A 57,671-nucleotide genomic window follows, 5' to 3' on the forward strand; every position below is an offset into this window, starting at 1 on the left:
CCGGCGCCATCCTTGCCTATCGCCATGCGACCGCGCAGGTTTCCAGCTGATGACCGGAGCGCAGGAGGCGGGTCCGATCACCAGAGACCTGCCCAGACTTCCCGTCACCGACGTGCTGAGCAGCATAATGGATGCGCTGCAGGGCACGCGGGCCGTGCTCTCGGCGCCGCCGGGGGCCGGCAAGACGACGCTGGTGCCGCTGGCGCTGCTCGATCAGGCGTGGTGCGCGGGAAAGATCATACTGCTCGAACCACGTCGGCTGGCGGCGCGCGCGGCGGCCTCCCGCATGGCGTCGTTGCTCGGCGAGCAGGTGGGCGAGCGGGTGGGATACCGGATGCGGCTCGACAACAAGGTCTCGGCAAAGACCCGGATCGAGGTGGTGACCGAGGGCGTTTTCGCGCGGATGATTCTTGACGACCCGGAGCTTTCCGGCATCTCGGCCGTCATTTTCGACGAATTCCACGAGCGGTCGCTCGATGCGGATTTCGGCCTGGCGCTGGCGCTCGATGTGCAGTCGGCGCTGCGCGACGATCTGAGGATCGTCGTCATGTCGGCGACCCTGGATGTGGAGCGCGTCGCAGGGCTGCTTGGCGAACCGCCCGTCATCAAGAGCGAAGGCCGGACATTCCCCATCGATATCCGGCATCGCGACCGGGCGCCGAATGAGCGGATCGAAGACGCGATGACGCGGGCGATCGTCGAGGCGCATTCGAACGAAACCGGCTCGATCCTCGCCTTCCTGCCGGGACAGGCGGAAATCCAGCGGACCGCCGAGCGGCTCGCGGGCCGTTTCGGGCCGGAAACCGTGGTGGTGCCGCTTTACGGCAATCTTTCCCAGAAGGAACAGGATCTGGCGATCCGGCCGGCGCCTGCCGGTCAGCGCAAGATCGTGCTGGCCACGTCGATCGCCGAAACCTCCATTACTATAGACGGCGTGCGGATCGTCATCGACAGCGGGCAACAGCGCCTGCCGGTGTTCGAGCCCTCGACCGGGATCACCCGGCTGGAGACGGTGCGTGTTTCTCGCGCCTCTGCGGATCAGCGGGCCGGTCGTGCCGGACGAACCGAACCCGGTATCGCGATGCGCCTCTGGCATCCGGGGCAGACGGCGGCGCTGCAGGCTTTCACCCCGCCCCAGATTCTGGCGAGCGATCTTTCCGGCCTGGTTCTCGATCTTGCGCACTGGGGCGTGCAGGATCCGAAGGGGCTTGCCTTTCTCGATCCGCCGCCCGGGCCGGCCTTCAATGAGGCAAAGGTGCTGCTCAGCCAGCTCGGCGCGCTCGACCCTCAGGGCGGATTGACGGAAAAGGGCCGGCTGATGCGTGAACTGGCGCTTCCGCCCAGGTTGTCGGCCATGGCGATTTCCGCAGCGGAGGAAGGTTTCGGCAGGCAGGCCTGCCTGCTTTCTGTGCTCCTGACCGAACAGGGGCTCGGCGGCAGCGATATCGATCTCGACGAACGGCTGCGACGGTTCCGCAACGAACGCGGAGAGAGGGCGGATGCGGCACGTAAACTGGCGGATCGGATCTTTTCAAACCTGCCGAAGCGCTCGCAATCGACGGAGACGGTTCTGGCGGGGCGTCTCCTTCTGCATGCCTATCCGGACCGGATCGCGCTGCAGCGTGGCGGGCGCGGGCGTTTCGTAATGGCCAACGGGCGCGGGGCGGAACTGCAGGAAACCGAGCGGCTGGCGGCAGCGCAGATGCTGGTCATCGCCGACCTCACCGGGCGGGCGGCGCAGGCGCGCATTCTCGCTGCTGCGGAAATCAGCCGGGCGGATGTGGAAGTCGAGCTTTCCGGCGCGATCCGCGAGAGCGACGAATGTTTCTTCGACCGGGCGAGCCGGCAGGTGCGAGCCCGCAAGGTGACGCGGCTCGGCGCCATCATTTTAGAGGAAAGGCCGATGCCCCGGCCGAGTGGCGAACGGGCCGCACAGGCGCTTGCGGACGGCGTGCGGGAACTGGGGCTTCAGGTCCTGCCGTTCTCCAAGGAAGGTGCGCAGCTTCGCGACCGGATTGGTTTCCTCAACCGGTCGATCGGCGAGCCCTGGCCTGATATGAGCGACGAGGCGTTGCTCGCGCGGCTCGACGACTGGTTCGTTCCGTTCCAGGGCAGCGCATCGGGCATCGACACCATCAATCCCGGCATCCTTTCGGAAGGCCTGCGGTCGCTCATCCCGCACGAGGTTTCCCAGGATCTCAATAAGCTGGCGCCGACGCACTTCGAGGCGCCGACCGGCGAGCGGCATCCGATCCGCTACGACGGCGAGGAGCCGGTCCTGGCGATCCGGGTGCAGGAACTGTTCGGGCTGAAGAAACACCCGGCGATTGCCGGCGGCAAGCTGCCGCTGCTTCTCGAACTCACCTCGCCGGCGCATCGGCCTATCCAGACGACACGGGACCTGCCCGGCTTCTGGGCCGGTTCATGGAAGGATGTGCGGGCGGAAATGCGCGGCCGCTATCCGAAACACCCGTGGCCGGAGGACCCGGCCGGAGCTGCGCCGACGACACGTGCCAAACCGCGCGGGACGTGACAGAATGCCGCCTGCGACCTGAAGCCGGGCCGGTTTATGAAGGCGACCGCAAGTCACTTGTATAAGGTAAAGAGCAGACGGTGAGCGTAGACAGTCCTTCAGTGCGTTTTGCGCAATTCGGCCCCTCCAGCCGGCGGATCCGACTTCAGACGCTGGTGCGGCTTCGCTGGCTTGCGGTCGCCGGCCAGACGATTACCGTGGTCATCGTCGGGCTGCTGCTGCAGTTTCCGTTGCCTCTTCAGGAAGCAGCCATTCTGGTCGGGGCGCTTGCGGCCGCAAATCTTGTGTTGTCGGCCTGGTTTCCGCCGACCCACCGGCTTGGCCCGAAATCGGCGCTGGCGCTGCTCGGTTTCGACCTCTTACAGATGGCCGCGCTCCTGTTCATCACCGGCGGCCTTGCCAATCCCTTTGCGCCGCTGATCTGCGTGCCGGTGATCATCGCCTTCGCTTCTCAGCCGTTGCGCCATTCGCTTGTCCTGATCGTCTTTGCGCTCATCTGCACCACCGTGCTCGCCTTTTCACCCTATCCGGTGCCCTGGTATGAGGGCGAGCCGCTCCGGATCCAGCCGGTCATGCAGCTCGGCGTCTGGTGTTCGATCGCCTCGATGATGATGTTCGCCGCCTTCTATGCCTATCGCGTCAGCCACGAGGCCACGCTGCTCGCCGACGCGCTGGCGGCGACCGAACTGGTCCTGGAGCGGGAAAAACATCTTTCGCAGCTCGACGGGCTGGCCGCCGCCGCCGCCCATGAGCTGGGCACTCCGCTTGCAACCATCAGCGTCGTCGCCAAGGAGATGGAGCGCGAGCTCGGTCCCGACGATCGATTCCGCGAGGATGTGCTGCTACTGCGAAGCCAGAGCGAACGCTGCCGCGACATTCTTCGCCGGCTCACCTCGCTTTCCGCCGAGAGCGAGGAGCATATGCGCCGGCTGCCTCTTTCCTCCCTGGTCGAGGAGGTCGTGGCGCCGCATCGGCAATTCGGCATCGAGATCGAACTCGTCGAGAAGAACGACCGAACCAACGAACCGGTCGGCAACCGCAATGCCGGCATTATATATGGGCTCGGCAACCTGATCGAAAACGCCGTCGATTATGCCGGAAGCAAGGTGATCGTCACGGTCGAGCATGATGTCGAGCGGGTGGCGATCACCATCGAGGACGACGGCCAGGGTTATGCGCCGGATATTCTTTCGCGGATCGGCGAACCCTATATGACGAAGAGACCCAAGGAAGACGAGCGGGCCGGTGGACTTGGCCTCGGCCTCTTCATCGCCAAGACGCTGCTCGAACGGTCCGGCGCCTCGATCCGCTTCGGCAACCGCGACAGCGGCGAACCGGGCGCCTGCATCCATATCGAATGGCCGCGCTCGGTAATGGAAGCGCAGGACTTGAAGTGAGCCGGTCGGCCGGCCGATGATCATGAAAAGGCAAGCGGGCCTTTTGAAACCCGCGGAGAAAAAAGAGATGGAAACACACCCGGAACCGATCAAGGTTCATGCCGACCCCGAACTCGGGCCAGACCCGTCGCTGCTGATCGTCGATGATGACGGCCCGTTCCTGCGGCGGCTGGCCCGCGCGATGGAGACCCGCGGCTTCCTGGTCGACACGGCGGAGTCCGTCGCGGAAGGCATCGCCAAGACGAAGGCGCGGCCGCCGAAATATGCGGTGGTGGACCTGCGCCTCGGCGACGGCAACGGGCTCGATGTGATCGAGGCGATCCGCCAGAGCCGCGAGGATACCAAGGTGATCGTACTGACCGGCTACGGCAATATTGCCACCGCGGTCACGGCCGTGAAGCTCGGTGCGCTCGATTATCTCGCCAAGCCCGCCGATGCCGACGACATTTTTGGCGCGCTGACGCAGCGGCCGGGCGAGCGGGCGGACGTGCCGGAAAATCCAATGTCGGCGGATCGCGTGCGCTGGGAACATATCCAGCGGGTCTATGAGATGTGCGAGCGCAACGTGTCGGAGACGGCCCGCCGGCTCAACATGCATCGCCGGACGCTGCAGCGCATCCTCGCCAAGCGCGCGCCGAAATAATCAGCCGCCATCGTTCCCGGCATCATCGAACGTGTTGCCGGTCGCCCATTCCGCCAGCATCAGGCGCTGGGCGGCCGCGCGGGAAAAGTTCAGCGTCATCGCCTTGCGGGTGGCGGGCGGCAGTCTGTGTTCCCGTGCGTCTCGCAGCAGATGCCCGCCATAACCGTCCGAGAGGAAAAGGCCGCAATCCTCCGGGAAGATGTCGAGCGGCACATCCTTGTGCGTGGCGAAAAACAGCCGGTCGCAAAAATAACGGTATTCCGGCCACTTGCGATCGATGCGAAAGTCCTCGATCGACGTCTTGATCTCGATGATCCAGATCTCGCCCTTTTCCGAAATGGTCACCAGATCGGCGCGCCTTCCGCTCGACAGCACGAGTTCCGGCAAAATCGCATGCCGCATGTCGTGCAGCAGGATCTGGACGCCCTTGCGCACCAGCATGGCGCGAGCCGACTGACGGCCATCTATTAATGGATTATTACTGGCAAGGTTGAGTATAGTCATAGAATCCCGAAAACTGCTTCCATGATGTTGCAAAAACGCCATGGCCTTTTTCAATCATGCGCCGGCTCTGTTTTGATGCGCTGCAGCGCTTGCCAAGCGCAGTTTAATCGAAAATAACCCGTCATCAAAGATGGGCCGGACGCCCGTCTAAATCGATTCGTTTATCCAAGAGATCTCCATGCGCTTTCGCACTAGCATGCTCGCACTCGGCTTGTTGGCAACTGCTGCCTTGGCCGGTTGCGCCTCCACGATTCCCGGCGGCGGCACCCAGGTGGCCACGACTTCCTATACCGAACAGATATTCACCGACTCCTATGGCTCGGTGAGAGACGCCGGCTATACGCTTCCGGCGATCCCGATCAACAAGGTGGACAAGCAGTACGTCCGCCAGATCGTCAGCTATCAGACCAGCGAAAAGCCCGGCACGATCGTCGTCAACACGCGCGAACGCCATCTCTACTACATCCTGCCGAACGGCAAGGCGATGCGCTACGGCATCGGCGTCGGCAAGCAGGGCTTTGCCTGGTCCGGAACGGCTTACGTCGCCTGGAAACAGGAATGGCCGACCTGGCATCCGCCGAAGGAAATGGCAGGCCGTCGTCCCGACGTTGCCAAATACGTCGAAGACGGCATGGGGCCTGGCCTCAGCAACCCGCTCGGTGCGCGCGCCATGTACCTGTTCAACGAAAAGGGCCAGGATACGCTCTTCCGTCTGCACGGCACGCCGGAATGGAACTCGATCGGCACCGCCGCTTCGTCGGGCTGCATCCGCCTGATCAACCAGGATGTCATCGACCTCTACAGCCGCGTCCGTCCGGGCCGCGAAACCAAGGTCGTGGTGATCCAGTAATCGCTACATTCGACGAGAATACGAAAAGGCCGCCGAGAGACCTCTCCGGCGGCCTTTTCCTTGTCCGACCCCCTGCTCGCCGATCAGCCGGCAAGCCTGGCCTTGAGCTCGAGCCTTCGGCGGTGGAGCACCGGTTCGGTATAACCGTTCGGCTGCTCGCGGCCCTTGAGCACCAGATCGAGCGCAGCCTGGAAGGCAACGGAGCCTTCGAAGTCCCTGGCCATCGGCATGTAGAGCGGATCGCCGGCATTCTGGCCATCGACGACGCCCGCCATGCGCTTCATCGTCTCGACGATCTGCTCTTCCGTGACCAGCTTGTGATAGAGCCAGTTCGCCATGTGCTGGGCGGAAATGCGCAGCGTTGCACGGTCTTCCATCAGGCCGACATTGTTGATGTCCGGCACCTTGGAGCAACCGACGCCCTGGTCGATCCAGCGGACGACGTAGCCGAGGATGCCTTGCGCATTGTTGTCGAGCTCGCGCTGGATTTCCTCCTGAGTCCAGTTCGGCCGCACGGCCACCGGCACGGAGAGGATATCCGACAGCTTTGCCCGGGTGCGGCTCTTCAGGCCTGCCTGGACGGCGGCGACGTCGACCTTGTGATAGTGGGTGGCGTGCAGCGTGGCCGCTGTCGGCGACGGAACCCAGGCGGTGTTGGCGCCGGCCTTCGGATGGGCGATCTTCTGCTCCAGCATCGCCGCCATCATGTCCGGCATCGCCCACATGCCCTTGCCGATCTGCGCATGGCCGGACAGGCCGCATTCGAGGCCGATATCGACGTTCCAGTTCTCGTAGGCCGCAATCCAGGCCGCCTGTTTCATGTCGCCCTTGCGGATCATCGGGCCGGCTTCCATGGACGTATGGATTTCGTCGCCGGTGCGGTCGAGGAAGCCGGTATTGATGAAGACCACGCGTTCGCGTGCCTCGCGGATGCAGGCCTTGAGGTTGATCGTGGTGCGGCGCTCCTCGTCCATGATGCCCATCTTCATGGAATTGGTCGGCAGGCCGAGCGCCTGTTCGACACGGCTGAAGATCTCGCAGGCGAAGCCGACCTCTTCCGGGCCATGCATCTTCGGTTTCACCACATACATGGAGCCGGTCCGTGAATTCTGGCGGCGTCCGTTGGGGCCGATGTCGTGGATGGCGATCAGGGCCGTGACCATCGCATCCATGATGCCTTCCGGAACCTCCCGGCCCTCGTTGTCCAACACTGCCGGATTGGTCATCAGGTGGCCGACATTGCGGATCAGCATCAGCGAGCGGCGCTTGACCGTGACATCGCCGCCGGCAGGCGCCTTGAAGGCGGTATCCGGATTGAGCCTGCGGATGAAGGACTTGCCGCCCTTCGAAACCTCTTCCTGGAGGTCGCCGTTCATCAGGCCGAGCCAGTTGCGGTAGACGACGACCTTGTCCTCGGCATCGACGGCGGCGATCGAATCCTCGCAGTCCATGATCGCGGTGATCGCCGATTCCAGCCAGACATCCGAAATTTTGGCCGGATCGTCCTTGCCGATCGCCGTCGTGGCATCGATGTGGATTTCGATATGCAGGCCGTTCTTGTTCAGAAGCAGGTGGGTTGGCTTCGCCGGCTCGCCAAGATAGCCGGCAAACTGGGCCGGATCGGCGAGATTGACCGTCTTGCCGTCCTGGGCTGCGGCGGCCAGCTTGCCGCCGGTGACGACGAAGGAGGTGACATCGGTCCAGCTTGCACCGGAAAGCGGCACCGACTGGTCGAGGAAATCACGCGCCCAGGCGATCACCTTTGCGCCGCGGACCGGATTATAGCCTTTGCCCTTTTCGGCGCCGTCCGTGTCGGGAATGGCATCGGTGCCGTAAAGCGCGTCGTAGAGCGAACCCCAGCGGGCATTGGCGGCATTCAGCGCGTAACGGGCATTCATGACGGGTACGACGAGCTGCGGCCCGGCGATCTCGGCAATTTCCGGATCGACCTTGTCGGTCGAAACCGTGAAGTCCGGACCTTCCGGCAGGAGGTAACCGATGTCGCGCAGGAAGGCTTCATAGAGGGCCAGGTCGCTCGGCGCACCGTTCCTGCGATACCAGTCGTCGAGCTTTGCCTGGAAGGCGTCGCGCTTGGCGAGCAGGTCGCGGTTCTTCGGCGCCAGATCATGGACGATCTTCGAAAACTCGGAAAAGAACCGGTTGGCATCGACACCCGTGCCCGGCAGCGCTTCCTTCACCAGGAAGTCGTGGAGCTTCTCGTCGATCGCGAGACCATTTTTTTCGATACGAGCCATCGGTTCCTCCGAATTTTTCACGTCGCCGACTGTCTTTGTTAGCGAGCAAAATTGCAATTGCACAGATATTGAATGACTTATGCCGTAGCAGAAATAATCCTGGCCGTTAGCCGCTATTTCCGGCCCGGATCGAGGGAATGCCGCTCCCAATAAGGTGTCGGCCCATAGAGTTCCGCCAGATATTCAATGAACACCCGGACCTTCGAGGGAAGATGCCGTCGGCTTGGATAGACCGCCGAGACCGAGACATTTTTGGAGCCTTCGTATCCGGGCATCACGCTCACCAAACGCCCGTCCTTGAGTTCGTTGCCGATATCCCACGTCGATCGCAAGGCGATACCGAGCCCGGCGATCACCGCTTCGCGGATGACCTCGCTCGAATTGGTATTCAGCCTTCCAGCCGGTCGGTAGACCAGCGGGCCTTTGGGCCCTTCGAGCCTCCAGGGTTCGCCATTATGGGCCGTCAGGCAATGATGGTTCGCCAGTTCCTCGATGCTTGTCGGCGCGCCATACCGCTCGACATAGGAGGGAGAGGCACAGAGGATGCGGCGGACCTGAACGAGTTTACGGGCGACAAGGCTCGAATCCTTCAGTTCGGATATCCGGATCGCCACGTCGAACCCCTGGGCGATGATGTCCGTGAATTCGTCCGACAGCATCAGATCGATGGAGAGATGCGGGTTAGTCTGCATAAAGGACGGGAGATGCGGCGCGATGTGCATTCGCCCGAACGAGGTCGGCGCGGAGATGCGCAGATTGCCTGCAATCTCGGTCGACCGGCCGGAGACGAATTGCTCGGCATCTTCAATGCCGGTCAGGATATTGGCGATCCGATCGTAAAAACCCTTGCCGGCATCGGTCATTCCGACCTGGCGGGTGGTGCGCTGCAGGAGGCGTGTCCCTAGCTGCTCCTCCAGCCGCTTGATACGCTTCGAAACCACCGCCGGGGAAATGCCAAGGCTCTTTGCCGCCGCCGACATGTTGCCGCTGGCCGCCACTTTGACGAAGATTTCCAGATCGGCAAGATTGGTGATCACTGTAATTTTTTCCCGGCTGGAATAAATACCAGCCTGTTTACGCCCTTTTGAACAGTCCTGAAAGGTGGCCGCACCAAGCGTCGAGGAACACGGGCTGGTTAAGCCGCCTGGAAAACGGCGATCCTCGGCCGACCGACGGCAACGGCGGTGATCCGCGCCTCGACGAACTTTCGCGAGCCTTCGATTTCCGGCGCATCCAGTTCTTCCGAGACCGTCACGATCGCGTCCCCGGCGCCATCCGCTTTCGCCTGAGCGAGCGCAGCGGTAATTGCACGCTCTCGGGCGATGGTCAGCGCTTCCGCTTCGCCGGCGACCGAAATTCGCCCGCCCGCTCCGGACCCAATGAATCGGCCCTCTTCCGGGGAAGTGACAACAACGGTAACGCTGGCACGGACCTGGCCAACCACCGCCCCAATGGCATTCGCGACATCGGCATCGGCCGGAATGACCGACTGCGCGCCCAGCATATCCGCGACCGCCGGATAATAGACCGGTGCCGAGGCGCCGAGCCCGATCAGCGGGCGATCCAATGCAACGGAAAACCGGGCGATGCCGGGCACCCGTTTCAGGGCCCGATCGACGGCCAGCGAAACCGCGGGATCGATGGCTTCGGCGCCGTCTTCGGCGAGACAGGCGGCGAGCACGGCCTCGGAGGACTGCCGTGTCAGCCGGCTCACGATCTTCTGAGCCAAGTCTTCCGGGGACGCGGCGATCTCGCGCCCCGCGCCGTCCTTGCGCCGGGCGGCGAGCTCCAGTCCAAGCCTCGCAGCCTCCCCGCACCATTGGCCCTGGCGGCCGAGCACGTGCAGCGCATCGGAAGGAGTGATGCCGCAGAGATGCACCAGCCCTCTTCCGACCAGCCGATCGAGAACCGCCCTTTGCGAATTCATCGTCAGGAGCTCGTTGAGCGAAACCGGCACGCTAGCGATGCGGGCAAAAAGCGCCTGCTCCGGCGGCTGCAGGCCCTGGGCCATTACATCCGGCACACCGGTTCGCACCGCAAAGCGGCCGTCGTGTCGTCCGGCATGGGTGGCGCGCAGCTGCTTTTCCAGCGTCGACAGAATGACCTCGCCATGCGCGACCGCGGCTAGGCTCAGCGGCAGAAGCCGGCGCGGACCGAGCGTGAGACGGGCTTCGAGGCCGCGGTCGTCGATATGGACCTCGGAATCGCCGCCGAGCCCGTAGGTGCGCAGCGCCACGGCCTCCACCATCGTGCGATGGCCGCCGACGACGGCGCCTTCTTCCGCCAGTTTTGGCCGCCCGCCATCGAGAACCGCAACATCCGTGGTGGTGCCGCCGATGTCGGACACCACCGCCTGGTCGAGCTCGGTCAGGAAACGCGCTCCGACAAGGCTTGCGGCGGGGCCGGAGAGGATGGTCTCGATCGGCCGCAGCCGGGCCTCGGCAGCCGAGATCAGCGCACCATCGCCACGCACCACCATCATCGGGGCCGCGATGCCGCGCGCGGTCAGAAAGCCCTCGCAGGATCCGACGAGCCGGTCGATGATCGACACCAGCCGGGCGTTCAGAAGCGTGGTCAAGGCGCGGCGCGGCCCGCCGAGTTTCGACGAAAGCTCATGGCTGCAGGTGACCGGCAGATGCGAAAGCGCGCGAATGCGGTCCCTCACCCGGATCTCGTGAGCCGGATTCCGGACGGCGAAATAACCGGCGACCGCAAAGGACGAGACCGTTCCCGCGAGCGCCGGCATGGCCGTTTCCAGGGCCGCCATGTCGAGCGGTGCCTCGTTGCCGTGCACGTCATGGCCTCCGGGCAGAAAGATCACCGGATCGTTTCCGAGCGCCTCGGCAAGCCCACCCCGCGTCAGATCCTCTTCGCTGAAGCCTACCATGATCAGGGCGGCCCGACCGCCCTGCCCCTCGACCAGCGCATTGGTGGCAAGCGTGGTCGAGAGCGAAACAAGGCCGATTGCGGAGGTGGGTGCTGCGCTTTTCTCCAGAACCGCGTCGACGGCACCGGCAATGCCGACCGCCAAGTCATGGCGCGTCGTCAGCGATTTCGCCTTGGCGACGACGCCTTGGCCCTCCCGGAACAGCACAGCATCCGTATAGGTGCCGCCGGTATCAATCCCGAGAAGGAGAGGGCCGGAAGAAGAAGAAAAAGCCACGCGAAAATCCTGAAGATCGGTCCATCGGATCTATAGCGATCAATAGCGTATGGCGGGCCAAGGTCAATTCACCAGCGGAGACCTCTCATGTCGCGGAGTGACCCGCATCAGCAGGCCATCGCGCGGCTGGGTGGTCAGTTTCTGGACCGGCCAGACCTTGGTCTCAGGTGTAACGTCGAAACGATAGCGGCTCATCAGCACCGCAAGCGCGATCACCGCTTCCTGCAGGGCAAAGGTCGCGCCGATGCAGGTGCGCGGGCCGGCGCCGAAAGGCAGATACTGGAAGCGGTTCAGCTTGCCGCGATTTTCAGGCAGAAAACGCTCGGGCATGAAGGCGCGCGGCTTGTCCCAATAAAGTTCGTGTCGGTGCAGCGTCCAGGGCATGACCAGCACGGTCACGCCGGCGTCGATCCTCACCGTCTTGCCTTCCGGGCTCGTCCAGCTGTCGTCGCTGATCGCTTCGCGGTTGATCGACGGCGCCGGCGGATAGAGCCGCAATGCCTCTTCGAACGCCGCCCGCACCCAGGGCATCAGCTCCAGCCATTCGACCGGATCGGCGCCGGTCGCCAGTACGCGGTCGATCTCTTCTTCCATGTTCTGCCGCACCGGCGGCGACTCCGCGACGCAATAGAGCGTCCAGGCCAGCGCCCGGGCCGTCGTCTCGTGGCCTGCGCCAATGAAGGTGAGGATATTGTCCTCGATCTCGCCCATGGTCAGCCCGTCGGGACCGGCAAGCTGCAGCAGCAGCGTCAGGAAATCCTGCGGCACATTGTCGGGATGTTCGCGCATCCGCTCCTGCCGCATAAGCATGGTTTCGGCAACCACGCGCCGGAACTTGTCGAGGATCCGCCTGCCGCCGATGCGGGTGACGCGCGGCACCCAGGACGGCGCCCGCAGCATATCCATCGGGTCGATCCGGCCCATGCGATGCAGAAGCTGGTCGACATCGTCGGCAACGGTCTCCTTGTTGCCGGCGATCTCGCCGGAAAACAGGGTTTCGGCGAGGATGGCATAGGTCAGTTCGGTCATATCGACGGAAATATCGCGAACCGCGCCGGCGGCGCCGGCCTCGGCATATTTCCTTGAGAACTCCTCTACCTGGCTCAGCATCTGGCCGGCAAAACCGCGGGAATGCTTTGGCGTGAAAACTGGCGCCATCGCCTTGCGGCAGCGTTTCCAGACCTCGCCTTCCGCAGTCAGCAGGCCGTCCCGGAGGATCGGGCGAAGGACGAGCTGGCGGATTTCCGACATCTCGTAGTTGCTGACATTGTCCACCAGGATATGCCGGATAAGCCCGGGATGATTGACGATCAGGGTCCGTTCCTTGAAGAACTTCGTCTCGAACCAGGGCAGCGTATAGGAAACCTTGCCCCAGAGCTCCAGCGGATTACGGAGCGCAGTCCAGATGACCTCGATCGGGTTCAGCAGCCGATCCCGATGCGGAGGTGCCGGCGGAACGAAGGGTTCGGGGCGGATGTCCATGGACAGCCCTCCTCAGGGGTTTCCTATGGAGGGAATATCAGCCGTCAGAGCAGGGATTTCAACTCGGCGAGCTTGTCGTTGACCAGCCAGCCATAATAATTTTCCTCCGGCAGGCCGCCGCGGGCGGCAAGCGCTGCGGCGCGCTGCGCCGAACCGCCGGTATTGTAAAGGGTCGCGGTGATGCCGGGATTACGGGAAATGTCCATGCCAGCGATCGTCTTGTAGTCGTCGATCGAGCGGCGGATGCTGGCTGCCATATAGGCGAGCGACTTGTCCGGGTCCATGATCGCGTCATAGACCGCGGCCGCCTTGTTCTCGTCGAGCTTCGGATAACCGGAGGTTCTGGCCACCATGTCCGACAGCATCAGCGCCGTCAGCGGATTGACTTGGCCGAGGCCAAAAGTCTGGCCGGCATAGAAGGGCTGGAAGAAGACCGCGCTGAAGCGGTTGTCGGGAAACGAGGTGCCGCCGACCGAACGGCCGCGAAAACTCTTTTCCCAGACGCCTTCGCGGCAGGTCCATAGCTTGTAGGAATCGGCGAAATCGTCGCATTTGCCGAAGTCCGGCCGGTCAAGGAACTGCTGGATGCTCTCGTCGCCATATCCGAAACGGAAACTGTTGCCGGCATAGGCGGCCGCCTTGACGTAATAGGTCTGCAGCCGGTCATAGGCATCGACATTGTAGGTATGCTCGCCGACGATCGCGCCTATCATATGGATCGGATCGATACTGTAATCGGCGGCCGTCGACCTGATCTTGGCGACCAGCTTCCTGTCGGACGCAAGCAAGTCGCGGATCTTCTCGTATTTATCGTCGAAGGTGGTACGGCCGGCCCGGGTGCGGCGCACGGAAGCGCCAGGGATCTTCGGCTGTTCCGCGTGACGGTTTCCCTCGGGTACCATCGTGAGGCCGCCTGCGAACGCGGACGAACCCGCGGACGTTGCGACGACAAGGATCAATGCCAGAAGGATGCGTTTCAAGATTTTGCGTGTCCCAGGACTTCGACTATGCCGATCTCCGGCACCGGATGCTTAAAGCCATTCCAGACCGACTCACTCAAGCGCCGGACATTTCCATGAAAGCGCGCTTCCCTTACGCGAGGCGTAAGGACCGTGTCGAGACGCGGGCGTTCAAAATCCCGTCAGTGCCCGCAAATGAGCAGCCGGACGTTGCCCGGCTGCCACGATTGCCCGCTCAGAGGATGTAGCGGGACAGATCCGTATCGGCAGCGAGATCGCCGACATGCTTCTTGACGTATTCCGCATCGATCGTGATCGCCGTGCCGCCCTGATCCGGCGCATTGAACGAGATTTCGTCGAGCACCCGTTCCATGACGGTCTGCAGCCGGCGGGCGCCGATATTCTCGACCGAGGAGTTGAGGTGTACGGCGACATCCGCCAGCGCGTCGATCGCGTCCTCGGTAAAGTCGAGCGTCAGTTCTTCCGTCTCCATCAGCGCCTTGTACTGGCGGATGAGGCTCGCCTCGGTTTCCGTCAGGATGCGGCGAAAGTCCTCCTTTGTGAGCGGCCTCAGCTCGACGCGGATCGGCAGGCGGCCCTGGAGTTCCGGCAGCAAATCCGACGGCTTGGAGACGTGGAAGGCGCCCGAGGCGATGAAGAGGATGTGATCGGTCTTCACCGGCCCGTATTTGGTCGATACCGTGGTGCCTTCGACCAGCGGCAGCAGGTCGCGCTGCACGCCTTCGCGGGACACACCAGCGCCCATGCCGCCGTCACGGGCGGCGATCTTGTCGATCTCGTCGAGGAAAACGATGCCGTCGTTTTCGACCGAGCGGACGGCCTCGCGCTGGATGACTTCGTTGTCGATCAGCTTATCGGATTCGTCACGGATCAGTTCGCCATAGGATTTCTTGACGGTGGTACGGACCTTCTTGGTGCGGCCGCCCATCGCCTTGCCGAACATTTCCGACAGGTTCAGCACGCCGATATTGGCGCCCGGCATGCCGGGGATCTCGAAACCGGGCATGCCGGAGCCGCTATCGGCAACCTCGATGTCGATTTCCTTGTCATCCATCTCGCCGTTGCGCAGCTTCTTGCGGAAGCTTTCGCGGGTGGCGGGCGATGCGGTCGCGCCAACCAGCGCATCGAGCACGCGTTCCTCGGCGCTCATATGCGCCTTGGCCTGCACGTCTGCGCGCATCTTGTCGCGCACGAGGCCGATGCCGATTTCGACGAGATCGCGGATGATCTGCTCGACGTCGCGGCCGACATAACCGACTTCGGTGAATTTGGTCGCTTCGACCTTGATGAAGGGCGCACCGGCGAGCTTGGCGAGGCGACGGGAGATCTCCGTCTTGCCGACGCCGGTCGGGCCGATCATCAGGATGTTCTTCGGCATCACTTCGTCGCGGAGCGTCTCGTCGAGCTGGTGGCGGCGCCAGCGATTGCGCAGCGCGATCGCCACGGCGCGCTTTGCGTCGTGCTGGCCGATGATGTGCCGATCCAGCTCGGAGACGATTTCCCGGGGTGAAAAGTTACTCATGTCAAATCCGTTCTTCTGGTGCGTCCAGCGCCATGAAATGGGCCGGACCGTAAATGGATGTCCTGGTGTCGACGTAGCGGAAGCCGGCCTTTTCATAGGCGCGGATCGCCTGGATGTTCTCCGGATCCGGATCGATGACGATCCTTTTCGCGCCGTTCTCGAAAAGCTCGCCCACGAGCTGCCGGATGATCGCACTGCCATGGCCGATGCCGACCAGCTCAGGATCGCCGATCGAGATATCGATGCCAAGCGTGCCCTTCGGCTGATCCTGATAGGGATGATCCTCTTCGAGATGCGGATCGTAATACTGGAGATAGGCGATCGGCCTCCCCTCCAGTTCCGCGATCATCGGTCGGGTCTCGATGCTCGTCATCGAATATTCGATGCTTGCCAGTTCCTCGTCGACCCCGCCCCACCATTTCGCGATATGCGGCTCGGCGAGCCACGTCGCCAGAAGAGGAAAATCCTCTGCCGCGACATCACGAAACGAATAGCGGGGCGCGCCGTCAGCCATCGGCGTCCAGCGATTCGATGACCAGGTTGTGGTTGGTGTAGACGCAGATATCGGCGGCGATATCGAGCGCCTTGCGGGCGATCTCTTCGGCCGACTTGTCCGTATCCATCATCGCGCGGGCGGCGGCATAGGCATAGTTGCCGCCGGAACCGATCGCGATGGTTCCGTGTTCCGGTTCGAGCACATCGCCATTGCCGGTGATCGCCAGCGTCGTCGACTTGTCGGCGACCAGCATCATCGCTTCGAGATTGCGCAGGTATTTGTCAGTACGCCAGTCCTTGGCGAGCTCGACGGCCGCGCGCATCAGCTGGCCCGGATATTGCTCGAGCTTCTTTTCAAGCCGGTCGAGCAGCGTGAACGCGTCGGCGGTGGCACCAGCGAAACCGGCGATCACTTCGCCCTTGCCGATGCGCCGCACCTTGCGGGCATTGCCCTTCATCACGGTCTGGCCGAGGCTCACCTGGCCGTCGCCTGCCATGATGACTTTGCCGCCCTTCCTCACAGTAATAATCGTTGTCATTCGGCACCTGTTGGCCCGTTCCACGGGCATTGGTCTAAGGGTATTTCGGCCCCATTGAGCATTTATGTAAGTCGGTCCAGGGCGAATGCAATCTCATGACGCGATACCGCAGCGACACCCCTGCTTTTGCTGGATATTTGATGTCGTGCCTGATAAGGAGCGCTGATCGACCGCATGGAGCAGACCCAGATGGGTGAGACCACAACCGCACGCGTGGGCAACATCGTCCGCAAGACCAACGAAACTTCCGTTTCCGTTTCCGTCAATCTCGACGGCACCGGCGCGGCGAAGATTTCCACGGGCGTCGGCTTCTTCGACCATATGCTGGACCAGCTCTCGCGACATTCACTGATCGACATGGATATCGAGGTCACGGGCGACCTGCATATCGACGACCACCACACCGTGGAAGACACCGGTATCGCGATCGGCCAGGCAATCTCCAAGGCGCTCGGCGACCGGCGCGGCATCACCCGCTACGCCTCGCTCGACCTTGCCATGGACGAGACGATGACCAAGGCGGCCATCGACGTGTCCGGCCGGCCGTTCCTGGTCTGGAACGTCGCGTTCAGCGCGCCGAAGATCGGCACGTTCGATACGGAACTGGTGCGGGAATTTTTTCAGGCACTGGCCCAGAACGCCGGCATCACGCTGCATGTGCTGAACCATTACGGCGCCAACAACCACCATATCGCCGAGACCTGCTTCAAAGCCGTGGCGCGGACACTTCGCGCCGCCATTGAAATCGACCCGCGGCAGGCCAATCGCGTTCCCTCCACGAAGGGAATGCTGGTCTGACTGCTTGAGGAGACGATCCTTGAGAAGCTACCTCGTTCTGACACCGCCCAATGACCTGCGAAGCCGATCCGACAGGGATCACCAGTCGACCCTCGTTCTGCGGGACGGGTTTTCCTGGCTTGCGCTGTTGTTTCCGTGGATCTGGCTTTTCTGGCACGGGCTATGGATCGTCGGCTTCGTCATTCTGTTCGCCCAGCTTGGCAGCGTCGTCCTGATGCAAGTCCCGGGCTTCTGGACCGCCGGGCTGCTGTTCGGCGTCGCCATCAGCCTGCTCATCGCGCTCGAAGGCCGACATTATCGCTCCGAAGCCCTGATCCGTCGCGGCTGGACACTGGAAATGGTAATCTCCGCTCACGATCTGCGCACCGCCGAGGAGATCTATTTCTCCGGCCTGCCGCAGCCTGAACAACAACCGATGCCGGTCTCGGCCGAGTGGGCAAAGCAGGCAAAACCGCCCGCCGCCGGATGGCAGGCCCCTCACATGGGCCTTTTCGAACATGGAGGACGCTGATGCGCGTCGCAATCATCGACTACGGGTCCGGCAATCTGCGTTCCGCGACCAAGGCCTTTGAACGGGCCGCCCGGGAAGCCGGCATCAACGCCGTGATCGACCTCACCGACAAGGCCGAAGCGGTGGCGACCGCCGACCGCATCGTGCTGCCGGGCGTCGGCGCCTATGCGGATTGCCGCGCCGGCCTCGATACCGTGCCGGGCATGCGGGAAGCCATCCTCGATGTCGTCGAACACAAGGGCCGTCCTTTCCTCGGTATCTGCGTCGGCATGCAGCTGATGTCGTCGCGGGGGCTTGAAAAGACCATCACGCCGGGCTTCGGCTGGATCGAGGGCGACGTCGTCGAAATGACGCCGCACGATCCCCATCTGAAGATCCCGCAGATCGGCTGGAACACGCTCGATATCCATCATCCTCACCCGCTGTTCGACGGCATTCCGACCGGACCGGACGGGCTGCACGCCTATTTCGTGCATTCCTATCATCTAGCGGCAAAGCACCGGAGCGACGTGATCGCGACCACCGAATACGGCGGGCCGATGACCGCGTTCGTCGGTCGCGACAACGTGGCCGGCTCCCAGTTTCATCCTGAGAAAAGCCAGACATTGGGTCTTGCCCTCATCTCCAATTTCCTGCGCTGGAAGCCCTGAGCTCGCGCAAACCACCAAGGACCGAAGACATGATCCTCTTTCCTGCAATCGACCTGAAGGACGGTCAGTGCGTGCGCCTCAAGCTCGGCGACATGGACCAGGCCACCGTCTACAACCCCGACCCGGCAGCCCAGGCAAAAGCCTTCGAGGACCAGGGTTTCGAATGGCTGCACGTGGTCGATCTCAACGGTGCCTTTGCGGGTGAAAGCGTCAACGGCGCTGCCGTCGATGCGATCCTGAAGGCCACGAAGAACCCGGTGCAGCTCGGCGGCGGCATCCGCACGCTCGATCATATCGAAAACTGGCTGGCGCGCGGGCTGACCCGTGTCATCCTCGGTACGGTCGCGGTGCGCGATCCGGCTCTGGTCATCGAGGCCTGCAGACAGTTTCCCGGCAAGGTCGCCGTGGGCATCGACGCCAAGGGCGGCAAAGTCGCGGTCGAGGGCTGGGCGGAAGCGTCCGAACTCGGCGTCATCGAGCTGGCAAAGAAATTCGAAGGCGCCGGCGTTTCGGCGATCATCTATACCGACATCGACCGCGACGGCATTCTCGCCGGCATCAACTGGGCGTCGACGCTGGAACTCGCCAATGCCGTCTCCATTCCGGTCATCGCATCTGGCGGGCTTGCTTCGCTTGACGATATCAGCCGCATGCTGGAGCCGGATGCCGCCCGGCTCGAAGGCGCAATCTCCGGCCGTGCGCTTTATGACGGCCGCATCGATCCCCAGGAAGCGCTCGCATTGATCCGCTCCAGACAAGGACGTGCCGCATGACCCTCAAAGCCCGTGTCATCCCCTGCCTGGACGTGAAGGACGGCCGCGTCGTCAAGGGCGTCAACTTCGTCGATCTCATCGATGCCGGCGATCCGGTCGAGGCGGCCAGGGCCTATGACGCCGCCGGCGCCGACGAGCTCTGCTTCCTCGACATCACGGCCTCCTCCGACAATCGCGAGACAATCTTCGATGTCGTCGCCCGCACGGCTGAACATTGCTTCATGCCGCTCACCGTCGGCGGCGGGGTGCGTACCATCGCGGATATCCGCAAGCTGCTGCTGGCCGGTGCCGACAAGGTGGCGATCAACTCGGCGGCGGTCGCCAATCCGGATTTCGTGGCTGAGGCCGCCGATAAATTCGGCAACCAGTGCATCGTCGTGTCGATCGACGCCAAGCGGCGGCGCAGCCAGGCGGTCGGTGGCGACAATCTGAGCGCCTGGGAGATCTACACGCATGGCGGCCGCAACGCGACCGGCATCGATGCGGTCGACTTCGCCATCAGGATGGTCGAGCGGGGTGCAGGCGAACTGCTCGTCACCTCCATGGACAAGGACGGCACCAAGAGCGGCTACGACCTGGAGCTGACGCGCATGATTGCCGACAGCGTCCGCGCGCCCGTTATCGCGTCGGGCGGCGTCGGAAATCTCGACGACATGGTCGCCGGCATCAAGCAAGGCCATGCGACGGCGGTGCTTGCCGCGTCGATTTTCCACTTCGGGACCTATACGGTCGGTGAGGCGAAGCATTATATGGCAGAGCACGGCATCGCCATGCGGCTCGATTGAGCGGTTGGGAAGACTGTTATGAGTGAATTTTCCCTGATTGACCTTGAACGGATCGTCGCCGAGCGGGCCAAGGCTTCACCCGAGGAATCCTGGACGGCGAAGCTTGTCGCCTCCGGCCAGGAGAAAGCCGCAAAGAAGCTCGGCGAAGAAGCCGTTGAAACGGTCATCGCCGCGATCAGCCAAGATCGCAAAAATCTGACCGCTGAGAGCGCCGATCTCCTCTATCATCTTTTGGTCGTCTTGAATATTGCGGCGGTACCGTTGCAGGATGTGCTCGACGAACTCCAGCGAAGGACCGGCCAGTCCGGCCTTCAAGAAAAGGCAAGCCGGCCGACATCATGAGCATTGCTTCCCAGCCCGCCGAGACGCCTCTATCCGAAACCGGCCCGAACACCGAATATTACTCGCCTTATCACCGCTTCACTGCTGAAGAATGGGCGAAGTTCCGTGCCGACACGCCCCTGACGCTCACCGCCGACGAGGTCCAGAGGCTGCGCTCGCTGGACGACCCGATCGATCTCGACGAGGTCCGGCGCATCTATCTTTCGCTGTCGCGTCTTCTGTCGACGCATGTGGAGGCCACACAACGCCTCTTCCAGCAGCGCAACCGGTTCCTGAGCCTTTCCGACATCACCAAGACGCCCTTCATCATCGGCATTGCCGGGTCGGTGGCGGTCGGCAAGTCGACCACCGCCCGTATCCTGAAGGAACTGCTCGCCCGCTGGCCCTCGAGCCCGAAAGTGGATCTCATCACCACAGACGGTTTTCTCTACCCCAATGCCGTGCTGAGCCGCGAAAACCTGATGGAGCGCAAGGGGTTTCCGGAAAGCTACGACATCGGCACCATTCTGCGGTTCCTGTCGGCGATCAAGGCCGGCGAGCCGAACGTCAAGGCGCCGCGTTATTCGCATCTCACCTATGACGTCCTGCCGGACGAATACACGCTGGTCGACCGGCCGGACATCCTGATCTTCGAAGGCATCAACGTCCTCCAGTCACGGGCGCTGCCGGCCGACGGCAAAATCGTGCCGATCGTTTCCGACTTCTTCGACTTCTCGATCTATATCGACGCCGATGAAGAGCAGATCCACAACTGGTACGTCCAGCGCTTCATGAAGCTGCGCCAGACCGCCTTCCGTGACCCGACCTCCTTCTTCAAGAAATATGCCGCGATCGACGCGGATGCAGCCCGTGCCGTCGCCGAGGGGCTCTGGGAAAACATCAATCTCAAGAACCTGCGGCAGAACATCGTGCCGACCAGGCCGCGCGCCGATCTCATCCTGCGCAAGGGCCGCAATCACCTGGTGGAAACGGTCGAACTGCGCAAACTGTAGGCTATCGATCGCCGGCTATTGAATCAAATCGTCAGCTATTCACGCGGCGGAGCGTCAGATTGATGCGTCCGCCGTTTTTCAGCAGCGTCGATGTGCCCGGATAAATGCGATCGACGCCGTGGAACGCGAGACGCCCCTCTCCGCCGAGGACCACGACATCGCCGCTCGCCAGCCGGAAGGAACCGGTCGGGTCCTTGCGATTCAGGCCGCCGACCCGGAACAGGCAGCTATTGCCGAGCGAGATGGACAGAACCGGGGCGGAAAGATCGTTCTCGTCCTTGTCCTGATGCAGGCCCATCCTGGCATCGTCGGCATAGAAGTTGATCAGGCAGGCCTCCGGCGGCTTCGGATACTCGCCGAGCTTTTCCCAGAGATCGAGCAGCTCCTTCGGCATCGCAGGCCAAGGCTTTTTCGTCACAGGATGGAAAGGCTGGTAGCGATACCCCTGATCCTTGTCCGTCACCCAGCCGAGCGGGCCGCAATTGGTCATGCGCACCGACATCGGTTTTCCGGTGCCCGGCATTTCCGGCGTGTAGAGCGGCGCCTCGGCCACGACGCCGCGAATCAGCTCGACCAGGCGCTCCTGAGCCGGTCGATCCAGATAGTCCGGAAGGTGCCTGATACCGTTTGCAAGCGTCGCCAAATCGATCTCCGCGCCCAGTTCCCGTTCCTAGTCGCCACTTGGCCGGCCACGCATTTTCTTGACATCCGAACGGCCGGATTTCTCCTTCAGCCGGCGTTCGACCGAACCCTTTGTGGGCTTGGTTTTCTTGCGCGGCGGCGGCGGCGGTTCGGCGGCCTTGAGGATCAGCTCCTTCAGCCGCTCCCGTGCGTCTTCCCGATTGCGTTCCTGGCTGCGGAACCGGTTCGCCTCTATCATCAGCACACCATCCTTCGACACCCGTTTTCCGGCGAGCTTGATGGCGTTTTCCTTCACCCGCTCCGGCAGGGACGGGGTGTTGACGATGTCGTAGAAAAGCTGGACGGCCGTCGAGACCTTGTTGACGTTCTGGCCACCCGGCCCGCCCGCCAGCACGAACTGTTCCGTCAGCTCCCACCCGGCGATGGTGATGCGGTTGTTGATGACGAGGGGATTGCTGGCCATGGTCTCCGGTCTTTGTCCTTGGGCGCATGCCGTTACCCCGAAACCGGCACCCACTTTCGGGCGACATGCAGCAGGCCGCATCTTTTCCACAAAGCCGGCAAAAAGAAAACCGCCGACCAGGGTGTTATCCCGGGCCGGCAGTTTCACGTGAATCCTTCAAAGATTACTCGGCGGCGGCGAGCATGACCGGAGCGGCGCTTCTCACCTTGCTGTCGACGTGGTCTTCATACTGCCCGAAGTTCTGGATGAACATCGAGACGAGCTTTTTGGCATAGGCGTCGAACGCGGCGCCGTCCGCCCAGGTCGAGCGCGGGTCGAGGATCGCATTGTCGACGCCTTCAACAGCGACCGGCACCGCGAAACCGAAATTCGGGTCGGTACGGAACTCGACATTCTTGAGGCTGCCATCGAGCGCGGCGCTCAGGAGCGCCCGGGTCGCCTTGATCGGCATACGGCGGCCGACGCCGTAGGCGCCACCGGTCCAGCCCGTGTTGACGAGCCAGCAATCGACCCCGTGGCGGGCGATCAGCTCCTTGAGCAGGTTGCCGTATTCGGCCGGATGGCGCGGCATGAACGGGCCGCCGAAGCAGGTCGAGAACGTCGCTTCCGGCTCGGTGACGCCCTTTTCCGTGCCGGCGACCTTGGCGGTGTAGCCGGAGAGGAAGTGGTACATCGCCTGTTCCGGCGTCAGCTTGGCGATCGGCGGCATGACGCCGAAAGCATCGGCGGTCAGCATGATGATCGACTTCGGCTGCGGCGCCATGCCGGTCTTCGATGCATTCGGAATGAAATGCAGCGGATAGGCGCTACGGGTGTTCTCGGTCAGCGAATCGTCGTTAAAGTCCGGAACCCGGTTCTGGTCGAGCACGACGTTTTCGATCACCGTGCCGAAACGGCGGGTGGCGGCATAGATTTCGGGTTCCGCTTCGGCCGAGAGGTTGATGGCCTTGGCATAGCAGCCGCCCTCGAAATTGAAGACGCCGTTTTTGCCCCAGCCATGCTCGTCGTCGCCGATGAGCGTGCGGTTCGGATCGGCCGACAGCGTGGTCTTGCCGGTGCCGGACAGGCCGAAGAACAATGCGGTATCGCCGTTGGGGCCGACATTGGCCGAGCAGTGCATCGGCATCACGCCCTCTTCCGGCAGGAAGTAGTTGAGCACGGAGAAGACCGACTTCTTGTTCTCGCCGGCATAGGACGTGCCGCCGACCAGGATGAGGCCGTTGGTGAAATCGCAGGCGATCACCGTTTCCGTGCGGCAGCCGTGGCGGGCGGGATCCGCCTTGAAGCTCGGCAGGTTGATGATCGTCAGCTTCTCTTCGAAACTTTCGAGCGTGGCGCGATCCGGGCGGATCAGCAGATTGCGGATGAAGAGAGCATGCCAGGCGAACTCGCTGACGACGCGGGTCGGGAGGGCATATTCGGCATCGGCGCCGCCGACCAGGTCCTGGACGAACAGCGTCTTGCCGGCCGCATGGGCGAGCATGTCCTTCTTGAGGGCTTCGAAGTGTTCGGGCTTCATGGGCTTGTTGTCGGCGCCCCACCAGACACGGTTCTCGGTGCCGGCATCGCGGACGATGAACTTGTCCTTCGGGGAGCGGCCGGTGTGCTGGCCGGTGACGGCGCGGAGCGCGCCGTCGATCGTCAGATCGGCTTCACCGCGGCGGATCGCTTCTTCGTAGAGTTCAACCTCGGACGAATTGTAATAGACACGCGATACATCGCCGAGGCCGATCGCCGCTAAACCCTTGGACGGGTTGTGAAGTCCAAACTCCTCCATGCACGCACTCCTTCAGCTTGCCGTGGGAACTCCCGCAAAATTAATGACAGATTTCTAAAAGGGCAAGAGGCGGCTCGAAAATTCTTTAATAATATCAAATATTTAATCGATTTAAAAAATTTTATTCCTCTTTAAATCGGTTAAATAACTGTTTCAATCCGCATCCGCCCTATCTTAAACTTCATTGCCAAAACGCACGATCATCGGCGGCCTCTTTATCTTTGCCACAATTTGTTCCACCTTTATACTCAAGAAGCGCGTCGGCTTATGTCGCCTGGCTGGGGTGAATTCCAGGAGATGCGCTTAGATGATGACGGAGATGGAGAGCATGCAGACAATCGCGCTCGTAGACGACGACCGCAATATCCTGACGTCGGTATCGATTGCACTCGAGGCGGAAGGATACAAGGTCGAAACCTATACGGATGGCGCTTCCGCGCTCGACGGGCTGATCGCCCGCCCTCCGCAGCTGGCGATCTTCGATATCAAGATGCCGCGCATGGACGGGATGGAGCTTCTGCGCCGCCTGCGGCAGAAGTCCGACCTGCCGGTGATCTTCCTCACCTCCAAGGATGAAGAAATCGACGAGCTGTTCGGGCTGAAGATGGGCGCCGACGACTTCATCACCAAGCCGTTCTCGCAGCGTCTGCTGGTGGAGCGCGTCAAGGCGATCCTGCGACGCGCCGGCAGCCGCGAGGCGCAGGCCGCCGGCGGTGTCGGGGTCAAGACGGCTACCGATCAGCAGGCGGCCCGCACGCTCGAACGCGGCCAGCTTGCCATGGACCAGGAGCGACACACCTGCACCTGGAAGGGCGAGCCGGTGACGCTGACGGTGACCGAGTTCCTGATCCTGCATTCTCTGGCCCAGCGGCCGGGCGTCGTCAAAAGCCGCGATGCGCTGATGGATGCCGCCTATGACGAGCAGGTCTATGTGGACGACCGCACCATCGACAGCCATATCAAGCGGCTGCGCAAGAAGTTCAAGATGGTCGACAACGACTTTGATATGATCGAAACGCTTTACGGCGTGGGTTATCGATTCCGCGAGGCGGCTTGACCCTTGCGAAAGGTTAACTTGAGGCCGCGGCCGGACCAGCGCTAAGCTGGCCCGGTGGAAGGACTGCAGTGGCAGATCAAACGTTCGACAGCGATATTGCCCGAATGGAGAAGGCCGGGACACGCCGCGCGCCGCGGCGGTTCTGGTCGCGCCCTTTCACGCTCATTCGACGGGTGTTCGGCCACGCGGTCTTCTCGAGCCTTACCCGCCGCATCCTGTTCTTCAATATCGCCGCGACGGTCGTGCTGGTCGCCGGCATTCTCTACCTCAACCAGTTCCGCGAGGGGCTGATCGACGCCCGCGTCGAGAGCCTGCTGACGCAGGGCGAGATCATCGCCGGGGCGATTTCCGCCTCGGCTTCGGTCGATACCAACTCGATCACCATCGACCCCCAGAAACTCCTCGAACTGCAGGCCGGCCAGAGCATCACGCCGGTGCCGAACGACGAGGACCTCGATTTCCCGATCGATCCCGAACGCATCGCCCCGGTTCTGAGGCGGCTGATTTCGCCGACCCGCACCCGTGCCCGGATTTTCGATGCCGACGCCAACCTGCTGCTCGATTCTCGGCATCTCTATTCGCGCGGGCAGGTGCTGCGCTTCGACCTGCCGCCGGTGGAAAACGAATCACAGACCTGGAGCGACTGGTTTGCGGGCCTCATCAACCGCCTGCTACAGCCGGGCAACCTGCCGGTCTACAAGGAAGCGCCGGGCGGCGACGGTTCGATCTATCCGGAGGTGATGAATGCGCTGACCGGCGTGCGGGGTGCGCTCGTACGGGTTACCGACCGCGGTGAGCTGATCGTTTCCGTCGCTGTGCCCGTCCAGCGTTTTCGCGCCGTGCTCGGCGTGCTTCTCCTGTCGACCCAGGCCGGCGACATCGACAAGATCGTGCATGCGGAGCGGCTGGCGATCATGCGCGTCTTCGGCGTCGCGACGCTGGTCAATATCCTGCTCTCGCTGCTGCTCTCCTCGACCATCGCCAATCCGCTGCGGCGACTGGCGGCGGCGGCAATCCGCGTGCGGCGCGGCGCCAAGCAGCGCGAGGAAATTCCGGACTTCTCCTATCGCCAGGACGAAATCGGCAATCTTTCGATCGCGCTTCGCGAAATGACCAACGCGCTCTACGACCGCATCGATGCGATCGAAAGTTTCGCGGCGGATGTCAGCCACGAACTCAAGAACCCGCTGACCTCGCTTCGCAGCGCCGTCGAGACCCTGCCGCTGGCGAAATCCGAGGAGTCGAAACAGCGCCTGACGGAAATCATCTTCCACGATGTGCGCCGTCTCGACCGCCTGATCAGTGACATTTCCGATGCCTCGCGGCTGGATGCCGAGCTCGCCCGGGAGGATTCGACGCCCGTCGACATGGAAAACCTGCTCGGCAATCTCGTTGATATTTCCCGGCAGATCCGCAGCGGCCGCAAGCCGGTGGAAGTCAGTCTCACGGTGGACAACAAGGCCGGCAACCGGTCGGCCTTCCTGGTCAACGGCCATGATCTTCGCCTCGGCCAGATCATCACTAACCTCATCGAGAACGCCAGATCCTTCGTGCCCGAGAAGGGCGGCCGCATCACCATTCGGCTGTCCCACGCGAAGGACCGCGTGATCGTGACGGTGGAAGACAACGGTCCCGGCATCCAGGCCGAGGATATCAACCGCATCTTCGAACGCTTCTATACGGACCGGCCGGACGGCGAAAGTTTCGGCCAGAATTCCGGCCTCGGCCTGTCCATCAGCCGGCAGATCGCCGAGGCTCATGGCGGCTCACTGAAGGCGGAGAACGTACACGACGCCAAGACGGGTGCTATGACCGGGGCGCGTTTCACGCTGTCGCTGCCGGGCGGCGAAGACCAATGAGCACGACGCCGGTCAATATCCATGCGACCGCAATCGTCATCGGCACCAGGGGCCTCCTCTTCACCGGCCCGTCCGGCAGCGGCAAATCCATGCTTGCCTTCACCTGTATCGCTGCGGCCCGGCGCCAGGGCGCTTTCGCGGCCCTGGTGGCCGACGATCAGGTGCTCGTCTCGCGCCACGGCGACCACATCCTCGCCACCCGGCCGGAACCGATCGCCGGCCTCCTCGAACTGCGCGGCAGCGGCATCGCCCGTCTTGAAAGCCTCCCCGCCGCGGCGCTGGACCTAACGGTCGAAATCATCTCTCTGCCCGAAGATAAAAGGCTTCCGCCGGAAAACGAACGCTTCCGGATCTTCGGTCTCGGCGACCTTCCACTTGTGCGGATATGGCGCGGCGCACCGGACCCTCTGGGCATTCTGGTGGCATTCGCGCCTGATTTTCACGGCGAGATGCCGTTTTGATCATCCTGAAGCCTGATTTTTTGACTTGAACTTCGAGTCTACTTGGAGAAGATGGCATCCCACCGCTGGACCGCCTTATTGCAATGCGATATTGGCGCCGAGTTTCCATAGCAGGGGGCAGTTTTCATGATCGGACTAGTGCTTGTCACCCATGGCAAGCTGGCTGAGGAATTTCGTCATGCGGTGGAGCATGTCGTCGGGCCTCAGAAATTCATCGAAACCGTATCGATCGGTCCCGAGGACGACATGGATCAGCGGCGGCAGGATATCGTCAATGCCGTCACCAATGCCGATGAAGGCCATGGCGTCATCATTCTGACCGACATGTTCGGCGGCACGCCCTCCAATCTTTCCATTTCCGTCATGGAAAGCGGCCGGATCGAAGTCATTGCCGGCATGAATCTACCGATGCTGATCAAGCTTGCCGGCGTGCGCAGCGACAACAACATGGAAAAGGCGCTCGCCGAAGCCTCCGAAGCCGGTCGCAAATACATCAATGTCGCAAGCCGCGTCCTCAGCGGCAAATGAGAACCCAGACCGGATGTCATTGCCCTCTCCCCGTGAATTCCTGATCATCAACAAGCGTGGACTGCATGCGCGCGCCTCGGCCAAGTTCGTGCAGATGGTGGAAAGCTTCGACGCGCGGATCACCGTTTCCAAGGACGGAACAACCGTCGGCGGCACTTCGATCATGGGCCTGATGATGCTTGCCGCCAGCACCGGCTGCACGATCGAAGTCTCAGCCGAAGGCCTTCAGGCCGAGGAAGCGTTGAACGCGCTGGAAGAGCTCGTCGCCAACAAGTTCGGCGAAGAAGCCTGACGCGTCCGCGACTTAGCCTTCCGCTGACATAAACATATAAAGACTTCTTTATATCCCGTTGCCAGCTTGCAGGAAGCCTGCTAAACCGCTGGCCAGTTTCCGCTTGCCCAAAGCGGGTCTTGCCACCTCCGGCGGTACCCCCGCTGGAGAGGGCACCACTGAACATGGAGAGCTTTATGAGCACTGAGAAGGATTATGTCGTCGCGGATATCAATCTTGCCGCCTACGGCCGCAAGGAGCTCGACATCGCAGAAACCGAAATGCCGGGCCTGATGTCGTGCCGCGAAGAATTCGGCACGACGAAGCCGCTGAAGGGCGCCCGTATCTCGGGTTCGCTCCACATGACTATCCAGACGGCCGTTTTGATCGAGACCCTTCGGGAACTCGGCGCGGAAGTCCGCTGGGCGTCCTGCAACATCTTCTCGACCCAGGACCATGCTGCCGCGGCGATCGCCGCCGCCGGCATCCCGGTCTTCGCCGTCAAGGGCGAATCGCTGACCGAGTACTGGGGCTATACCGACAAGATCTTCCAGTGGGCCGATGGCGGCCTCTCCAACATGATCCTCGATGACGGCGGCGACGCCACCATGTACATCCTGCTCGGCGCCCGCGCCGAAGCCGGCGAAGACGTTCTTTCGAACCCGACGTCGGAAGAAGAAGAAATCCTCATCGCGCAGATCAAGAAGCGCCTCAAGGCTTCGCCCGGCTGGTTCACCAGGCAGCGCGACGCGATCAAGGGTGTTACCGAAGAAACCACGACCGGCGTTCACCGCCTCTATGAACTGTCCAAGAAGGGCCTGCTGCCCTTCCCGGCAATCAACGTCAACGACTCGGTCACCAAGTCGAAGTTCGACAACAAATACGGCTGCAAGGAATCGCTGGTCGACGGCATCCGCCGCGGCACCGACGTGATGATGGCCGGCAAGGTTGCCGTCGTCTGCGGTTACGGCGACGTGGGCAAGGGTTCCGCCGCTTCGCTCGCCGGTGCCGGCGCCCGCGTCAAGGTCACCGAAGTCGATCCGATCTGCGCCCTGCAGGCCGCCATGGACGGTTTCGAAGTCGTCGTCCTCGAAGACGTCGTTTCCTCCGCCGACATCTTCATCACCACGACCGGCAACAAGGACGTCATCCGCATCGACCACATGCGCGCGATGAAGGACATGGCGATCGTCGGCAATATCGGCCACTTCGACAACGAGATCCAGGTCGCCGCGCTCAAGAACCTCAAGTGGACCAACGTCAAGCCGCAGGTCGACATGATCGAGTTCCCGAAGGGCAACCGCATCATCCTTCTGTCGGAAGGCCGCCTGCTCAACCTCGGCAACGCCACCGGCCACCCGTCCTTCGTGATGTCAGCTTCGTTCACGAACCAGACGCTGGCCCAGATCGAGCTCTTCACCAAGCAGGGCGAGTACAAGAACGAGGTCTACATCCTGCCGAAGCACCTCGATGAAAAGGTCGCCCGCCTGCATCTCGCCAAGCTCGGCGTGAAGCTGACGGAACTCTCCGACGAGCAGGCCGCCTATATCGGCGTCTCGCAGACGGGTCCGTTCAAGGCCGAACACTACCGCTATTAATCAATAGCCGGTTAATCCACAAGATATGGTAGCCGCAGCCTTGACAAAGGCTGCGGCTTCTTTTTTGGGCGCCGCCCTTCCCGGCGATTCCCTAAGCAAGTATTGTTTTAGAACTTGATTCGCGCCTTCCCTGGAGCGTGATGCCGAAAGCCGCCAGCGGGTTTCGGACATCGTCGCGCTCCCAGCATCTGACTGGGAGCCGTCCGGCTACGGGCAAGGCATGATGTGGTATGTCTTGTCGATGAGCGGCAATTGGACGGAGACAGACCGGATATGTCGGTAAAAAAAATGAGCTCGTCAGAACGGGCCGATCCCCTTTGCGGCGGAGCGGAAGCTTCGGCTTTGCGCCCGGTTTTCGGGTCTGCGGAAGGGAACGTGATGGTTGCCAAGCTTCGCCGTCTGGCGCTGTTCGGCAGTGCTTTCCTTTCGGGCACCGCCCTTTCCGGGCTGGCGACCGTGGCGCTTGCGCAGCAGTCCGGCAATGCAGCCGTCCGCCTGTTTTCCTCCACGGAAGTCATCGTTTCGTCGCTGGTGATGGGCGCGCTCGGCGCAGCCCTGTTTTCCGCCATCTGGCTGGTGCGCCAACGCGGCAACATGGAAGCCGAAACACAGGAGATGCGCAGTGCGCTTTCTGATGCGCAGCAGCGGATTTCCAAGTTCGAAGCCCTGATCGCCGACAAGAACCGGCGAATCGTCGTGTGGGAAAGCGGTTCCTCGAAGCCGGAATTCCTCGGCCAGCTGCCGGCAGAAACCGGCGCGCCGCAGCAGGATCGCGAATTTCTCGCCTTCGGCCGCTGGATGCGCGGCAGTTCCGCCGGCGAACTCGAAAAATCGATCGAATTGCTGCGGGGCGAAGCCTGCTCCTTCGATATGGTGGTGGAAACCAACCGCGACGAAATCCTTGAAGTGCAGGGCCGGGTTTCGGGCGGCAAGGCCTTCGTCCGTTTCATTGCACTCAACAATCTGCGCGCCGAACTCGCCGAGCTGAAGATCGAGCGCGAGCGGCTGACGAATTCGATCATGCTGTTCCACTCGCTGCTCGATGCCATGGAGCAGCCGGTCTGGCGCCGCGATGCGCAGGGTAAGCTCACCTGGGTGAACCACGCCTATGGCGATGCCGTGGAGGCTTCGACCCCGGCGCAGGCCATCGAAGAGAGCCGCGAATTTTTAGGCTCGATCGCGCGGGAAAAAATCCGGGCGACCGCAACTTCCACCTCCCCCTTCCATGACCGGATTTCGACGGTGGTGCACGGGAACCGCACCATGTTCGACGTCGTCGATGTCGTTGTGCCCGGCGGTTCCACGGGCCTTGCGATCGATGTTTCCGAGGCGGAAGCGGTGCGCGAGGAACTGAAGCGGACCCTGAAGAGCCACGCGGAAACGCTCGACCATCTGGCAACGCCCGTCGCCATCTTCGACGGCGACCGCCGGCTGCAGTTCTACAATCAGGCCTTCGTGCAGCTTTGGGGTTTCACGCTGCCCTTCCTCGATTCACGGCCGGACAATAGCGAGCTGCTCGACAAGCTCAGGAGCGACGGCAAATTGCCGGAACAGCTCAGCTGGCGGAGCTGGAAGGAGACGGCGCTTTCCGTCTACCAGTCTCCCGATACCCAGACCGACCTCTGGCACCTGCCGAACGGCCAGACGCTGCGCGTCATCGCCACCGCGCATCCGCAGGGCGGCGCCACCTGGGTGTTCGAAAACCTCACCGAACAGGTGGATCTCGAAACCCGCTACAACACGCTGGTCCAGGTTCAGGGCGAAACCATCGATCATCTGTCCGAAGGCGTCGCCGTCTTCGGACCGGACGGACGTATCCGCCTGTCGAACCCCGCCTTCCGGGCGCTCTGGGGCATCACCGCCGAGGAATCCAAGCCAGGCACCCATATCAAGGCCATCGAGACGGCCTGCGCGCCGTCCTACGACAAGCCGGACGGCTGGCGCCGCTTCGGCCAGATGCTGACCAATTTCGATGACGAGCGCCCCTCCCTGCAGGGCACGTTCGAACTCTATTCCGGCCTGATCCTCGATTATGCCGTGACCCCGCTGCCGAACGCCCAGACGATGCTGACCTTCGTCGACATGACGGCGAGCGCCAGGGCCGAACGGGCGCTCAAGGAAAAGAACGAGGCGCTGCAGAAGGCCGACGAGCTCAAAAACGATTTCGTCCAGCACGTTTCCTACGAACTGCGCTCGCCGCTGACCAATATCATCGGCTTCACCGATCTCCTGAAGACGCCGGGCATCGGCCCGTTAAACGAGCGGCAGTCGGAATATATCGATCATATCTCGACATCCTCCTCGGTTCTCCTGACGATCGTCAACGACATCCTCGATCTGGCGACTGTCGATGCGGGCATCATGCAGCTCAACTATTCGGAAATGTCGATCGACGATCTGCTCGACGACGTGGCGATGCAGATCGCCGACCGACTGCACGAAAACGGCGTGGCACTGGCGATCACCGCGCCGGCCGGTCTCGGCACGATCGTCGCCGACCAGCAGCGGCTGAAGCAGATCCTCATCAAGCTGCTTACCAATGCCACCAATTTTGCGCCGGACGGATCCGCCATTACGCTCAACTGCTGGCGCACCCATAGCGACGTGTTCTTCTCGGTGACCGACAAGGGCCCGGGCATTCCGGAAGACGTGCTGAAAACCGTGTTCGACCGCTTCTCGGCCAATGCCAGGGGCGGCAAACGCTCCGGCGCGGGCCTCGGCCTTTCGATCGTCGAAAGCTTCGTGACGCTGCATCACGGCGATGTCGCGATCGACAGCAAGCCCGGCCAGGGAACCACGGTTACGTGCCGCATTCCGAGCGGCACGACGGCGCGGTCCGTCGCCGCCGAATGAGTGGTGAGGCAGCTCTTACCCTGACACTTGCCGACGAGGCGGAAACGATCCGCCTCGGCGAAGACCTGGCATTGGCGCTGAACAAGGGGGACTGGATCGCCCTTTCCGGCGATCTCGGTGCTGGCAAATCGACTTTCGCACGGGCATTTTTGCGCGCGCTGGCCGATGATGACGAGCTCGAAGTGCCAAGCCCGACCTTCACGCTGGTGCAGAGCTACGAGCTGCGCATCCCGGTCTCGCATTTCGATCTCTATCGCCTCGGCGATTCCTCCGAACTGGACGAACTCGGGTTCGACGAGGCGCTTTCCAACGGCATCTGCCTGGTGGAATGGCCGGAAGTGGGTGACGACCTGCTGCCGCAGGCCCGCATCCAGCTCCGGCTCGAGCAGAGCGGCAGCGGCCGAATCGCAACGATCACCGCTCCGGAAGCACAGATGCATCGCATCCGCCGCGTTCTGGCGATCCGCGAATTTCTCGACAGCCACGGCTACCGCGGCGCCCGGCGGCGGTTCCTCACCGGCGACGCCTCGACGCGCGCCTATGAGAGCGTGACAATCGCAAACGGCGAAACGCTGATCCTGATGGACTGGCCGCGCCCGGCGCAAGGGCCGCCGGTCCTCGACGGAAAGCCCTATCCCAAGGTCGCGCATCTCGCCGAGGATCCCTATCCCTTCGTGGCGATCGACGAATATCTGCGCGAGCTGGGCCTGGCGGCACCGGAAGTGCTGCATGTGGATTATGACCAGGGCATCCTGCTGATCGAAAATCTCGGCGAAGAGGGTGCCGTCGACGAGGATGGCAATCCCATCGAGGAGCGCTACCGCGAAAGCATCGTCTGCCTCGCTTTCCTGCACAGCCACGAGATGCGCCAGGATTTGCCGGTCGGCGACGGGCATATCCATCACATCCCAGATTTCGATCCGACGGCGATGAAGATGGAAGCCCGGCTGCTGATCGACTGGCACCTGCCCTGGAAACGCGGCACGCCGGCGACGGACGAGGAACGGCAGGAATACCTGGAGATCTGGGACGACCTTATCCGCGAGCTTGATGGCGTCGAGAAGAACCTGCTGCTGCGCGATTTCCATTCGCCCAATATCATCTGGCGGCCGCATGAATCCGGCGTGCGGCGCGTCGGCCTGATCGATTTCCAGGATGCGATGATCGGGCCGACCGCCTACGACCTCGCCTCGATCGTCCAGGACGCGCGGGTGGATATTCCCAAACCCCTCGCCGACCAGTTGATGCTGGACTACGTGACGCTCCGCCGCGCGCTCGGGGCCTTCGACGAGCCGACGTTCCTGAAAGCCTGGGCGATCATGGCGGCGCAGCGCAACTGCAAACTCGCCGGCCTCTGGGTGCGGCTCTTGCAGCGGGACGGCAAGCCGGGCTATTTGAAGCACATGCCGCGGACGCTTCGCCATCTCGCGACGGCGCTGAGCCACGATGTGCTCAGCCCCTTGCGCGATTGGTGCCGTCGGGCTGGAATAGAACTGCCCGAATCATAATTACGGTTCCCGATGACCATTCAACGAGCCCCCATCAAACAGGCGATGGTGCTTGCCGCAGGGCTCGGCACCCGTATGCGGCCGATCACCAACACGATGCCGAAGCCGCTCGTGCCGGTCGCCGGCAAGCCGATGATCGACTATGTGCTGGATTCGCTGAGAGAAGCCGGTGTCGAGCGCGCGGTCGTCAACGTGCACCACTTCGCCGACCAGATGGCGGCGCATCTTGCGGCCTACAAGGGCCTCGAAATCCTGATCTCGGACGAGCGGGATGCGCTGATGAACAATGGCGGCGGTATCGTGAAGGGGCTAAAACTTCTCGACCGCAGCACGATCTTCGTCATGAATGCCGACCTTTTCTGGATCGGCGAGACGCCCGGCAAGCCCACCAACCTTCAGCACCTGGCGAAATTCTTCGATCCTGAGCGCATGGACATGGCGATGCTCTGCGTCGATATCGACAACACGACCGGGCATAACGGCGTCAACGATTTCGGGATGGATGCGGATGGCCGGTTGAGGCGCTACCGGGACGATCCGTCCAATCCGGTGGTCTATGCCGGCGCCTTCGCGATGAGCCCTTCCTTTCTCGACGACGCGCCGTCCGACGCCTTCAACATCAACATCTATTTCGACAAGGCGATCGCCCGCGGCCGGCTCTTTGGCACCATGCTCGACGGCCACTGGATCACCGTCGGCACGCCCGAAGCGCTGCCGGAAGCCGAAGCCGTGATCGCGCGCTATCCGGTGGAGGCATGACCACCCTATCCGGCAAGAAGCGGGTGTTTTCGATCCCCGCCGGAGCGCCCTTCCTCAAGACCGTGGCGGCGGCACTCTGCGACGGCCGGCTCAACGAGACCTTCCGCTACGATCCGGCCGACCCGCTTTCGCTCGCCGACGTCACCATCTATGTGCCGACGCGGCGCTCCGCACGTGTGCTGCGCTCGGAATTCGTCGATCTGCTCGGTGGCCGTTCGGCGATCCTGCCGGTCATCCGCCCGCTTGGTGAAACCGACGACGACAGCGGTTATTTCGATCTCGTGGCACCCGAGGAGATGGACTTGGCGCTGCCGATCGGCGGCACCGCCCGGCTGCTCGAACTCGGCCGGCTCATCCTTGCCTGGCGCAACCAGCTTCCGAAGATCGTGCTCGACGTGCATTCGGAATCGCCGCTGGTGGCTCCCGCGAGCCCCGCCGATGCCATCTGGCTCGCCCGGGCGCTTGCGGAACTCATCGATGCAGTCGAAACCGAAGAACGCGATTGGGCCGATCTCAAAAAACTCGATACCGGCGAGCATGCGCTCTGGTGGCAATTGACCGCCGAGTTCCTGTCGATCGCCAGCGCCTTCTGGCCGCTGCGGCTCGAAGAACTGCGCCGTTCTTCGCCGGCAAAACACCAGGCGGCGATCCTACGCGGCGAGGCACGGCGGATCTCCTTGAGGGAGCACAAAGGCCCGGTGATCGTCGCGGGTTCGACTGGCTCGATACCTGCGGCGGCCGACCTGATCGCCGCGATCTCCAACCTGCCGAACGGTACCGTCATCTTGCCGGGCCTCGATCTTTCGATGCCGGCGGACCAGTGGACAATGATCGGCGAAGAAGCTTTCGACGGTAGGCCTGAACCCGCCAGCCGCAGCCATTCGCAATTCGGCCTTTTGCGGCTGCTCAAAAAGCTCGGCGTGACGCGGGAGGACGTGGAAGTGCTGGGCGAGGTTCCGGACGACCTTGCCTTCCGCGCCGAAGCGCTGTCCCAGGCGCTGGTGCCCGCCAAGGCGACCGACCGCTGGAGTACCTGGCGTGACAAGGCCGACCCCCGTAAGCTTTCCGAGGCCTTTGCCGACGTCTCGCTGATCGAAGCCTCGAATGAACGCGAAGAGGCGGTCGCGATCGCCATCGCGCTCCGTCTGGCGCTGGAACAACCGGGAACAGACGGCGGCGAGGCTCAGGCAGCACTGATCACGCCCGATCGCGCGCTTGCCCGCCGGGTAGCTGCCGAGCTTTCCCGTTTCGGCCTGCTCGCCGACGATTCCGCCGGTTCGCCGCTGTCCGGCACGCCGCAGGGCACGTTGACCCAGCTTCTCCTCGAAGCGACGCTCCGGCCGGGCGATCCGGTGGCGATCGTCGCGCTGATCAAACAGCCGCTGATGCGGCTCGGCCTGCCAGTCGAAGATCTGCGTTCGGCCGTCGAAGCACTCGAAATCCTGGCGCTGCGCGGCGGTCTCGGCGACATGGATATTTCGGCGCTGGAGCCGCTGCTGGAGATCCAGCTTGCCGCGCAGCTCGAAGACAGGCACGCGCCGCATTGGCGGCTGTCGCTGCCATCAGATGCGGCCGATAAAGCCCGCGACCTTGCCCGGCGGCTGGCGAAGGCCGTCGAGCCGCTCGCGTCCGCCCTCGTTCGCCGCAGGCCGGATGGGCGCGGCCTCACCGCGAAGCTTCCACTATCCGATTGGGCCGAACGCACCGGTCGCGCCATCGAAGCCCTCTGCGTGGACGAACGGGGAGACCTCGCCGCGCTCTGGTCCGGAGAAGCCGGCGAAAGACTGGCGGGATTGCTGTCCGAAGTCATGGAAACCGACGGGCAGATGGAGGCGGACGGTCCGCAATGGATCGATATCGTCATGGCGCTGACGACCGGCGAGGCGGTAAAGCCCCGTTCGCTCAGCCATCCGCGCATTTTCATCTTCGGCACGCTGGAAGCCCGGCTGCAGAGTGTCGATACGATGATCCTCGGCGGGCTCAACGAAGGCTCCTGGCCGGGCCAGACGGTCAACAACCCGTTCCTGTCCCGCACGATGAAGACCGATATGGGGCTGGAGCCGCCGGAGCGCCGGATCGGCCAGCTTGCCCACGATTTCGAGATGGCCTGCGGCACGCGGCATCTGATCCTGTCCCGCTCGATGCGGCAGGGATCGACGCCGACAGTCGCCTCGCGCTGGCTGCAAAGGCTGCTGGCGCTGGGCGGAAAGCAGTTCGCCGACGAGCTCAAGGCGCGCGGCAATCAGTATCGCGATTGGGCGTCGATGATCGATGCCGGCGAAAACCAGCCGGTCGCCAAACGCCCGGCCCCGAAACCGCCGGCGGATCTGCAGCCGAAAAAATATTCCTTCAGCGAGGTGGGCCGCCTGCGACGTGATCCCTATTCGATCTACGCCCGCCGAATCCTGAAGCTCGATCCGCTCGACCCGTTCAACCGCGATCCGGGCGCCTCCGAGCGCGGCACGCTCTACCATGCGATCATCGACCGCTATACCCGCGAGGGCCACAAGCCCGGGACGCCTGCGGCAAAAGAGGCGATGCGCCGGATCACCGAGGACCTGTTCGACGCCGAACAGCTGCCGACCCATATCGACCGTGTCTGGCGGCCTCGCTTTGTCGAAGTCGCCCGCGCCTTCCTGGACTGGGAGGTCGAACGCGCACCGGATATCCGCCAGACGATGACGGAAGTCGGCGCGGGCTGGGAGGTCGAGCCGGCCGGCATTCGCGTCACCGGCATTGCCGACCGGATCGACATCAAGGGTTCGGGCCTTGCCGATCTCGTGGATTACAAGACCGGCCTCAGCCCTTCGGTATCCCAGGCGCGGGCGCTGCTCGATCCGCAGCTTGGCCTCGAGGCGGCGGCTCTCAGGGCCGGGGCGTTCAAGGGCGCAGGTTCGCTGACGCCCGACAAGCTGCTTTATGTCCGGCTTCGTCCCGGCGACCGGTTCCGGGAAGACAAGGTCAACAACGAGGGCTCGAGCGCGACGGCCAAACGGCAACCTAAATCGGCGATCGATCTGGCGGACGAAGCCCTCGAACAGCTGACCCGGTTCGTCATCACGCTGCGCAATGGGCAAGCCGGCTTCGCATCCCGGCTCGTGCCGATGGCGCAAACTGATTTCGGCGGCGAATACGATCACCTCGCCCGCGTGGCCGAATGGTCGACGGCCGACGACGAGGAGGCGGAAGTCGATGAGTGAGTTCGCTCCCGAAGGCGACGATCCGATCAAGTGGATCGACTGGACGACGGTGCAGCAGTCGCTCGCCTCGGATCCGGTGAGTTCCGCGTGGGTTTCGGCCAATGCCGGCTCCGGCAAGACGCATGTGCTGACCCAGCGGGTCATCCGGCTGCTGCTCGCCGGCTGCCGGCCCTCGTCGATCCTCTGCCTCACCTACACGAAGGCTGCGGCATCGGAAATGTCGAACCGCGTCTTCCAGCGGCTTTCGGAATGGACGGTGCTTTCCGATGACGAACTGCGCAAGAGGATCGCCGGCATCGAAGGTGCTGAGCCGGATTCGCCGAAACTCGCCGAAGCGCGGCGGCTGTTCGCCAAGGCACTGGAAACGCCGGGTGGGCTGAAGATCCAGACCATCCACGCCTTCTGCGAAGCGCTGCTGCACCAGTTTCCGCTCGAAGCCAATGTCGCCGGGCATTTTTCCGTGCTCGATGACCGCGCCGCCTCCGCCCTGCTTGCCGACGCACGCCGTTCGCTGCTGACGGCGACGTCTGCGGAGGAAGACCCGGTGCTTGCCGAGGCCTTCGCGCATGTGCTGGATCTCGGCGACGAATTCGGTCTCGAAACGTTGCTCGGCGATATCATCGCCAACCGCACCGCGATCCGCAGGTTCATTGCCCATGCGGAACGCCACGGCGGCATCGGCGTCGAGCTGAAGCGCGCCCTGGGGCTCGGCCCGGCCGATACGGAAGACAGCATTGCAGCCGGCTACTGGCCCCTGCCCGGCCTCTCCGGCCTGACGCTTGATCTCTATCTGGCGCTCGCCGACCAGAAGGGCGGGCAGAAGGTGACGGAAGTGGCCTACGGTCTCCGGCTGGTCGCCAGGGAACCGCATGTCCTGAAGCGCGCCCAGCATCTCGACCAGATTTTTCTCACCCGCGAAGGCAAGCCGAAGGCCGACAGCTCGCTGATTGCCAAGGCGATGACGACCACCGCACCGGAACTGGCCGACGCGATCGCGGCTGCCCGCACCCATGTCGTTGAATGCCGCGACCGGCTGCGGCTGGTCAGAATGTTCCTCGCCACCAAGGCCGCGCTGACGCTGGCGCAACGGCTCAACGACGACTACGAGGACCTGAAGAAGCAGCGCAGCCTGCTCGATTTCGAGGACCTGATCGCCCGCACCGCCGATCTTCTGACCCGCGACGGCGTCGGAGCCTGGGTGCATTACAAGCTGGACCAGGGCATCGACCACATCCTCGTCGACGAGGCGCAGGATACGAGCCCGATCCAGTGGACCGTGATCAAGTCGCTGGCCGAGGATTTCTATTCCGGTGCCAGCGCCCGCGAGACCCGGCGCACGATCTTTGCGGTCGGCGACGAAAAACAGTCGATCTATTCCTTCCAGGGTGCCCGTCCGGAACGCTTCGCCGAGGAAAGAAGCGAGACGGAAAAGCGGGTGCGGGCAAGCGGCCAGGCCTTCCATCCGGTGCGGCTGCCGCTCTCCTTTCGCTCCACCGCCGATGTGCTGGCCGCCGTCGATCAGGTGTTTTCGCTCGAAGAGAATTTTCGCGGCCTCAGCGCGCTTGGCGAGCCGGTGCAGCACCGCTCCAACCGGATCGGTCATCCCGGCGCCGTCGATCTGTGGGATGTCGTGGTGCCGGAAGTCTCCGAACAGGAGGAGGACTGGACCGCGCCGTTCGATTCGACGCCCGACAAAGCGCCGTCCGCCATCCTCGCCGGCCGGATCGCCAACCGGATCGAGGAGATGATCGGCAAGGAAACGATCATCGAAAAGGGCGTCGAGCGGCCGATCGAGGCCGGTGACATCCTCGTTCTGGTCCGGAAACGCGATGCCTTCGTCAATGCGCTCACCAGGGCGCTGAAACGCCGCGACAACATTCCGGTCGCCGGTGCCGACCGGCTGCGGCTGACGAGCCATATCGCCGTGCAGGATCTTCTGGCGCTCGGCCGCTTCCTGCTTCTGCCGCAGGACGATCTTTCGCTGGCGGCGCTGCTGAAAAGCCCGCTCTTCAATCTTTCCGAGGGGGACGTCTTCGAAGTCGGGGCGCTGCGAGCGGAAAATACGAGCGCCTGGGCGCAGCTCAACCGTTTGAGCGAAGACCAGCCGCTGCGGTTCCGCGATGCGGCCGACCGGCTCCAGCAGCTGCTTGCCCTTTCCCGCCAGCTTAGCCCGCACGATCTGTTTGCCCGGATTCTCGGGACGCAGGGCGGACGGCGAAAATTCCTTGGCCGGCTCGGCACCGAGGCGGGCGACATCCTCGACGAGTTCCTGACCTTCGCGCTCGACCACGAGACCAGCGGATTGCCCGGCCTGCAGGCCTTCATCTCGACGCTCGAAATCGAATCGCCGGAGGTGAAACGCGAGCAGGATGGTGGCCGCAACGAGGTGCGGATCATGACCGTGCACGCCTCCAAGGGGCTGGAAGCGCCGGTGGTGTTCCTCGTCGACAGCGGCTCGAAGGCTTTCATTTCCTCGCATGTGCCGAAATTCCGGCTTTTGCGGATCCGCGGCGAGGATGTGCCGGCCTGGGTGCCCGGCAAGATGCTGACCAATGCGATGACATCGGCCGATGACGATCGGATCAGGACCTCGACCGAGGAAGAATATCGCCGGCTGCTTTATGTCGGGATGACCCGGGCTGCCGATCGGCTGATCGTCTGCGGTTATCGTGGCAAGATCGACAATCCCGATACTTGGCAGTCGATGATTTCCAAGGCGCTTGCCGCTGACGAGCATCATTGCAGCCCGGCGGAATTTCACGGGGCCGATGGCGAATGGGGCGGTTTCAGGTGGCGGCTTCCGGCGGCCGCCGGCCAGGCGCCGAAAGCCGCGCAGAGGGAGACGGCACCGGCTGACAGGCAAGCGCTGCCGCAGGCCCTCTCCCGCCCTCTGCCGGCGCAAAAAATCCTGCCGCGACCGCTCAGCCCCTCCGGTGCCGGAACGATGATCGATGACGATGCGGACGATCTGATCATCACCTCGCCGCTGTTTGGAGACCAGAAGCAAGGGGCGGGGCTGGCGCTGCAGAAGGGCAAACTGGTTCACCGCATGCTGCAGATGCTGACGGACTTTCCGGAGCCTGAGCGCGCCTCTGCCGCCCGCCGTTATGCGGACCGCGCCGCCCGTTTCTGGCCGGCAGCGGAGCGCGAAAAGCTGGTCGCCAACGTCATGTCGGTGCTTGCGCACAGTGAACTCGGACCGCTGTTTTCGCAGCGAAGCCAGTCGGAAGTGTCGATCATGGGCACCCTAGTGCTGGAAGGGCGTGACTACGCCATTTCCGGCCGCATCGACCGGCTGGTGGTGACCGAGGACCGGGTGTTCATCCTCGACTACAAGACCAATCGCGTCACGCCCGAAACTTCGCAGGACGTGCCGCTCTCGCACCGCGCCCAGCTCGCCATCTATCGCGAGATCCTGAAACCGCTTTATCCGGCAAAGCACTTCGAATGCGTGCTGGTCTATACCGAATCCGCGCAGGTGGTCTCGCTGCCCCCCGAGTTGCTGTCACGTTCGCTTGCAGAACTCAAAACAAAGTGAGATAGCGGCCATTGAAAACTCTGAGCGGCAGGCTCACATTTACACCAACAGAGAATCGTGAAGGAGAGCCCTATGGCTACCGTAAAAGTCGATAACAGCAACTTCCAGGCCGAAGTCCTCGACTCCGCCCAGCCGGTGATCGTGGATTTCTGGGCTGAATGGTGCGGCCCCTGCAAAATGATCGGTCCGAGCCTCGAAGAAATTTCGAACGAGCTCGCCGGCAAGGTGAAGGTCGTCAAGCTGAACATCGACGAAAATCCTGAACTGGCCGCCCAGTTCGGCGTGCGTTCGATCCCGACGCTTGCCATGTTCAAGGGTGGCGAAGTCGCCGACATCAAGGTTGGCGCCGCTCCGAAGACCGCACTTTCGGCCTGGATTTCCAGCGCCGCCTAACTTCCAGTCGCATGCCCGCATAAAAAAGCCCGGCTCATCCCTGCAGCCGGGCTTTTTCTGTGTCTGCCGCAGCCTTTGCGGTCAGGTCGGCGGGGTGCCGTTGTCGGCAAGCACATTGCCGGCGAAATACAGCGAGCCGCCGATCAGGATGCGCGGCGGCGGCGCGCCCGGTACCTGGCGGCGGGTGATTTCCTGCAATGCCTCGGCCGTGGAGCCGGCGGGTTCGGCCACCAGCCCGGCATCAAACGCTGCGTGAGCCAAGACCACCGGATCGAGGCCCGATTCGCTGCCGCGGATGCGGACGGTGAAGACGTGCTCGGCGATATCCGCGAAGGCGCGGAAGTAGCCGATCGGATCCTTGGTGTTGATCATGCCGGCGATGATGTAGAGCGGCCGGGCCTGACGTTCCTCGAAAGCCGCCATAGCCTCGGCGATCACCTCGCCGGCGCCGGGATTGTGCCCGCCATCCAGCCAGATCTCCGAGCCTTCCGGCGCATATTCCAGGAGCTTGCCTTCGGTCAGCTTCTGCAGGCGGGCCGGCCATTCGACCGTCGCCATGGCCTTTTCCATCATCGCCTCTGTGACGGTAAAACCGGCAGCCTTGACGGCGCGGATGGCGGCGGCGGCATTGGCATATTGGTGGCGGCCGGGCAGACGTGGCAGCGGCAGATCGGCAAGACCGAATTCGTCCTGGTATATCAGCCGGCCGAATTCCTCGTGGGCGGAAAATTCCTGGCCGTAGACGGCGGTCGGACAACCGAGCCGGTCGGCGGTCGATATCAGCACGTCACGGGCCGCTTCGAATTCCTGATGGCCGATGACGACCGGCCGGCCGCGCTTCATGATCCCTGCCTTTTCGGCGGCAATCAGTTCGACCCGATCGCCGAGATAGGCCTGGTGATCGAGCGAGATCGGCATGATCACCGAAACGGCCGGATCGGTGATGACATTGGTGGCATCGAACCGGCCGCCGAGGCCGACTTCGAGGATCACCGCGTCGCCCGGCTGTTCGGAAAACAGGAGAAAGGTCGCGGCCGTCAGGATTTCGAAGACCGTGATCATCTGGCCGCTATTGGCCGCCGCGATGCGCCGCAGGGCATCCGCCAGCATGGCGTCGCCGACGATCTTGCTGCGGCCGCCCTTGGCGCCGATCCGGTAGCGTTCGTGCCAATGGACAAGATGCGGCGAGGTATGGACATGCGTCGCATAACCGCCCGCTTCGAGCAGGGCGCGGCAGAAGGCGGTCACGGAACCCTTGCCATTGGTGCCGGCCACATGGATGACCGGCGGCAGTTTCCTGTGCGGATTGCCCAGTATTTCGAGCAGGCGGGTAATCCGGTCGAGCGACAGATCGAAACCCTTCGGATGAAGGGTCATCAGCCGCTCAATTTCCCGCTCGGCCGCGCTCACAACGGGCTCGTTCATGGTGGTCATTCCCGCCGCTCCGGCTTTCGATGCTCTCTTTCGCTCAGGCGCTCAACGCGATCGGTGCCGGAAGCGCTTCCTGGACAGGCTGTTTCGTCAGCATCTTCAGGATCCTGGCGAGCGTCGAGGGAATATCGTGGCGCTTCACCACCATATCGACCATGCCATGCTCCAGCAGGTATTCCGACGTCTGGAAGCCCTCGGGCAACTTTTCGCGCAGGGTCTGCTCGATGACGCGCTTGCCCGCAAAGCCGATCTCGGCGCCCGGCTCGGCGATGTGGACGTCGCCCAGCATGGCGTAGGAGGCGGTGACGCCGCCGGTGGTCGGGTTGGTGAGGACGACGATATAAGGAAGGCCTGCTTCCTTCAGCATGTCGACCGCGACGGTGGTGCGCGGAAGCTGCATCAGCGACAAGATGCCTTCCTGCATGCGCGCGCCGCCGGAGGCCGGGAAGATCACCAGCGGGCACTTTTCCGTCACGGCCCGTTCGCAGGCCCGAACGATCGCCTCTCCGGCCGCCATGCCGAGCGATCCACCGATGAAGTTGAATTCATGGACGACAGCGACGAGCTTCAGGCCCTGGACCTGGCCGATGCCGGCCAGAATCGTGTCCTCCTGCTCGGTCTTGATACGGCTGTCCTTCAGGCGATCGGCATAACGCTTGGAATCGCGGAATTTCAGCGGATCCTGGGCGACCTTCGGCTGGGGAAACGCCTCGAAGACACCGCCGTCGAAAAGATCGATCAAGCGAGCCTTGGCGGGCATCTTCATGTGGAAACCGGAAGCGGGGATGACCCACTTGTTCTCTTCCAGGTCCTTATGAAAGACCATCTCGCCGGTTTCCGGGCACTTGATCCAGAGATTTTCCGGAACGTCCCGGTTGGGACGACCGAGCATGGAGTTGATGCGCGGCCGGACGTAATTGGTGATCCAGTTCACTTGGCGTACTCCCGATTAACTCGAGTCTAATGTGGGAAACTATTCGGCGGCAACAAGGCGGGCTGCGCGCACGCCGGTTGCAAGGCCCCGAACCAAGGTCGCAACCGCAGCGACGGTATCCGGACCGGCCTTGCCATCCTTGGTGAGGCTGCCGGCGATCTGGCTGACGATCGCCGAACCGACGACGACACCGTCCGCCGCAGCCCCGATCGCCTTGGCATGGTCGGCGGTCTTGACGCCAAAGCCGACGCAGACCGGCAGTGCCGTGTGGCTCTTGATGCGCTTGACCGCACCGCCGATCAGCGACGGATCAGGAAGCGCCGAGCCGGTAATGCCGTTCATCGAGACGTAATAGACGAAGCCGGACGTATTCTTGAGAACGGCCGGAAGACGCTTGTCGTCGGTGGTCGGCGTGGCAAGCCGGATGAAGTTGACGCCTTTGGCAAGTGCGGGGATGCAGAGTTCGTCATCCATTTCCGGCGGCAGGTCGACGACGATCAGGCCGTCAATGCCCGACGCAATCACGTCATCGAGGAATTTCTCGACGCCATAGACATAGATCGGGTTGTAGTAACCCATCATGACGATCGGCGTATCCGTGTCGGTCTCGCGGAACCTGCGGGCGAGTTCGAGCGTCTTTGCAAGCGTCTGGCCGCCCTTTAGCGCCCGCTGGCCGGCCATCTGGACCGCCGGGCCATCGGCCATCGGATCGGAAAACGGCATGCCGAGCTCGATGAGATCCGCGCCGGCGCCGGGCAGTGCCTTCATGATGCCGAGCGAGGTTTCGAAATCCGGATCGCCGCCCATGAAATAGGTGATCAGTGCCGGGCGCCCTTCAGCCTTCAGGGCCGCGAAACGTTTGTCCATACGAGCGGTCATATCAAACTTCCATTCCGAGAATCTTGGCGACGGTGAAGATGTCCTTGTCGCCGCGGCCGGAGAGGTTCATCAGGATGATTTCGTCCTTGCCCATCTTGGGCGCGCGCTTGATCACTTCCGCGAGCGCGTGGCTCGGCTCCAGCGCCGGAATGATGCCTTCCAGACGGGTCAGCACCTGGAAGGCATCGAGCGCCTCCTGGTCCATGATCGGCACGTATTCGGCACGGCCGATGGAATGCAGCCAGCTATGTTCCGGGCCGATGCCCGGATAATCGAGACCGGCCGAAATCGAGTGACCCTCGAGGATCTGGCCGTCGTTATCCTGCAGCAGATAGGTGCGGTTGCCATGCAGTACGCCCGGCGAACCGGCGGTGATCGAGGCGCAATGCTCGACGCCCTGGAGGCCTCGGCCGCCGGCTTCGACGCCGACGATCCTGACGCTTTGATCATCGAGGAACGGATGGAAGATGCCGATCGCATTCGAACCGCCGCCAACGGCCGCGATGACCACGTCGGGCAGCTTGCCTTCGGCTTCCAGCAGCTGGGCCCGGGCTTCGCTGCCGATCACCGACTGGAAGTCGCGGACCATTTCCGGGTAGGGATGCGGGCCGGCGGCCGTGCCGATCAGGTAGTAGGTGTCATCGACATTGGTGACCCAGTCGCGCAACGCCTCGTTCATGGCGTCCTTCAGGGTGCCGTTGCCGGCGGTCACCGGAATGACTTCAGCGCCGAGGAGCTTCATGCGGAAGACGTTCGGCGCCTGGCGCTCGACATCGGTGGCACCCATGTAGACGACGCAGGGGAAACCGAAACGGGCAGCGACGGTTGCCGAGGCAACGCCGTGCTGGCCGGCGCCGGTTTCGGCGATGATGCGGGTCTTGCCCATGCGCTTGGCGAGCAGGATCTGGCCGATGCAGTTGTTGATCTTGTGCGAACCGGTGTGGTTCAGCTCTTCGCGCTTGAAATAGATCTTTGCACCGCCGAGATGCTCGGTCAGGCGTTCGGCGAAATAGAGCGGGCTCGGACGGCCGATATAATGGGTGCCGAGGTCAGCCAGTTCCTTCTGGAAGGCCGGATCGTTCTTCGCCTTTTCCCATTCGCCCTGGAGGTCCAGGATCAGCGGCATCAGCGTTTCGGCGACGAAGCGCCCACCGAAAATACCGAAACGGCCATCCTCGTCGGGGCCGGAACGGAACGAATTGGGTTTTGGCGTCTCGTTCACTGTCTACTCCCTCACGCGCTTTTCCGGCCCGCATCCGCGACGGCATCGAAAAACGCATCGATCATTCCAAGGTCCTTGATACCCGGCGCACTTTCGACGCCGGACGATAGATCGATACCGCTTGCCCGCGTCGATTTGAGGGCGAGAACGGCATTATCCTTGTTCAATCCTCCCGAAAGCATGTAATCCACGCCCTCGTCAAGGGAAGCCATCAGGCTCCAGTCAAAGGAAACGCCGTTGCCGCCCGGCAGCTCGGAGCCGGCAGGCGCTTTGGCATCGAAAAGAAAACGGTCGGCGACGCCGATATACGGATCAATCCGGTCAAGATCGCCGGCTTCCCTGACCGAAAAGACCTTCATGACCGGCAGGCCGAAGAGCGCCTTCACCTGCAGAACCCGTTCCGGGCTCTCGTTGCCATGCAGTTGCAGGATGTCCGGCCGCACCATCGAGACGATATCGTCCAGCTCCTCATCATCGGCATCGACGGTCACCGCCACGAGCTTCACTCGTCCGCGGACTCGATCGGCGAGGTCTCCGGCAAGGTCCGGTTCGACATAGCGCGGGCTCTTGGCAAAGAAGATGAAGCCGATATGCGAGGCGCCCCGCGCCACGGCGCGATCGACTGCCTCAGGGGTCTTCAACCCGCAGATCTTGATATCAGGTTTCATGATGCGCGGATTGACATGAAATTCCGACGGAGTCGAGGCAAATCATAGCAGACGGAGTACGGCCTTGGTGATCGCGGTAATTTTAGTTTCGGCCGGGACACGTCGTGTGCCTCGAATTGAAATTTAATAGTGACACGCGACGTGTCCCGTTCGGTGTGTTTTTCCGCGCAACTCCGGTCCCTCTGCGGCGGCATGGGCTTACGTCCTTGCGGATGCCATACCGGGTTGTGTGCGACACACGCACGCCCCGCCTCAAGGCGAGAGGGGGACCATTTTCTGCGCAACCCCTGTCAACCCGCCTGCATGACGGCAGACCATCAGGGCACCGGTCCCGTCTCGCCGGTCATGCGGGCCGGTGTAGCCGAAACGGGACGGGTAGATTGTAGGCATGGGTTTGGTGGGCGGGGATGAGAAGGCTGTTAAGTGTTTGATACCGCTGATGGGGCGGAGCGGAATATGTGTCTTTAGGTCGCTGTCTGGGAGTGGATCCTCGGGTCAAGCCCGAGGATGACGGAGGAGAAGGTGGCGGGCTGCCCCAAGGAGAGGACTGGGGAAAGGGCGACGGGTCACGGGAGAACAGGCGCGACATACAACGTCGTCATCCTCGGCTTGACCCCCGAGGACCCATCGCCTCCGCGTCACTCGAAATCGATCGCATGCAGCTGCGAGCCGTGCTGCTTGAGCCACTTGCGGGCTTCCTCCATGCGCGGGCAGAGTTCCCGGCAGAGCGCCCAGAATTTCGGGCCGTGGTTCATCTCCTTCAGATGCGCCACTTCGTGGGCGGCGAGATAGTCGATGATCAGAGGCGGGGCCATGACGATACGCCAGGAAAAGCTCAGGTTGCCATCCCAGGAGCAGGAACCCCAGCGGCTGCGGGTATCCTTCATCGATACCGACTTGATCGGCTTGCGGATGGCAGCAGCGTGGCGGGCGACCAGCACTTCGAGGTCCTTGCGCGCTTCCTTCTTGAAGAACGCAGAAAGCCGGCGGCCCATGTGGTCTTCGAGGCCGCTGACCCTCAGCACCGGTTCGCCGTCGATCAGCACCGCTTCGGTGAGGCCGCGGAGCGTGCCGGTGTGTTCGATTCGGTGGGGAACGCCGCGAAAGGCGATGCGGCCGCCTGACCGAATGGGGTTATCGGCCGAAAACTTCGCGAGCTTGGTCAGCAACCAGCCCTGATGGCGGTCGAGAAAATCATCGATCTCGCGCTTCAGCAGGCCGGCCGGCACCGTGAGATTGAGCGCGCGACCGCCCGGCTCGATCCGGAGCGTTATGCGGGTGGCGCGGCGGTTTTCCCTGATCGTCAGCGGCATCGCCCGATCGCCCACATCAAGGGTCCGCTTCACCGTTTCGAGCGGTTTCGGTTTGGAGCGAACTGGCTTTTTCAGAAGCGCGAACATGGACCCTTTCTAGCCGATTCCTTTTCATAAAAAAGCCGGCGCCTCAAAGACGCCGGCTCTCCTCCACGTTTCACGTGAATCCCTGGGAGGGTCAGAGATCGACAACCGGGTTCTGGCCGGAGGGACGGTTCTGCCGCTCGCGCATGAAGCGATCGAATTCTTCCTGGTCCTTGGCGCGGCGAAGCTCGCGGACATAGTTGTCGAATTCTTCGCGCATCTCATCGAGCTTGCGGCGCTCTTCCTCGATCCGGTCGATCTCAGTCTTGCGCCAGTCGTCGAAGGCGACGTTGCCGGTGGTGAAATGCGTGTTGTAGCGGGACTTCGCCCGACGGCAGCCGGCAAACATGCGGTCGGCGCGGTCGTTGGCATCGCGCTTGAAGCCGCGGAGCCTTTCACCGAAAATGATATAGGCAAGCATGGCAAGGCCGAGCGGCCAGAAAACGACGAAACCGAGCACCATGAGAGCGATGGTAGCCGGCGTCCAATCCGGACGAATCAATGCTGACTGGTTCATTGGTCACACCCTGATGTTTCAGCGGGTGGCCACATGCCAGCCCGTCTCATTCCGATTTGGTGAGCCCATGATCCGCCTTCAAGAAGACGGATCATTAAATTCAAGAAGATGCTGAAATATAAACCAGAATTCCAAGACGCGGCCGGGCTAGTCGGCCTTGCCGCCCCTGATGACCCGCTTGACCGGGGTCTTCCTGGCCAGTGTCCTGGCGTGTTTCTGGGTGAATGCGACGATGCGCGGGGCGATCTCCCGACGGAATCGCGAGCCGTTGAACACGCCGTAATGGCCGACATCCGGCTGCATGTAGTGCATGCGCATCTCGTCGGGAATGTTCGGGCAGATGGTGTGCGCCGCATTGGTCTGGCCGAGGCCGGAAATATCGTCGTTCTCGCCCTCGATCGTCAGCAGCGCCACCTGGCGGATGAGCCTGGTATCGACCGGAACATTCCGATGCATCATCTCGCCCTTCGGCAGCGAATGCTTGATGAACACCGTCTCGACCGTCTGGAGGTAAAATTCCTCCGTCAGGTCCATGACCGCCAGATATTCGTCGTAGAATTCCCGATGCTTCTCGGCGGACTCCCCGTCGTTCTTGACGAGGTGCCGGAAGAACTCCTTGTGGGCAGTCACGTGCCGGTCGAGGTTCATCGACATGAAGCCGGACAATTGCAGGAAGCCCGGATAGACCCGGCGCATGAACCCGGAAAGCGGCCACGGCACGTTCATGATGACGTTGTCGCGGAACCATTCGATCGGATGTTCTTCCGCAAGCTTGTTGACGGCGGTCGGGTTGATGCGGGTGTCGATCGGGCCGCCCATCAGGATCATCGAGGCCGGTAGCATCTGGTCGCGCTGCGATTCCATCACCGCCACGGCGGCAAGCACCGGGACGGAAGGCTGGCAGACGCCGATGACATGGGCGCCGGGGCCGATCGCATGCAGCATCTCGATGATGTAGTCGATATAGTCGTCGAGGTCGAAGCGGCCGTCGGTGATCGGCACCATGCGGGCGTCGATCCAATCCGTGATGTAGATGTCGGCGCTCGGCAGCAGCGCTTCCACCGTGCCGCGCAGCAGCGTCGCATAGTGGCCGGACATGGGCGCGACGATCAGAATCTTCTGATCAGGCACACGGTCGGCGGGCAGATCGCGGCGGAAATGCAGGAGATTACAGAAGGGCTTGTTCCAGATGATCTCTTCCGTCACCGCGACGGTCTCGCCGTCGACGGTCGTGAAGGGCAAATCGAAGGCCGGCTTGCCGTATCGGCGCGTGACGCGCTCGAAGACTTCGAGGCCGGCCGCCAGCGTCCGGCCCATCGTCGTATGGGAAAACGGATTGAGCGGGTTGGAATAGAAGAAGTGCATGGCATCCGCGGCGGCCCGGATGGGCGCCATCGCTGCGTGGTTCATCTCGTAGAACTGATAGAACATCGAGGTGCTGCCTTTCGTGATTTCCGACACCGCATTCGACAGGGACATCGAACCGCTCGGTTCAGGAGCAGAGTGAGAGTAGGCGGGCACATTTTTATTGCGATGCAACATTATGGGGAATACCGGCTGAATTGGCCAAGAGGAAGGCGGAACCGCAGATCATTCTGCTGTGTTGAGAATGACATGTAAGCCTTAAAGTTCCACCTTCCAAGCCTGGTTAAGGACTCACGCCCGCCGGCGGCCATGAGTCCTCCGATCATTTAAACGTCAGCGACGAAGGTCTGCCGCTGGGTGCCAAGGCCATCGATACCGAGCTCGACGACTTCGCCGGCTTTCAGGAAACGCTGCGGCTTCATGCCGAGGCCGACGCCCGGAGGGGTGCCGGTCGAGATGATGTCGCCCGGATGCAGCGACATGAACTGGCTGAGATAGGAGACGAGATAACGGACGCCGTAGACCATCGTCTTGGTGGAACCATTCTGCATCTTCTCGCCATTGACCGTGAGCCACATGCCGAGGTTCTGCGGGTCGGGGATTTCGTCCTTGGTGACGAGCCAGGGGCCGATCGGCCCAAACGTGTCGCAGGACTTGCCCTTGGTCCACTGGCCGGAGCGCTCGGCCTGGAAGGCGCGTTCGGACACGTCGTTGGTCAGGCAGTAGCCGGCGACATAATCCATCGCGTCGTCTTCCGAGACATATTTCGCGGTCTTGCCGATAACGACGCCGAGCTCGACCTCCCAGTCGGTCTTTTCGGAACCACGCGGAATGACCACGTCGTCGTTCGGGCCGACGATGGCCGACGTCGCCTTCATGAAGATGATCGGCTCCGGCGGAACGGTCGCGCCGGTCTCGGCGGCGTGGTCGGAATAGTTGAGGCCGATGCAGATGAATTTTCCGGTGCCGGCGACGCAGGCGCCGATACGGGCCGGCTGCATTTCCGGCAGGCTTTCCGGATCGAGAGCGGCAATCCTGGCGAGGCCTTCCGGGGAAATGGCAAGCCCGGCAATGTCCGCGACATGACCGGACAGATCGCGGATCTTACCCTTGTTGTCAAAAAGTGCCGGCGTTTCATGGCCCGGCTCGCCAATGCGCATCAGTTTCAAAGCATGGTCCTCCATCTAAGCGAGGAGGTTTATGGAACATGCGTCCCGGCTTGTCACCCCCGTTTCGGCAGATCGAAACTCTGTTGCCAAAGGAGCCAATGCGCCTATTGTTGACCTTAAATCTACTCCCGGCCTGCAGTTTCAGAGGATACCCATGACCAGCAGCAATACCCGCGATTCGGAGTTTCCGATCGATACATTTTTCCTCGACCGCTGGTCGCCGCGGGCGTTTACCGAAGAGACGATCGATCAGGCGACCATGCTGACCATCCTCGATGCTGCCCATTGGGCGCCCTCCTCCGGCAACAACCAACCCTGGCGTTTCATCTATGCGCTGCGTGGTACGCCGTCGTTTCCGGTGCTCCTGGATATTCTCGTGCCGGGTAACCAGCGCTGGGCGCAGAACGCGGCGGCGCTGATGATCGTCGTCTCGAAGACATATCGGGTGACCAGCAATGGCGAACACCGGCCCGCCTATACCCATTCCTACGATACGGGTGCGGCCTGGTTCTCGGTCATCTCTCAGGCAATGAAGCTCGGTTACCACGCCCACGGCATGGAGGGTCTCGACAAGGAAAAGGCCATGGAGGTGCTGGGTATACCGGAAGGTTACCGGGTCGAGGCAGCGGCCGCGATCGGTCGCATCGCGGACCGGAGCACGCTTCCCGCCGATCTTGCCGAGCGGGAGTTTCCCAGCAAGCGCAAGCCGGTCTCGGAAATCGCCTTCGAAGGAAAATTCACCGGAGAGCCCTGAGCGCCGGCGATGTCTCAAAATTGTTTCACGTGAATCCCTATCCACAGAAAAGATTCACGTGAAACACTTTCGAACTGGACAAACAAAAAGCGGCGGCCCGAGGACCGCCGCTTTTTGTTGTGAAGCTTCAACATTAGATGTCGAGGTTGGCGACGCTCAGCGCGTTTTCCTGAATGAACTCGCGGCGCGGTTCGACTTCGTCGCCCATCAGGCGCGAGAAGAGACCGTCGGCGTCGGTCGCATCGTTGACCCTGACCTGCAGCAGCGAGCGGACGTTCGGATCGAGCGTCGTTTCCCACAGCTGCTCGGCATTCATCTCGCCGAGACCCTTGTAACGCTGCATGGAAAGACCCTTGCGGCCCGTTGCGAAGATCGATTCGAGCAGCGCGCGGGGGCCGGACATTTCCTGTTGGCCATCCTTGCGGGTGAGGACCGGCGGGGTGCGGTAGATTTCCTGGAGGCGCGTGGTCATCTGGTCGATATGACGGGCATCGGCCGAACCGATCAGCGCCACATCCACGGCCGCGACTTCCTTGACACCGCGCACCATGCGCTCGAAACGCAGGCCGCCCTCGTCCGTCACATGGCCGGACCAGCCGCGTTCGGTCTCCTCGGCGATCATGTCCAGACGGCGCGCGACTTCGTCGGCGGTCTGCTGGGCCCGTTCGCGGTTGTCGGTCAGTTCCGGGTTGAGCGCACCGGCAATCGCGGCCTGTTCGATGATCGAGCGGCTGTAGCGGGAATGCAGGCCTTCGACCAAAGCGCGCAGGCGCAGCGCATCCTGAATGACTTCGCGCATATCCTGGCCGGCGCGCACCTCACCGGAACCGAGCGTCAGCGTCGCTTCTTCAAGCCCCATGGTGATCAGGTATTCTTCCAGCGCGCCCTCGTTCTTCAGGTACTGGATCGACTTGCCGCGGCTCACCTTATAGAGCGGCGGCTGGGCGATATAGATATGGCCGCGCTCGATCAGTTCCGGCATCTGGCGGAAGAAGAAGGTCAGAAGCAGGGTGCGGATATGGGCGCCGTCGACGTCGGCGTCCGTCATGATGATGATCTTGTGGTAACGCAGCTTGTCGGCGTTGAACTCATCCTTGCCGATCGACGTGCCGAGCGCGGTGATCAGCGTGCCGATCTCCTGGCTGGACAGCATCTTGTCGAAACGGGCGCGCTCGACGTTCAAAATCTTGCCGCGCAGCGGCAGAATAGCCTGGTTCTCACGCGAGCGCCCCTGCTTGGCGGAACCGCCGGCGGAATCGCCCTCGACGAGGAAAAGTTCGGACTTGGCCGGGTCGCGCTCGGAGCAGTCAGCGAGCTTGCCGGGCAGCGAGGCGATATCGAGCACGCCCTTGCGGCGGGTCAGTTCGCGAGCCTTGCGGGCTGCCTCGCGGGCGACGGCCGCCTCGACCACCTTGCCGACGAGGATCTTCGCTTCGGTCGGGTGCTCTTCAAACCAGGTGCTCAGGGCTTCGTTCATCAGGCTTTCGACCACTGGCCGAACTTCCGAGGAAACGAGCTTGTCCTTCGTCTGCGATGAAAACTTGGGATCGGGCACCTTCACGGAAAGCACCGCGGTCAGGCCTTCGCGGCAGTCTTCACCCTGCAGCGTGACCTTTTCCTTCTTGGTGATGCCGGAACTATCCGCATAGGACGTCACCTGGCGCGTCAGGGCGCCGCGGAAGCCGGCCATATGGGTGCCGCCATCGCGCTGGGGGATGTTGTTGGTGAAGCAGAGCATGTTTTCGTGGTAGCTGTCGTTCCACCACATCGCCACTTCGACGGTCATGCCGTCCTTTTCGCCCTTGATGCTGACGGGCTTTTCGACCAGCGGCTTCTTGGAGCGATCGAGATAACGGACGAAGGCTTCGAGGCCGCCGTCATAGAGCATCTCCTCTTCCTTGACGTCAGGCTTTCGCTTGTCCGTTAGCCGGATTCTGACGCCGGAATTCAGGAACGCCAGTTCGCGCAGACGGTGCTCGAGCGTGCCGTAGTCGTATTCGGTCATCGTGAAGGTTTCGGAGCTTACGAGGAAGGTGACCTCGGTTCCGGAGCGGCCTTCGTATTCGCCGATGACCTTGAGCGGGCCGTCGGCAACGCCGTGGGTGAAGGAAATTTCGTGGAGCTTGCCGTTACGGCGGATGCGCAGCTTCAGCCAGACGGACAGCGCGTTGACGACCGAGACGCCGACGCCGTGCAGGCCGCCCGAGACCTTGTAGGAATTCTGGTCGAACTTGCCGCCCGCGTGGAGCTGGGTCATGATCACTTCGGCAGCGGATACGCCTTCGCCGGTGTGAATGTCCGTCGGGATGCCGCGGCCGTTATCCGTGACGGTGACGGAGCCATCCGGGTTGAGCGTGACGGTCACCAGGTCGGCATGGCCGGCCAGCGCCTCGTCGATCGCGTTGTCGACGACTTCGTAGACCATGTGATGCAGGCCGGAGCCGTCGTCCGTATCGCCGATATACATGCCGGGCCGCTTGCGAACGGCATCGAGGCCCTTCAGAACCTTGATCGAGTCGGCACCATATTCGGCACTCGCGCCATTATCGCTGACGGGTGTATCGGTCATCAATTATCTTCCAATTCGTTTGAGATGCCGGTTAAGCGAATCACCGGCCATTCCACCCTCGGAATATAGGGAAATCGGGGCGGTTTCTAAAGGTTGAGCCTCGCCAATACGGCACGAAAGCCGTGGATGCGTACCGAATTCAGCCCCGCATCCCGGCTTTTTTGAGGAGGGTGTCCATTTCCTCTATCACGTCCGGCGGCAAAGAGCGAATCCGCTGCGCCAGGCGGTTGGCAAAGCCCGTATAGGACGGCGGCAGACCCGCGGTATCGAGCACGACTTTCGGATGTGACGCCTCGGCCAGTCGGAAAAGCTCTTCCGCCTCATCCCAGATGACGTTGAAATAACCGGCGATCCGCTGCAGCAGCTCGAAGGTCGGGCGGCCGCGCTTGCCGTGCTCCAGGGCCGAGAGATAGGCAGGGGTGACGCCGATCGCCTCGGCCAACTCGCGTTGGGTAATCCCCTTGCGGCGGCGCAGCTCTCTCAGTGCATGACCGAAGGGAGTCATTCCCGGTCTCCGCGGCCGCGCGAAAGCCGCACATACATGGCACCCTCCCCACCGTGGTGGCGCGCCGCCCATTCATAGGAGGAGATCAGAAAACGGAACTCGGCTTTCGAAAACCACAGCGGCACGGCACGGCGCAACGCGCCTTCGCTACCCATCGAGCTGCCCTTGCCGGTGATCACCAGGACGTGGCGAAGACCGCGTTCATGCGCCCTCAGCAGAAAATCGAGAAGCAGGTCATGCGCCTCACCCTGGAAAAGCCCATGCAGATCGAGCCGGGCGTCGATCGGCAGGCGGCCCTTGGCGAGCTTCTTCTTGACCGGTTTTTCGAGCGGCTGATGAGAACCTACGGGACGCCTGGGTGGAGCGGGCGCCGGAAGTTCAACCGCATAACTCTCCTGCCGCGGCGCGGGTTTCGGCTTTGCGGCCTCAACGGCTGTCTCTTCGGCAGCGATCTTTGCAGCCTCGGCTTCCTCGAATTCGAGGATCTCCTTCATACGGCCAGGCAAGGCCCGGGCGGACTTGGCGACCCTGCCCCACAAAATCCGTTCTTCCGGATCGAGTTTGCGTCCGCTCTTCATCCGCCGTACCTGACAGAAGCCGCCTTGGGGATGAGGATATAGAAATCGGCGTCGTTTCGCACCGTTCCGGCGAGCTCGCCCGCCTCGAAACCGGAACCGGTAAAAATGTCGCCGCGCGAAGGGCCGACGATCGCGGAACCGGTATCGAGCGCCAGCATCAGCCGCGCGAAGGGTTTGCCACCATCCATATGGGTCAGCGTCTCGGAGCGGATGAAAAAGGGAAAACCGAATGTGTGAATCTGGCGATCGACCGCCAGCGAACGACCGGGGATCAGCGGCACCTTGGCGGCAGCGACCGGACCGAGCGACGGATCGGAAACGTCCGCCTCGCGGAAAAAGATGTAGGAGCGATTGTGCCAGAGCACCTCATCAACCTTAGCCGGATTCTTGGACAGCCAGGCGCGAATGCTCTGCATGGAAATTTCTGACGGATCGATCTCGTCGCGCTCGATCAGCAGCTTTCCGATCGGCGAGAACGGATGGCCCGCCTTGGCCGCATAGGTGATCCGCCGGATGGCTCCGTCCGGGTATCTCAGCCTCGCGGCGCCCTGGACATGGATGAAGAAGACGTCGACCTTGGATTTAGCATAGGCGATTTCCAGGCCTCGGCCTTCGAGAAAACCGCGGTCGATCTCGCCGCGATCCGGATAGGGTACGATCCCTTCCGGCGTCTGCCGACCGAACATGTAGCCGGAGTCCAATCCGGCCGGCCGGTTCTGGTCATCGAGATCGATGAGATCGTCGGGGCGATAGTAAAAGGGATATGCCCAGCTCCCGTCTCGCGTTTCCGAAACCTCAATCTCCGGCTCGTAGAACGCGGTGACGAAACCCCGCCGGCCGTCGTTGCGGGCGATCAGGAAGGGCCTGCAGTGGGTTTCGAAAAAGGCCCGGGCGGAAACGGGATCGCCCGGGACATCCCGGGCGGCTTCGATGAAGGTGGCGAGTTCCTCCGCCGTCAGGCCGAGGGAACCGGTGCGGTATGGCTTTACCCTGCGGATATGCTCCAGCGACGCGCGCATGCCGGCAAAGAGCGCGGTCGGATCATCATCACCCCACCCCGCAAGATCGGGGAAGGATACCGGCCGGAGGGTATAGTCCGCAGAGCCCAAGGTCATTGTTCGGATTCGGTGGCGACCAATCTCCAGTTCGGATCGCGGGAGCGGATGTCACGGGCAAAGGTCCAGATATCGGTGACCTCCGCAACGGTCTCCTGATCGCCGTCGATCAGCGCGCCGGCCTTGTCATAGGTGGCGGAAATCAGCTGGCTGACGATGCGGACAGTGATCTGCTCCTCGGCATCCTTAACTGCGGCGTGGGTGATGTCGGCCTTGTCAATGCCGACGAATGTCGATTTCACCACGTCGCCGCGGGACTCGCGGTCAGTGATCGCCGCATCGAAGCCGTCGAAGACCTCGTTGGAGAGGAGGCCCTTCAGCGTTTTCCGGTCGCCGTCCGCAAAGGCCATGACGATCATCTCGTAGGCCATGCGGGCCCCGTTCAGGAATTCGCGAAGGCGGAAGGAGGGATCCGACTTGACCATCTCGCGCAGTGCGGCATTGAGC

Annotated in this window: 51 protein-coding genes (2 of these 51 only partly in view); 25 read left to right on the forward strand and 26 right to left on the reverse strand. The window is 62.6% G+C overall.

The features are described from left to right. The 4 genes from lhpI to ABCW43_RS27065 all read left to right on the forward strand — a co-directional run. Positions 1–50, forward strand: the 3' end of a protein-coding gene (gene lhpI, locus ABCW43_RS27050; protein ID WP_345930303.1) for a bifunctional Delta(1)-pyrroline-2-carboxylate/Delta(1)-piperideine-2-carboxylate reductase. Its footprint begins 904 nt before the window's first position; the window shows 50 of its 954 coding nt (coding positions 905–954); its start codon lies beyond the left edge, outside the window; its stop codon occupies positions 48–50. Then, positions 50–2,533, forward strand: coding sequence for an ATP-dependent helicase HrpB (gene hrpB, locus ABCW43_RS27055; protein ID WP_345930305.1), 2,484 nt, complete (start codon positions 50–52; stop codon positions 2,531–2,533). The genes lhpI and hrpB overlap by 1 nt, the downstream gene beginning before the upstream one ends. An 80-nt stretch (positions 2,534–2,613) precedes the next feature. Further along, positions 2,614–3,930, forward strand: coding sequence for an ActS/PrrB/RegB family redox-sensitive histidine kinase (locus ABCW43_RS27060; RefSeq protein WP_345930307.1), 1,317 nt, complete (start codon positions 2,614–2,616; stop codon positions 3,928–3,930). A 67-nt stretch (positions 3,931–3,997) separates the two neighbouring features. After that, a complete protein-coding gene (locus ABCW43_RS27065; protein WP_306875082.1) occupies positions 3,998–4,573 on the forward strand; it encodes an ActR/PrrA/RegA family redox response regulator transcription factor in 576 nt (191 codons plus the stop codon). Here ABCW43_RS27065 and ABCW43_RS27070 read toward each other — a convergent pair whose 3' ends face one another. After that, a complete protein-coding gene (locus tag ABCW43_RS27070; protein ID WP_345930310.1) occupies positions 4,574–5,077 on the reverse strand; it encodes an MmcB family DNA repair protein in 504 nt (167 codons plus the stop codon). 178 nt (positions 5,078–5,255) lie between these two features. On the opposite strand from ABCW43_RS27070, the gene ABCW43_RS27075 reads away from it, so the two are divergent. Further along, positions 5,256–5,927 (forward strand): L,D-transpeptidase, encoded by a 672-nt coding sequence (locus ABCW43_RS27075; protein ID WP_345930312.1) that lies wholly within the window; start codon positions 5,256–5,258, stop codon positions 5,925–5,927. An 83-nt stretch (positions 5,928–6,010) separates the two neighbouring features. Here the strand turns inward: ABCW43_RS27075 and ABCW43_RS27080 are convergent, their stop codons facing one another. The 8 genes from ABCW43_RS27080 to hslV all read right to left on the reverse strand — a co-directional run bounded on the left by ABCW43_RS27080 (position 6,011) and on the right by hslV (position 16,363). Next, positions 6,011–8,182: a malate synthase G gene (locus ABCW43_RS27080; protein WP_345930314.1), complete on the reverse strand. Its 2,172-nt coding sequence runs from the start codon at positions 8,180–8,182 to the stop codon at positions 6,011–6,013. A 113-nt stretch (positions 8,183–8,295) separates the two neighbouring features. Then, entirely contained in the window at positions 8,296–9,216 is a 921-nt protein-coding gene (locus ABCW43_RS27085; RefSeq protein ID WP_345930602.1) for a LysR family transcriptional regulator, read from the reverse strand. Positions 9,217–9,317: 101 nt separating this feature from the next. Then, on the reverse strand, positions 9,318–11,345 hold the full coding sequence (locus ABCW43_RS27090) for a hydantoinase/oxoprolinase N-terminal domain-containing protein (RefSeq protein ID WP_345930316.1): 2,028 nt from the start codon (positions 11,343–11,345) through the stop codon (positions 9,318–9,320). 63 nt (positions 11,346–11,408) lie between these two features. Further along, positions 11,409–12,827 (reverse strand): cytochrome P450, encoded by a 1,419-nt coding sequence (locus ABCW43_RS27095; protein WP_345930318.1) that lies wholly within the window; start codon positions 12,825–12,827, stop codon positions 11,409–11,411. 44 nt (positions 12,828–12,871) lie between these two features. Beyond that, on the reverse strand, positions 12,872–13,807 hold the full coding sequence (locus ABCW43_RS27100) for a DUF1402 family protein (RefSeq protein WP_345930320.1): 936 nt from the start codon (positions 13,805–13,807) through the stop codon (positions 12,872–12,874). 214 nt (positions 13,808–14,021) lie between these two features. Beyond that, on the reverse strand, positions 14,022–15,329 hold the full coding sequence (gene hslU, locus ABCW43_RS27105) for an ATP-dependent protease ATPase subunit HslU (protein ID WP_345930322.1): 1,308 nt from the start codon (positions 15,327–15,329) through the stop codon (positions 14,022–14,024). Position 15,330: 1 nt separating this feature from the next. Next, the gene (locus ABCW43_RS27110; protein ID WP_345930324.1) at positions 15,331–15,843 is read right to left on the reverse strand and encodes a GNAT family N-acetyltransferase; all 513 of its coding nucleotides are present in this window, start codon (positions 15,841–15,843) and stop codon (positions 15,331–15,333) included. Beyond that, positions 15,836–16,363 (reverse strand): ATP-dependent protease subunit HslV, encoded by a 528-nt coding sequence (gene hslV / locus ABCW43_RS27115; RefSeq protein ID WP_345930326.1) that lies wholly within the window; start codon positions 16,361–16,363, stop codon positions 15,836–15,838. Before hslV ends, ABCW43_RS27110 begins: the two co-directional genes overlap by 8 nt. A gap of 189 nt (positions 16,364–16,552) precedes the next feature. Between hslV and hisB the strand changes: the two genes are divergently transcribed. The 7 genes from hisB to coaA are packed head-to-tail and all read left to right on the forward strand — an operon-like array spanning position 16,553 to position 21,214. Then, entirely contained in the window at positions 16,553–17,161 is a 609-nt protein-coding gene (hisB, locus tag ABCW43_RS27120) for an imidazoleglycerol-phosphate dehydratase HisB (RefSeq protein ID WP_046607969.1), read from the forward strand. 19 nt (positions 17,162–17,180) lie between these two features. Beyond that, entirely contained in the window at positions 17,181–17,672 is a 492-nt protein-coding gene (locus tag ABCW43_RS27125) for a DUF2628 domain-containing protein (protein ID WP_345930330.1), read from the forward strand. Next, complete coding sequence (hisH, locus tag ABCW43_RS27130) at positions 17,672–18,322, forward strand: imidazole glycerol phosphate synthase subunit HisH (RefSeq protein ID WP_345930331.1); 651 nt, start codon at positions 17,672–17,674, stop codon at positions 18,320–18,322. Before ABCW43_RS27125 ends, hisH begins: the two co-directional genes overlap by 1 nt. Positions 18,323–18,351: 29 nt before the next feature. After that, positions 18,352–19,095 (forward strand): 1-(5-phosphoribosyl)-5-[(5-phosphoribosylamino)methylideneamino]imidazole-4-carboxamide isomerase, encoded by a 744-nt coding sequence (gene hisA, locus ABCW43_RS27135; RefSeq protein WP_345930333.1) that lies wholly within the window; start codon positions 18,352–18,354, stop codon positions 19,093–19,095. Next, entirely contained in the window at positions 19,092–19,880 is a 789-nt protein-coding gene (gene hisF, locus ABCW43_RS27140; RefSeq protein ID WP_345930335.1) for an imidazole glycerol phosphate synthase subunit HisF, read from the forward strand. Before hisA ends, hisF begins: the two co-directional genes overlap by 4 nt. Positions 19,881–19,898: 18 nt before the next feature. Then, a complete protein-coding gene (locus ABCW43_RS27145; protein WP_345930337.1) occupies positions 19,899–20,222 on the forward strand; it encodes a phosphoribosyl-ATP diphosphatase in 324 nt (107 codons plus the stop codon). Beyond that, the gene (coaA, locus tag ABCW43_RS27150) at positions 20,219–21,214 is read left to right on the forward strand and encodes a type I pantothenate kinase (RefSeq protein WP_046628670.1); all 996 of its coding nucleotides are present in this window, start codon (positions 20,219–20,221) and stop codon (positions 21,212–21,214) included. Before ABCW43_RS27145 ends, coaA begins: the two co-directional genes overlap by 4 nt. 31 nt (positions 21,215–21,245) lie before the next feature. Here coaA and ABCW43_RS27155 read toward each other — a convergent pair whose 3' ends face one another. The 3 genes from ABCW43_RS27155 to ABCW43_RS27165 all read right to left on the reverse strand — a co-directional run bounded on the left by ABCW43_RS27155 (position 21,246) and on the right by ABCW43_RS27165 (position 24,096). After that, the gene (locus ABCW43_RS27155; RefSeq protein ID WP_345930340.1) at positions 21,246–21,857 is read right to left on the reverse strand and encodes an alpha-ketoglutarate-dependent dioxygenase AlkB family protein; all 612 of its coding nucleotides are present in this window, start codon (positions 21,855–21,857) and stop codon (positions 21,246–21,248) included. A 27-nt stretch (positions 21,858–21,884) separates the two neighbouring features. Next, complete coding sequence (arfB, locus tag ABCW43_RS27160; protein ID WP_038547443.1) at positions 21,885–22,319, reverse strand: alternative ribosome rescue aminoacyl-tRNA hydrolase ArfB; 435 nt, start codon at positions 22,317–22,319, stop codon at positions 21,885–21,887. 163 nt (positions 22,320–22,482) lie between these two features. Further along, on the reverse strand, positions 22,483–24,096 hold the full coding sequence (locus tag ABCW43_RS27165) for a phosphoenolpyruvate carboxykinase (protein ID WP_345930344.1): 1,614 nt from the start codon (positions 24,094–24,096) through the stop codon (positions 22,483–22,485). Between the two features lie 328 nt (positions 24,097–24,424). On the opposite strand from ABCW43_RS27165, the gene chvI reads away from it, so the two are divergent. The 12 genes from chvI to trxA all read left to right on the forward strand — a co-directional run bounded on the left by chvI (position 24,425) and on the right by trxA (position 42,121). Continuing rightward, positions 24,425–25,153 (forward strand): two-component system response regulator ChvI, encoded by a 729-nt coding sequence (gene chvI / locus ABCW43_RS27170; RefSeq protein WP_345930603.1) that lies wholly within the window; start codon positions 24,425–24,427, stop codon positions 25,151–25,153. Between the two features lie 104 nt (positions 25,154–25,257). Then, complete coding sequence (locus ABCW43_RS27175) at positions 25,258–27,012, forward strand: sensor histidine kinase (RefSeq protein ID WP_345930604.1); 1,755 nt, start codon at positions 25,258–25,260, stop codon at positions 27,010–27,012. Next, a complete protein-coding gene (locus ABCW43_RS27180) occupies positions 27,009–27,473 on the forward strand; it encodes an HPr kinase/phosphorylase (protein WP_345930346.1) in 465 nt (154 codons plus the stop codon). The genes ABCW43_RS27175 and ABCW43_RS27180 overlap by 4 nt, the downstream gene beginning before the upstream one ends. Before the next feature lie 126 nt (positions 27,474–27,599). After that, positions 27,600–28,001, forward strand: coding sequence for a PTS sugar transporter subunit IIA (locus tag ABCW43_RS27185; protein ID WP_345930348.1), 402 nt, complete (start codon positions 27,600–27,602; stop codon positions 27,999–28,001). 13 nt (positions 28,002–28,014) lie between these two features. After that, positions 28,015–28,293 (forward strand): HPr family phosphocarrier protein, encoded by a 279-nt coding sequence (locus ABCW43_RS27190; protein ID WP_345930350.1) that lies wholly within the window; start codon positions 28,015–28,017, stop codon positions 28,291–28,293. Positions 28,294–28,469: 176 nt separating this feature from the next. Further along, positions 28,470–29,870 (forward strand): adenosylhomocysteinase, encoded by a 1,401-nt coding sequence (gene ahcY, locus ABCW43_RS27195; RefSeq protein WP_345930352.1) that lies wholly within the window; start codon positions 28,470–28,472, stop codon positions 29,868–29,870. A gap of 378 nt (positions 29,871–30,248) precedes the next feature. Then, the gene (locus ABCW43_RS27200; protein ID WP_345930354.1) at positions 30,249–32,723 is read left to right on the forward strand and encodes a PAS domain-containing sensor histidine kinase; all 2,475 of its coding nucleotides are present in this window, start codon (positions 30,249–30,251) and stop codon (positions 32,721–32,723) included. Beyond that, positions 32,720–34,231, forward strand: a complete 1,512-nt coding sequence (tsaE, locus tag ABCW43_RS27205) for a tRNA (adenosine(37)-N6)-threonylcarbamoyltransferase complex ATPase subunit type 1 TsaE (RefSeq protein ID WP_345930356.1) — start codon at positions 32,720–32,722, stop codon at positions 34,229–34,231. Before ABCW43_RS27200 ends, tsaE begins: the two co-directional genes overlap by 4 nt. A 12-nt stretch (positions 34,232–34,243) precedes the next feature. Then, the gene (locus tag ABCW43_RS27210) at positions 34,244–34,990 is read left to right on the forward strand and encodes a nucleotidyltransferase family protein (protein WP_345930358.1); all 747 of its coding nucleotides are present in this window, start codon (positions 34,244–34,246) and stop codon (positions 34,988–34,990) included. Beyond that, entirely contained in the window at positions 34,987–38,190 is a 3,204-nt protein-coding gene (gene addB / locus ABCW43_RS27215) for a double-strand break repair protein AddB (protein ID WP_345930360.1), read from the forward strand. The genes ABCW43_RS27210 and addB overlap by 4 nt, the downstream gene beginning before the upstream one ends. Next, complete coding sequence (gene addA, locus ABCW43_RS27220) at positions 38,183–41,728, forward strand: double-strand break repair helicase AddA (RefSeq protein WP_345930362.1); 3,546 nt, start codon at positions 38,183–38,185, stop codon at positions 41,726–41,728. Before addB ends, addA begins: the two co-directional genes overlap by 8 nt. Before the next feature lie 72 nt (positions 41,729–41,800). Then, positions 41,801–42,121 (forward strand): thioredoxin, encoded by a 321-nt coding sequence (trxA, locus tag ABCW43_RS27225; RefSeq protein ID WP_210013523.1) that lies wholly within the window; start codon positions 41,801–41,803, stop codon positions 42,119–42,121. A gap of 81 nt (positions 42,122–42,202) precedes the next feature. Here the strand turns inward: trxA and ABCW43_RS27230 are convergent, their stop codons facing one another. The 9 genes from ABCW43_RS27230 to ABCW43_RS27270 all read right to left on the reverse strand — a co-directional run bounded on the left by ABCW43_RS27230 (position 42,203) and on the right by ABCW43_RS27270 (position 51,703). Beyond that, on the reverse strand, positions 42,203–43,555 hold the full coding sequence (locus ABCW43_RS27230) for a bifunctional folylpolyglutamate synthase/dihydrofolate synthase (RefSeq protein ID WP_345930365.1): 1,353 nt from the start codon (positions 43,553–43,555) through the stop codon (positions 42,203–42,205). 34 nt (positions 43,556–43,589) lie between these two features. Then, a complete protein-coding gene (gene accD, locus ABCW43_RS27235; RefSeq protein WP_345930367.1) occupies positions 43,590–44,486 on the reverse strand; it encodes an acetyl-CoA carboxylase, carboxyltransferase subunit beta in 897 nt (298 codons plus the stop codon). Between the two features lie 39 nt (positions 44,487–44,525). Continuing rightward, on the reverse strand, positions 44,526–45,365 hold the full coding sequence (gene trpA, locus ABCW43_RS27240) for a tryptophan synthase subunit alpha (RefSeq protein ID WP_345930369.1): 840 nt from the start codon (positions 45,363–45,365) through the stop codon (positions 44,526–44,528). Position 45,366: 1 nt separating this feature from the next. Continuing rightward, on the reverse strand, positions 45,367–46,587 hold the full coding sequence (gene trpB / locus ABCW43_RS27245) for a tryptophan synthase subunit beta (protein ID WP_345930371.1): 1,221 nt from the start codon (positions 46,585–46,587) through the stop codon (positions 45,367–45,369). A gap of 11 nt (positions 46,588–46,598) precedes the next feature. Continuing rightward, the gene (locus ABCW43_RS27250; RefSeq protein WP_345930373.1) at positions 46,599–47,255 is read right to left on the reverse strand and encodes a phosphoribosylanthranilate isomerase; all 657 of its coding nucleotides are present in this window, start codon (positions 47,253–47,255) and stop codon (positions 46,599–46,601) included. A gap of 638 nt (positions 47,256–47,893) precedes the next feature. Then, on the reverse strand, positions 47,894–48,655 hold the full coding sequence (locus ABCW43_RS27255) for a M48 family metallopeptidase (RefSeq protein WP_247135321.1): 762 nt from the start codon (positions 48,653–48,655) through the stop codon (positions 47,894–47,896). Positions 48,656–48,746: 91 nt separating this feature from the next. Then, positions 48,747–49,169: a DUF2852 domain-containing protein gene (locus ABCW43_RS27260; protein ID WP_345930377.1), complete on the reverse strand. Its 423-nt coding sequence runs from the start codon at positions 49,167–49,169 to the stop codon at positions 48,747–48,749. 147 nt (positions 49,170–49,316) lie between these two features. After that, positions 49,317–50,600 (reverse strand): polyhydroxyalkanoate depolymerase, encoded by a 1,284-nt coding sequence (locus ABCW43_RS27265; RefSeq protein WP_345930605.1) that lies wholly within the window; start codon positions 50,598–50,600, stop codon positions 49,317–49,319. A gap of 260 nt (positions 50,601–50,860) precedes the next feature. Beyond that, the gene (locus ABCW43_RS27270; RefSeq protein WP_345930379.1) at positions 50,861–51,703 is read right to left on the reverse strand and encodes a fumarylacetoacetate hydrolase family protein; all 843 of its coding nucleotides are present in this window, start codon (positions 51,701–51,703) and stop codon (positions 50,861–50,863) included. 154 nt (positions 51,704–51,857) lie between these two features. Between ABCW43_RS27270 and ABCW43_RS27275 the strand changes: the two genes are divergently transcribed. Next, on the forward strand, positions 51,858–52,457 hold the full coding sequence (locus tag ABCW43_RS27275; protein ID WP_345930381.1) for a nitroreductase family protein: 600 nt from the start codon (positions 51,858–51,860) through the stop codon (positions 52,455–52,457). 133 nt (positions 52,458–52,590) lie between these two features. Here the strand turns inward: ABCW43_RS27275 and gyrB are convergent, their stop codons facing one another. From gyrB to ABCW43_RS27300, 5 genes are all read right to left on the reverse strand, one after another. Further along, positions 52,591–55,026 (reverse strand): DNA topoisomerase (ATP-hydrolyzing) subunit B, encoded by a 2,436-nt coding sequence (gyrB, locus tag ABCW43_RS27280; protein ID WP_345930383.1) that lies wholly within the window; start codon positions 55,024–55,026, stop codon positions 52,591–52,593. A 139-nt stretch (positions 55,027–55,165) separates the two neighbouring features. Next, complete coding sequence (locus tag ABCW43_RS27285) at positions 55,166–55,531, reverse strand: helix-turn-helix domain-containing protein (protein WP_345930385.1); 366 nt, start codon at positions 55,529–55,531, stop codon at positions 55,166–55,168. Then, positions 55,528–56,109 (reverse strand): Smr/MutS family protein, encoded by a 582-nt coding sequence (locus ABCW43_RS27290; RefSeq protein ID WP_345930387.1) that lies wholly within the window; start codon positions 56,107–56,109, stop codon positions 55,528–55,530. Before ABCW43_RS27290 ends, ABCW43_RS27285 begins: the two co-directional genes overlap by 4 nt. Then, positions 56,106–57,224 (reverse strand): murein transglycosylase A, encoded by a 1,119-nt coding sequence (gene mltA, locus ABCW43_RS27295; RefSeq protein WP_345930389.1) that lies wholly within the window; start codon positions 57,222–57,224, stop codon positions 56,106–56,108. The genes ABCW43_RS27290 and mltA overlap by 4 nt, the downstream gene beginning before the upstream one ends. Further along, positions 57,221–57,671, reverse strand: the 3' portion of a protein-coding gene (locus ABCW43_RS27300; RefSeq protein WP_345930391.1) for a Tim44/TimA family putative adaptor protein. 248 nt of this gene lie beyond the right edge of the window; the window shows 451 of its 699 coding nt (coding positions 249–699); the start codon falls outside the window, past its right edge; the stop codon is at positions 57,221–57,223. The genes mltA and ABCW43_RS27300 overlap by 4 nt, the downstream gene beginning before the upstream one ends.

Source organism: Neorhizobium tunisiense, from assembly GCF_039631515.1.
GTDB lineage: Bacteria > Pseudomonadota > Alphaproteobacteria > Rhizobiales > Rhizobiaceae > Neorhizobium.

Coding starts and splice junctions, on each gene's coding strand:
- ABCW43_RS27165 (WP_345930344.1), bottom strand. CDS start 24,096: ATGGAGGAGTTTGGACTTCACAACCCGTCCAAGGGTTTAGCGGCGATC.
- hisA (WP_345930333.1), top strand. CDS start 18,352: ATGATCCTCTTTCCTGCAATCGACCTGAAGGACGGTCAGTGCGTGCGC.
- ABCW43_RS27210 (WP_345930358.1), top strand. CDS start 34,244: ATGACCATTCAACGAGCCCCCATCAAACAGGCGATGGTGCTTGCCGCA.
- ABCW43_RS27070 (WP_345930310.1), bottom strand. CDS start 5,077: ATGACTATACTCAACCTTGCCAGTAATAATCCATTAATAGATGGCCGT.
- mltA (WP_345930389.1), bottom strand. CDS start 57,224: ATGACCTTGGGCTCTGCGGACTATACCCTCCGGCCGGTATCCTTCCCC.
- hslU (WP_345930322.1), bottom strand. CDS start 15,329: ATGAGTAACTTTTCACCCCGGGAAATCGTCTCCGAGCTGGATCGGCAC.
- ABCW43_RS27095 (WP_345930318.1), bottom strand. CDS start 12,827: ATGGACATCCGCCCCGAACCCTTCGTTCCGCCGGCACCTCCGCATCGG.
- ABCW43_RS27145 (WP_345930337.1), top strand. CDS start 19,899: ATGAGTGAATTTTCCCTGATTGACCTTGAACGGATCGTCGCCGAGCGG.
- ABCW43_RS27175 (WP_345930604.1), top strand. CDS start 25,258: ATGGAGAAGGCCGGGACACGCCGCGCGCCGCGGCGGTTCTGGTCGCGC.
- ABCW43_RS27180 (WP_345930346.1), top strand. CDS start 27,009: ATGAGCACGACGCCGGTCAATATCCATGCGACCGCAATCGTCATCGGC.
- ABCW43_RS27190 (WP_345930350.1), top strand. CDS start 28,015: ATGTCATTGCCCTCTCCCCGTGAATTCCTGATCATCAACAAGCGTGGA.
- ABCW43_RS27275 (WP_345930381.1), top strand. CDS start 51,858: ATGACCAGCAGCAATACCCGCGATTCGGAGTTTCCGATCGATACATTT.
- arfB (WP_038547443.1), bottom strand. CDS start 22,319: ATGGCCAGCAATCCCCTCGTCATCAACAACCGCATCACCATCGCCGGG.
- hisF (WP_345930335.1), top strand. CDS start 19,092: ATGACCCTCAAAGCCCGTGTCATCCCCTGCCTGGACGTGAAGGACGGC.
- hslV (WP_345930326.1), bottom strand. CDS start 16,363: ATGACAACGATTATTACTGTGAGGAAGGGCGGCAAAGTCATCATGGCA.
- ABCW43_RS27065 (WP_306875082.1), top strand. CDS start 3,998: ATGGAAACACACCCGGAACCGATCAAGGTTCATGCCGACCCCGAACTC.
- ABCW43_RS27250 (WP_345930373.1), bottom strand. CDS start 47,255: ATGAAACCTGATATCAAGATCTGCGGGTTGAAGACCCCTGAGGCAGTC.
- ABCW43_RS27230 (WP_345930365.1), bottom strand. CDS start 43,555: ATGACCACCATGAACGAGCCCGTTGTGAGCGCGGCCGAGCGGGAAATT.
- ABCW43_RS27265 (WP_345930605.1), bottom strand. CDS start 50,600: ATGTTCTATCAGTTCTACGAGATGAACCACGCAGCGATGGCGCCCATC.
- addB (WP_345930360.1), top strand. CDS start 34,987: ATGACCACCCTATCCGGCAAGAAGCGGGTGTTTTCGATCCCCGCCGGA.
- ABCW43_RS27110 (WP_345930324.1), bottom strand. CDS start 15,843: ATGGCTGACGGCGCGCCCCGCTATTCGTTTCGTGATGTCGCGGCAGAG.
- tsaE (WP_345930356.1), top strand. CDS start 32,720: ATGAGTGGTGAGGCAGCTCTTACCCTGACACTTGCCGACGAGGCGGAA.
- hisH (WP_345930331.1), top strand. CDS start 17,672: ATGCGCGTCGCAATCATCGACTACGGGTCCGGCAATCTGCGTTCCGCG.
- ahcY (WP_345930352.1), top strand. CDS start 28,470: ATGAGCACTGAGAAGGATTATGTCGTCGCGGATATCAATCTTGCCGCC.
- ABCW43_RS27290 (WP_345930387.1), bottom strand. CDS start 56,109: ATGAAGAGCGGACGCAAACTCGATCCGGAAGAACGGATTTTGTGGGGC.
- coaA (WP_046628670.1), top strand. CDS start 20,219: ATGAGCATTGCTTCCCAGCCCGCCGAGACGCCTCTATCCGAAACCGGC.
- addA (WP_345930362.1), top strand. CDS start 38,183: ATGAGTGAGTTCGCTCCCGAAGGCGACGATCCGATCAAGTGGATCGAC.
- ABCW43_RS27255 (WP_247135321.1), bottom strand. CDS start 48,655: ATGTTCGCGCTTCTGAAAAAGCCAGTTCGCTCCAAACCGAAACCGCTC.
- ABCW43_RS27185 (WP_345930348.1), top strand. CDS start 27,600: ATGATCGGACTAGTGCTTGTCACCCATGGCAAGCTGGCTGAGGAATTT.
- gyrB (WP_345930383.1), bottom strand. CDS start 55,026: ATGACCGATACACCCGTCAGCGATAATGGCGCGAGTGCCGAATATGGT.
- hisB (WP_046607969.1), top strand. CDS start 16,553: ATGGGTGAGACCACAACCGCACGCGTGGGCAACATCGTCCGCAAGACC.
- ABCW43_RS27260 (WP_345930377.1), bottom strand. CDS start 49,169: ATGAACCAGTCAGCATTGATTCGTCCGGATTGGACGCCGGCTACCATC.
- ABCW43_RS27080 (WP_345930314.1), bottom strand. CDS start 8,182: ATGGCTCGTATCGAAAAAAATGGTCTCGCGATCGACGAGAAGCTCCAC.
- ABCW43_RS27075 (WP_345930312.1), top strand. CDS start 5,256: ATGCGCTTTCGCACTAGCATGCTCGCACTCGGCTTGTTGGCAACTGCT.
- ABCW43_RS27200 (WP_345930354.1), top strand. CDS start 30,249: ATGGTTGCCAAGCTTCGCCGTCTGGCGCTGTTCGGCAGTGCTTTCCTT.
- trxA (WP_210013523.1), top strand. CDS start 41,801: ATGGCTACCGTAAAAGTCGATAACAGCAACTTCCAGGCCGAAGTCCTC.
- hrpB (WP_345930305.1), top strand. CDS start 50: ATGACCGGAGCGCAGGAGGCGGGTCCGATCACCAGAGACCTGCCCAGA.
- chvI (WP_345930603.1), top strand. CDS start 24,425: ATGCAGACAATCGCGCTCGTAGACGACGACCGCAATATCCTGACGTCG.
- trpA (WP_345930369.1), bottom strand. CDS start 45,365: ATGACCGCTCGTATGGACAAACGTTTCGCGGCCCTGAAGGCTGAAGGG.
- ABCW43_RS27285 (WP_345930385.1), bottom strand. CDS start 55,531: ATGACTCCCTTCGGTCATGCACTGAGAGAGCTGCGCCGCCGCAAGGGG.